The organism is Curtobacterium sp. MCBD17_028 (assembly GCF_003234875.1).
GTDB lineage: Bacteria > Actinomycetota > Actinomycetes > Actinomycetales > Microbacteriaceae > Curtobacterium.
Window position 1 is genome coordinate 1 of the sequence record NZ_QKTQ01000012.1, and the last position, 57,671, is coordinate 57,671.

A 57,671-nucleotide genomic window follows, 5' to 3' on the forward strand; every position below is an offset into this window, starting at 1 on the left:
GTATCGTCCTCCGACCCTGCCGAGCTCCTCCGGTCCTCCGCGAGATCGCACTTGTTGCCGTTCTGGCGCGGTCCAGAGTGGCAACAAGTGCGATCTCGCGGAGGACCGGAGGAGCTCGGCAGGGTCGGAGGACGATACTGCTGACGTGCCCTCGACGGCGAGGGCAACGGCGGAAGGACGACGATGACCGACACCAGCACCGACCTCGAGGACATCAGCCTCGGGGGCCCCGACCGGATCCCCGTTCCCGAGGGCGCTTCGCCCGAGATCGCGGAGGCCGTGCGCGCGCTCTACACCGACGGCACGATCGGCAAGAAGGGCGCCTTCTCCCGCGAGTGGGCGACCGACATGGCCGAGGACGTGTACGTCGCGTTTCACCAGGCCCTCGCGCGGAAGGGCGGCACGATGGGCCGCGGTCCGCGCCGCTACTACGTCGAGATCCACCCCGAGCAGCTCCGCGGCTGGGTCGACATCGTCGACCACCCGTGGGTGCGCGCGCTCAGCGAGGCGGTCCTCGGGCCGGAGTACCAGATCGTCGAGCTCGGCTTCGACATCCCGTTCCCGGGTGCGAAGAACCAGCCGTGGCACCGCGACTTCCGGATGCCCGAGGCGACGCGTGAGGACCGGCGCCTGACGTCCCTCGCCTTCAACCTCACGGCCGTGGACACGGTCGACGAGATGGGCCCGTTCGAGATCGCCCTCGGCACGCAGTGGGACCTCTCGCCCGAGTTCGACCACGAGATGTTCCCGCCGGCGTCCTTCGCGCCGCGCTACGCCGAGCGTGCCGTCCGCAAGTACCCGAACATGGGTGACATCGCGGCCCGGTCCGCGCTCACGATCCACCGGGGCACGCAGAACTTCTCGTCGCAGCCGCGTCCGGTGCTCGTGCTCGGCATCGACGCACCCGGCGCGGGGAACGCCGAGCACCACGACATGGCCGTCACGCATGCGTTCCACGAGTCGCTCCCCCAGCGGGTCCGCGACCACCTCGTCTGCCCGGTGGTCGACGAGCTCACGCCCATCGTGCAGAAGCACGACATCGAGGGCCTCATGATGGGCGGCGCCTGACCCCCAGGCCCACCTCCCCCCCACCGAGATCGCAGAAGATGCCGCTCCCCATGGCTTGGAAGCGGCATCTTCTGCGATCTCGCGGAACCGGGGCGGAGGCCCGGCTGCCGCCCGGCGGGCACCGCGCGTCAGACGCCCGAGACGACCCGCCAGGCGACGAGCCGCTCGTCCGCCGTCGTGACCTCGTGCACCGGCCCCGCGATCGTGAGCGTCGCGCGCGGCGTCGCGGAGCCCGGAAGGTCCTGCGCCACGGCCTGCTTCTCGTTCACGATGACGCCGCCCGTGGTCTCCTCGGTGTCGACGGGGGCCGCCGACGCCGCCGCGTGATCGCCGACCCAGACCTCGACGTCGCCCGGCTCGACGACCCGGACCATGCGGCGGTCACTGAAGGCGAACCGCGTCGTCGGCACGTCGAAGGCGACGCGGACGGACTCCCCCGCCTCGAGGTCGACCCGCGCGTAGCCGAGCAGCTGCACCACCGGACGGGTCACGGAACCCTGGACGTCGTGGCCGTACAGCTGCACCACGTGGCCGCTCGCGGTCGCACCGGTGTTCGTCACGGTCACGGCGGCCGTGAACGTGTCCCCGGCGCCGACGGTCCGGTCGACGACGAGGTCCGAGTACGCGACCGTGGTGTACCCGAGCCCGAACCCGAAGGGCCGGAGCGGCGTCGAGTCCGTCGCGGTGACGTCCGACGGCCCGCCGAGCACCGGGTGCAGGTATGAGTACGGCTGCGCGCCCGCGGACCGGGGCAGCGACACGGGCAGACGCCCGGACGGTGCGACCCGACCGGTGATCACGTCGGCGATCGCGAGCCCGCCGCCCTCACCGGGGAAGAACGCCTGCAGCACCGCGCCCGGCTTCGGGCCCGTGCCGTCGAGCGCCCAGCCGATCGCGTACGGCCGACCGGTGAGCAGGACCACGACGACCGGCGTGCCGGTGGCGAGCACGGCCTCCACGAGCTGCCGCTGCACGCCGGGCAGTTCGAGCGACTCGGAGTCGTTGCCCTCGCCCACGGTGCCCCGGCCGAACAGTCCGGCCTGGTCGCCGACGACGACGACCGCGAGCTCGGCGGCGGCCGCCGCGTCGACGGCCTCCGCGAAGCCAGTCGTGTCGTCGCCCTCGACCGCGCAGCCGACGGCGTGCACGATCTCGGTGGCACCGAGGCCCGCCGCGGCGAACGCGCCGGGCAGTGCCTCGAGCACCGTCGGGATCGTGAACCCGAGTGGCAGGTCGGGGTGACCGGCGAGCACGTGGTTCGCGAACGAGTAGCACCCCTGCAGGGCCTCGGCCCGATCCGCGTTCGGACCGATCACGGCGACCCGGGCGGGTGCCGGACGATCGGCGCCGGAGTCGGCCCCGGACCTCCCGATCGGCAGCACGCCGTCGTTGTGGAGGAGCACGATCGACTCCTCGGCGAGCCGCCGGGCGAGCGCCTGGTGGCGCGGCGAGTCCAGGTCGATCGCCGTCGGCGGCTCGTCCTCGTACGCGTCGTCGTCGAGCAGGCCGAGCGACTCCTTCTGCGCGAGCACGCGGAGCACCGCACGGTCGACGTACGCCTCGTCGAACTCGCCCGAGCGGACGCGGTCGACGAGCGGCTGCAGGTAGGCGTCACCGGTAGGCAGCTCGACGTCGATGCCGGCCTCGAGTGCGAGCGCGGCCGCCTCACCCCGGTCGGCCGCGACGCCGTGCATGACTTCGAGGAACGCGACGGCGAAGTAGTCCGCCACGACGACGCCGTCGAACCCGAGGCGCTCCCGGAGCACCCCGGTCAGGTAGTTGCCGTTCGCGGCCATGGGCACGCCGTCGATCTCGGCGTAGGAGTTCATGACGGATCGGACGCCACCGTCGAGGACCGCCATCTCGAACGGGGGCAGGAACACGTCGGCGACCTCGCGCGGCCCGGCGTGCACGGGGGCGTGGTTCCGCCCGGCGCGCGATGCGGAGTAGCCGAGGAAGTGCTTGAGCGTGGCGTGCACGCCGGCGTCCTGCAGCCCCCGCACGTACGCGGTACCGACGGTCCCGACCAGGTACGGGTCCTCACCGATGCACTCGTCGACGCGGCCCCAGCGGGGGTCACGGACGACGTCGAGCACGGGCGCGAGCCCCTGGTGCACGCCGAGTTCGCGCATGGAGTCCCCGATGGCGCGGCCGACCTGTTCGACGAGCTCCGGGTCGAACGCGGCGCCCCAGGCGAGTGGCGTGGGGAACGTCGCGGCGCGCCATGCAGCGAGCCCGGTCAGGCACTCCTCGTGCACGAGCGCGGGGATCCCGAGCCGGGTCTCGCGCTTGAGGCGGCGCTGCTCGCCCCAGAGCCACGCCGCGCGTTCCTCGGCGTCGACCGGTCGCGTGCCGTAGACACGGGTGAAGTGGCCGATGCCGTCGCGGGTGACCTCCGCCAGCGGAGCCGAGGCGTCCTGCCCCGCGGCCATCTCGCCCTGCATCGGCGCGACGACGCCGTTCTGGTCGAGCCAGTAGCCGACGATCTGCGCCGCCTTCTCCTCGAGGGTCATCCGCGCGTGCAGGGCGCGGACCCGGTCGGACACGGTGGGCATGGCGGGCGGCGTCGCCGCGGCGACGACGACGTGGTCGTCGACGTCGGTGGTGGTGGTGGTGGGGATCGCGGTGGTCACGCGTTCCTCGCTTTCGTCGGAGTGGGGCGACCGGTGGTCGGGATGGTGCGCGACGCACGCCGGGAGGCGCTCATCCCTTCACCGCGCCGGTCAGGCCGCCGACGATGCGGCGCTGGAAGATCGTGAAGAACACGAGCGCCGGGATCATCGACATCGTCGTGAACGCGAGCACCTTCGCGGTGTCCACGGAGTACTGGGACGAGAACGCCTGCACACCGAGCGGCAGCGTGTACTGCCCCTCGTTGTTGAGGATGAACAGCGGCAGGATGTAGCTGTTCCAGCTCGCGATGAACGCGAGGATCCCGGTGGTGACGACACCCGGCAGCGACAACGGCACGATCATCCGGAAGAAGAACCCGAGCCGGCTCGCACCGTCGATCGACGCGGCTTCCTCGAGTTCGTCGGGGATCGCCCGGAGGAACGGCACGAGGATGATCACGGTCGTCGGCAGCGCGAACGCGATCTGCGGCAGGATCACCCCGGCCAGGTTGTTCGTCAGGCCGAGGTCCTTGACGAGCAGGTAGAGCGGTGTGATCGCGACCGTGATCGGGAACATCAGCCCCGCGGCGAAGAGCGCGTACAGCGCCCCGCGTCCGGCGAAGTGGTAGCGCGCGAGCACGAAGCTCACCATGAGTCCGAGGACCACGACGCCGACCGTGGTGGCGATCGCCGTGATCGCGGAGTTGCCGAGTTCCTGCCAGAACACCCCGCTCGAGAGCACGCTCGCGTAGTTCCCGAACTGCAGTGGGTCCGGCAGGCCCGCGGGGCTCGTCGTGATCTGCGCGTTCGTCCGGAAGCCGCCCAGGACGATGTAGAGGACCGGGGCGAGGTTCGCCGCGATGAAGACGATCGCGACGACGTAGGTGATCGGGTTGACGTGGGTGTTCGCCGCGCCCGACCGACGCCGACGGGTGCTGCCGGGGCCGGGGATGCCGGACCGGACGCCGCGGGACCGGCCCGAGCGGGCCTCCCGGCCGTCGATGGTGGTGGTCGCCATCAGCCGTTCCTCTCGGTGAGTGCGCCCGCGGTGTCGCGGCGCAGGACGAAGCGCTGGTAGAGGAGCGCGACGATGAGGGAGATCAGGAAGATCACCACGGCGACGGCGTTCCCGTAGCCGTAGTTGCCGGAGTTGCGGCCGTTCCCGACCATGTACGTCGCCATCGTCGAGGTCCCGGCGGTCGAGGCGATGTACTGACCCCAGATGATGTAGACGAGGTCGAACAGCTGGAGCGACCCGATGATCGACAGGAACGCCCAGATGCGGATGGTCGGTCCGAGCAGCGGCAGGGTGATCCGTCGCTGGATCTGCCAGTAGCCGGCACCGTCGATGGCGGCGGCCTCGAACAGTTCCTCGGGGATGCTCTGCAGCCCGGCGAGGAACAGGATCACGGCGAACCCGATGTACTTCCACGAGATGATGAGGAGCAGGGTCCAGATCGCGATCGACGGGTTCGACAGCCAGTCCGCGCGCAGGCCGCCGAGGCCGATGGCCTGCAGGAGGTCGTTCACCGCCCCGTTCGACTGGAGCATGAGGCTCCAGCCGGTGCCGACGATGACCTCGGAGATCACGTACGGCACGAACACGAGCACGCGGACGAGCGTCCGACCGCGGATCTTCTGGTTGAGGAGCAGCGCCAGGAAGATCGCCAGCGGACCCTGGAGGACCAGGGACAGCACCACGATGAACGCGTTGTGGAGCAGGACGGACTGGAACGCGCTGTCGGTGAAGATGACGACGTAGTTGTGCAGTCCGACGAAGTCGGTCGGGGTGCCGTAGCCCGCCCAGCGGAAGAACCCGTAGTAGGCGGCGAGCACGACCGGGAGGATCACGAACCCGACGAAGACGACGACCGCCGGTCCGGCGAGCACGGCGATCTCGGCGCGCTTGCGCCAGTCGGCCGGGGCCCGGGTACCGCGCCGGCCGGCGGGGCGGGAGGCATGTGGTGCGCCCCGCCCCGCCTCCGGTGCACCCGGGGGGCGCTGCGGGTCGGTGACCCGACCCGCAGCGATGGAGGTGTTCGCGGACACGGGATCAGCCCTTGGCCGCGGCCTGGCTGGTCGTCTTGACGATGTCCGCCGGGCTGCCCTTGCCGGCGAGCAGGTCGACGACGCTCGTGTTCAGCGCGTTGCCGACGTTCTGGCCGTAGAGGGTGTCGAGGTACTGCGAGACGTACGGCGCCTTCTGGTACGCGGCGAGGACGTCCTTGAGGTACGGCTCGGTGACGACGGACTGCGCGTTCTCGTTCACCGGGATGGTGTCGAACGCCTTGTAGTACGCCTCCTGCCTCGACTTCGTCACGATGTAGTTGAGGAACTGGGTGCAGGGCACCTTCGGCGCCTTGGCGGAGCACGAGTAGCCGTCGAGGCCACCCATCATCGCGCCGGCCTTGCCCGAGCCGCCGGAGATCGACGGGAACGGGAAGAACCCGAGGTCGGGCAGCGGCTTGGCGTTCGGGGTGAGCGAGGAGATTACGCCCGGGTCCCAGGAGCCCATGAGCTCCATGGCCGCCTTGTGGTTCGCGACGAGACCGGCGGAGCTGCCGGCGCCCTGCTGCGCCGCCGTGGTGAGGAATCCGTTGTTGAACGGCTTCGTGTCGTTGAACGCCTTGACGTCCTGGCCGGCCTTCGTCCAGCAGCTGCTGTCGAACTTCAGGTTGGACGCGGTCTTGTTCAGCGTGGCCTGGCTGCACTCCCGGAGCGCGAAGTTGTAGTACCAGTGCGCGGCGGGCCAGGCGTCCTTGGCGCCGACGGCGACCGGTGCGACGCCCGACTTCTTGAGCTTGGCGATGTCCGCGTTCAGTTCGGTCATGGTCTTCGGGGTGCTCGTGATCCCGGCGGCCTTGAACAGGTCCTGGCTGTACCAGATGCCCTCGGGCAGGACGTCGATCGGCATGGCGTAGGTCTTGCCGCCCTGCTCGTAGCCGGCGAACGTGCCCTTGTTGATCGCGGCCTTCGAGGCCTTGTCGATCGAGCCGGAGATGTCCATGACCTGGCCTGCGTCGACCATGGCCTTCATCTTGCCGCCGCCCCGCTGCAGGAAGATGTCGGGGGCGTCGCCGGAGTTGAGTGCCGTCTGGAGCTTGCCGTCGAGGTCCTCGTTCTGGATCGCCTGGACCTTGATGGTGACGTTCGGGTGGGCGGCCTCGAAGTCCTTGACGGTGTCCGCCCAGAACGCCTTGCCCGGGCCGGTGGTCGAGTTGTGCCAGAAGGTCATGGTGACCTTGCCGTTCCCCGACGCGTTGTCCGAACCGCCGCTCGAACAGCCCGTGGCGAGCAGTGCGGTGCCCGCGGCCAGCGCGATGGCCGTCGCGAGCTTGATCTTCCTCGTCATTGTGGAAACCCCTCGGTAGTCGTCGTTGACATGCGGCTTCGAGTGCCGCAGACGAGAGCGTGGCAGGCGTGGCTGGCGTTGTCAATCGATATCGATAACGATTTCGCCGGGCGCGGCGACGACTCGTGTCGCACGATCCGGGCGGTACGGTGAGCACGTGGAGACCGTCGCAGAGTCCGCTCCCCCGCCCGGGCGCGCCACCATCAGCGACGTCGCGCGCGCGGCCGGGGTGTCCGTGCCGACGGTCTCGAAGGTCATCAACGGGCGCGACGGGGTGGCACCCGCGACGTCGAAGCGCGTGCTCGAGGTGATCGAGTCCCTCGGCTACGAGAGCTCCCTCGTCGCCCGGAGCCTCCGTCGGAGCCGCACCGACGTGATCGGCATCCTCGTCACCGAGTTCGAGCCGTTCTCCACCGAGCTGCTCAAGGGCATCTCGTCCGCGGCGACCGGCACGGGGTACGAGCTCCTCGCGTACGCCGGACTCGTGTCGGGCGAGACCCGGCCGGGCTGGGAGCGCCGGTCGCTGTCGCGACTCGCCGGGACCCTCATCGACGGCGCGATCGTCGTCACGCCCACGACGCTCATGTCGTCGACGTCGGTGCCGGTCGTGTCGATCGACCCGCACACCGGTCCCGAGGGCCACGCGGCGATCGACTCCGACAACGTCGGCGGTGCGCGGGCAGCGACCGAGCACCTCATCGGCCTCGGACACCGCCGCATCGCGCACATCCGCGGCCGCGAGGACCTGGCGTCCGCCGAGCTCCGCGAGACCGGCTACCGGGAGTCCCTCGCCGCGGCCGGCATCCCGTTCGACCCGGAGCTCGTGCGCGTCGGCGGGTACCAGACCGCGCTCTCCGCCGAGGTCGCCCGTGCGCTCCTCGCCCGTCCGGACCGTCCCACCGCGGTGTTCGCGGCGAACGACATCTCGGCGCTCGGGGTGCTCGAGGTCGCGCACGAGCTCGGTCTCCGCGTGCCCGAGGACCTGTCGGTCGTCGGCTTCGACGACGTCCCCCTCGCCGCGAACGCCACCCCGCCGCTGACGACCGTCGCACAGCCGCTGCACGACCTCGGCGCCGAGGCCGTGCACATGCTCCTCAACCTGCTCCGCGGACAGGACGTCCCGCAGCACGTCCAGCTCCCGGCGACGCTCGTGGTCCGCGCGAGCACCGGGCCGGCCCCCACGCGCTGAGGCGGGCGGGAGGTCAGTCCCGCCCGGCCGCGCAGGTCACCGTGGCGGCGCTCTGCCCCGACACGGACCCGGGTAGTTGCGCTGTCGTGGCCGGCGCGCTCGGGGTGGACGCGCCCGACGAGGGCGCCGTTGCCGGCTTGGACGGGCCTCCCGCAGCGTGCGACGGCGGAGCGGTCGGGGCGGCCGCCTTCGGCGGGTTCGGGTCGACCACGGCCGAGCGACCGAGGCTGCCGGCCGAGAGCGCGATCGGGTCGTCGTGACGGAGCGCGGCGTTCAGGATCCCCGCCGGGTCCGTCGCGACGTCGACCCGGTTCGGGTCCTCGGGGTCGTCGACCACGGGGTACTGCACGAACACCATGTTCGACAGGCCGACCGTCGTGACGGCCAGCGCGAGGCGCGCGAGGGTCCGCGGATCCGTCAGGGTGTCCGAGAGCGTCATGCTGCGGAACGCGGTGTCGGCCAGGCGGAGCACCTTCGCGGGGTTCGTCAGCGTCCCGGCCGAGACGACCTGGCGCGCGAGGGCGGACATGAACGTCTGCTGGTTGCTGATGCGCGCGAGGTCACTGCCGTCGCCGACGCCGTCCCGCGAGCGGAGGAACGCGGCGGCCTGGGCGCCCGACAGCGAGCGGGTACCCGCGGGCAGGTCGATCGCCGGGGAGACGTTGTGGTCGTGGATCGGCGTGGCGAGGCAGACCTGGACCCCGCCGACCGCGTCCGCCATCCGCACGACGCCGTCGAACGTGACCATGCCGGCGTAGGAGATCGGAACGCCGGTCAGCTGGCTGATGGTCCCCGCGACGCAGGCGAGGCCGTGGCGCTCCCCACCGCGCGAGAGCGCCGTGTTGAGCATCGCCCTCGAGGAGGCCGGTGTGACCGAGCCGTCGTCGTTCGTGCACGCCGGGATGGGCACCATGAGGTCGCGGGGGAAGCTGACGACGGCCATGTGCGTGTGGTCCTGCGAGATGTGGACCAGGATCGTCGTGTCGTTGTGCCCGACCCCGGAACTCGCGGCCTGGTTCGCCGCGCCGGTGAACCCCGCGCCCTGCCCGGTCCGGGTGTCGGTGGCGACGAGCAGCATGTTGACCTCACCCGACTGCGCGGAGAGCGTCGGGACGGCCTCGTGCCTCACGCCCGGCAACGCCAGCGTCACCGCGGGCTTGGCGCCCTGCAGGACCTGCCAGGTCGCGATCGCCGCGACGGAACCGGAACTCACGACCGCGACCGCGACGACGGCGGCGAGGATTCGGAGGACGGCGGCGACCCGGCTCGAGCGGCGGAGCCGTCCGTGCCGTGCGATGCCGCCGTTCACCGCCGCACGTTCGCGCGCCATTCGTCCCCCTCGGAGTTCGGTGCCGTCCCAGGATCATCCCGGAAGTGGGTGCGAACCGCGTGCTGGCCGCGCCGCGACCCTGAATCGGCACTCAGGTTCGCCGCGTCCGGCCCCACCGCCGCGCGCGGGATCCGGCGCGGCCGGACGCCGCGGCCCACGGGATCCGGCGCGACCGGACGCCGTCGCACGCCGTCCGTGTTATGTTCTCGCCCACAACAAACCTGACGACGATGTCCGGAAGGCGCCCGACATGCACGAGACCCTCCCCCCGCCCGGCCCGGCCGCACGGCTCGGCGAGGCCGTCCTCGCCGTCGTCGACGCCGCCGGCACCCCGCAGCCCGCCGTCCCGATCACCGTCGAGCAGACCCGCCACGCCTTCGTGTTCGGCAACATCGGCTTCGACTTCATCGGCCTGGCGAACGGTGAGCCCGACGACGTCGGGACCGAGGCGCTGGCGCAGCGGTACGCCGAGGTGTTCAACACGGCGACCCTCCCCTTCTACTGGGGACGGTTCGAACCGGAGCGGGGCGCGCCCGACACCACGCGCCTCCGGGCCGCGGCGCGGTGGTTCCGCGACCGTGGGATCGCGCTCAAGGGCCATCCGCTCGTCTGGCACACGGTGCAGCCGGACTGGCTGCTCGGCCTGCCGCTCGACGAGGTGGAGCGACTGCAGCGTGCGCGCATCCGGCGTGAGGTCGCCGACTTCGCCGGGCTCGTCGACACCTGGGACGCGATCAACGAGGTCGTCATCATGCCCGTGTTCGACAACGGCGACAACGCCATCACACCCCTCGCCCGCGCCCGGGGCCGCGTGCCGATGATCCGGATGGCGTTCGAGGAGGCCCGTGCGACGAACCCGGAGGCACGGCTCCTGCTCAACGACTTCGACCTGTCGAGCGACTACGAACACCTCGTCGAGGAGGTCCTCGATGCGGGGATCACGCTCGACGCCCTCGGTCTGCAGACGCACATGCACCAGGGCTACTGGGGCGAGGACACGATGCTCGCGACGGTCGACCGGTTCGCGCGGTTCGGCCTCCCGATCCACATGACCGAGTCCTCGCTCGTGTCCGGCGAACTCATGCCCGCGGAGATCGAGGACCTCAACGACCACCAGGTGCCGTCATGGCCGTCGACGCCCGAGGGCGAGGCGCGGCAGGCCGACGAGATCGAGCGGCACTACCGGAGCCTCGTGGGGCACGAGGCCGTCGAGGCCATCACGTACTGGGGCATCACCGATGCGGGCGCGTGGCTCGGCGCGCCGATCGGACTCGTCCGGGCGGACGGCTCCCCCAAGCCCTCCTACGACGCGCTGCGCCGCCTCGTCCGCGACGCGTGGTGGCTCGGACCGACCGAACTCGTCACCGACGGGCGCGGCGAGGTCCGTGTGAGCGGCTTCCGCGGCGACTACGCGGCACGGCTCGCCGGCACGACGACGCCCTTCACGCTCGGACCGGACGCGCAGCGGATCGCCCTGACCGTCCCGGCTGCCTGACCGCACCGACCGGCGGCCGGGAGGCACGGCACCGGCCCGTCCTGTCCCTCCCGACCGTCCCCCTGGGTTGCGGAACCACCCGAACGGGCGCGGACAGACGACGAGGGCGCGGTCGCCGGACCGCGCCCTCGTCGTCCGGGCGCGCATCTGCGCGCCCGGCACGCGCGTCAGCCGCGCAGCTCGAGGTACTTCGCGATGAGCGCCTTCGTCGAGGCGTCCTGCGACGCGAGCGCCTCGGTGTCGCCGTCGACCGCGGGAGCGATCTGCAGTGCGAGCTGCTTGCCGAGCTCGACACCCCACTGGTCGAACGAGTCGATGCCCCAGATCGTGCCCTCGGTGAACACGATGTGCTCGTACAGCGCGATGAGCTGGCCGACGACGCTCGGCGTGAGTGCCGGTGCGAGGATCGACGCGGTCGGTCGGTTGCCCGGGAACTCGCGGGCCGGCACGACGGACTCCTTCGTGCCCTCGGCGCGGACCTCGTCCGCGGTCTTGCCGAACGCGAGCGCCTTGGTCTGCGCGAAGAAGTTCGCCATGAACAGCGCGTGGACGTCCTGTCCGGGCTGCACGGCGCCACCGTCACCGGTCTCGTCCTGCAGCGGGTGCGCCGGGTTCGCGACGGCGATGAAGTCCGCCGGGATCAGCCGGGTGCCCTGGTGGATGAGCTGGTAGAAGGCGTGCTGGCCGTTCGTGCCCGGCTCGCCCCAGAAGACCTCGCCGGTGTCGGTCGTGACCGGGGAGCCGTCCCAGCGGACCCGCTTGCCGTTCGACTCCATCGTGAGCTGCTGCAGGTAGGCGGCGAAGCGGTGCAGGTACTGCGTGTACGGCAGGACCGCGTGGCTCTGGGCACCGAGGAAGTTCGAGTACCAGACGTTGAGCAGGCCCATGAGCACGGGGACGTTCTGCTCGAGCGGCGCGGTGCGCATGTGCTCGTCGACCGCGTGGAACCCGGCGAGGAAGTCGCGCCAGTTGTCCGGCCCGATCGCGATGACGACCGACGTGCCGATGGCCGAGTCGACCGAGTAGCGGCCGCCGACCCAGTCCCAGAACCCGAACGCGTTCTCGGGGTCGATGCCGAACGCGGCGACCTTGTCGAGCGCGGTCGAGACGGCGACGAAGTGCTTGGCGACGGCGTCCTTGCGGGACTCGTCGGTGTCCTCGATCGCACCGGCGGCACCGAGCCGCTCCCACAGCCACTGGCGGGCCAGCCGGGCGTTCGTCAAGGTCTCGAGCGTGCCGAAGGTCTTCGACGCGACGATGAACAGCGTCGTCTCCGGGTCGAGGTCCGCGGTCTTCTCGTAGATGTCGGCGGGGTCGATGTTCGAGACGAAGCGGGCCTCGAGCCCCTGCTGCACGTATGGCTTGAGCGCCTCGTAGACCATGACGGGGCCGAGGTCCGACCCGCCGATGCCGATGTTGACGACGGTCTCGATGCGCTTGCCGGTGACGCCCTTCCACGCCCCCGACCGCACCTGCTCGGCGAACCCGTACACCTTGTTGAGCGTGGCCTGCACGTCGGCGTCGACGTCCTGCCCGTCGACCTCGAAGCCCGCCGGCGGGACCAGGTCGGAACCGGCGGCCGGGCGACGCAGCGCGGTGTGGAGCACGGCGCGGTCCTCGGTGACGTTGATGTGCTCGCCGCGGATCATCGCCTGGTAGCGGCCGGGGACGTCGACGTCCTGCGCGAGCTGCAGCAGGTGGCCGAGGATCTCCTCGGTCACGAGGCCCTTCGACAGGTCGACGGTGAGGTCGGCGGCCTGGAAGGTGTACCGGTCGGCCCGGTCCGGGTCGGCGTCGAACCACCCACGCAGGTCCGGCGTGAAACCGTCGGCGATGCCGGCCAGGGCGCGCCAGGCCTCGGTCGAGGTGGGATCGACGGGAGCGGATTCGGTCAAGGGGTCCTCCTGAACAGGGAACGGTGCACGGCTCGCGGATCACGCGGCGCTGCGCGGCGGGCCGGGTCCAAATCTATTCCCCTGCCGCTCCCCCCGGCGGCAGGTGGGGACGACCGGGCGACAGGGGACGCTGGGGAGGGACGGGGCGGTCCGGCACCGTCCCTCCCGTCCGTTGCGGCTCGCCCCGCGGGGCGACGACGCGCTCGGTCAGCGCCTGATCGGGTCAGCGCCCGATCGGGCCAGCGCCCGTCCGGTCAGCGCCTGTCCGGTCAGCGCCGGTCCGGTCAGCGCCCGATGGGGGCCATGTCCGGGTAGCGGTCGCCGGTGGGTGCCGGCAGGGCGGAGAGCCGCGCGACCTGCTCGTCGCTCAGCGTGAGGTCCGCCGCGCCGAGGTTCTCCTCGAGCCGCGAGACACGCTTCGTGCCCGGGATGGGCACGAGGTCCTCGCCCTGCGCCAACAGCCACGCGAGCGCGACCTGCGCGGGTGTGCCGCCGACCTCGTCCGCGACCGTGCGCACCTCGTCGACGATGCGCATGTTCGCCGCGAACGCCTCCTCCTGGAACCGGGGGTTCGCCAGGCGGAAGTCGCTCGAGTCGAGGTCGGACGGCTTCGTGATCGCGCCGGTCAGGAACCCCCGTCCGAGCGGCGAGTACGGCACGAGCCCGATGCCGAGCTCCCGCAGGGTGTCGAGCACCTCGCCCTCGGGGTCTCGCGTCCACAGCGAGTACTCGCTCTGGAGCGCGGTGATCGGGTGGACGGCGTGCGCCCGGCGGATGGTGGCGGCGCTCGCCTCGGACATGCCGATGTGACGGATCTTGCCCTCCTGCACGAAGCCGGCGAGCTGCCCGATGACGTCCTCGATCGGGACCTCCGGGTCGACGCGGTGCTGGTAGTAGAGGTCGACGTGGTCCGTGCCGAGCCGGCGCAGCGACCCTTCGAGTGCGATGCGGACCGACCGGGGGTCCGAGGTGATGTGCCGCTCCGTGCTCGGGGTCGTCTCGCCCTCGACGTGACGGATCAGGCCGAACTTCGTCGCGATGACGACGTCGTCGCGACGGTCGCCGAGCGCGCGGGCGAGGAGTTCCTCGTTCGTGTACGGCCCGTACGCCTCCGCCGTGTCGAAGAACGAGACGCCGAGGTCGATCGCCCGGTGGATCGTGCGGACCGACTCCGCGTCGTCCGTGCCGGCGCCCGTGTAGAAGGCGCTCATGCCCATCGTGCCGAGGCCGATCGCACCGACCTGCAGGTCGCCGAGTGTGCGGGTTTCCATGCTGTCTCCTGTCTGCCCGGCCGAGGACCAGCCGGTGCACGACCTCCATGGTGCTCGCCGCGCCTCGGGGCTGCGTGGACACCGCGGGGCGCGCGTCAGGCGTGCATGCGCGCACCCTTCGTGATCTTGTCCACCGCGTTCCGGGGCCCGCGCACGGCGATGCCGACCAGATCGAGGTCGTCGGCCGCCACGGCGGCGACGGCAGCGCGGTTGGCGGCGTCGTGCCCCGTCGCGAACAGGTCGCGCGTGTACAGGGCGAGCGGGACGCCGCGGGTGAGCGCCCGGGTCCGCGCGGCGGCGAGGACCTCGGGGCCGGCCGACATCACCATCACCGGCTGCCGGAGCATCGGGAGGTACCGGTTGCCGTCCGCGTCCGCGTAGGGCTCCCCGACGAGGTCCGGCTCACTCGTGGCGATGCCGCTCGTCAGGAACGCGGTGACGTTGAGTTCCTGCCAGGGCAGCAGGTCGTCGTGGAGCACCACGACGACCTTCGTGTCGAAGCGGACGGGTTCGGTGGTGGTGTCGTCGAGCGGTGCCATGTCCCCACGATCGCGCCGGGCACACCCGGTCGTCTTGTACGTTCCTTGCATGGTCGAGTCCGTGCGCGCGTGGCGGCCCGCCGTGCCCCTGGTGCGCGAGGTGCTGCACGCGGAGCACCTCGAGCACGCGTACCCGGCGCACACGCACGACAGCTGGACCCTCCTGACGGTCGACGACGGTGCCGTCGTCTACGAACTCGACGGCCGACGGCACCACGTGATGCCCGGGACGCTCACGGTCCTGCCGCCGGGCGTCCCGCACACCGGGCGCACCGCCACCGGCGGCGAGCGCTACCGCAAGCGGGTGCTGTACCTCGAACCGGAGTGGCTGCCGGCGGGGACGATCGGCGGCGCGGTCCACCACCCGGCGTTCACGGACGGGACGCTCGCGGCGGGCGTGGCCAGCATCCACGCCGCGCTCGCGCAGGCCGCGCCGACGACGGCCGCCCTGGCCGTCGAGTTCGGCGTCCTGCGCCTCGGCGCCCGGCTCCGCGACGCGTTCGGCGCGGACGCCACGGACCGCGACGACCCGGTCCTCGCCCGACGCTTCCGCGCGATGCTCGACGAGCACCTGACCGAGCAGCTCACCATCGCCGACGCGGCCGCCGCGCTGCACGTCCACCCGGCACACCTCGCCCGCGTGTTCTCGGCGGCGTTCCGGATCGCACCGCACCAGTACGTGTCGGCGCGGCGGGTCGACCTGGCGCGCCGACTCCTGCTCGCGGGACGCCGCCCGGTCGACGCCGCCGCCGAGGCCGGGTTCGCGGACCAACCCCACATGACCCGGCAGTTCCGTCGCGTGCTCGGGACGACGCCGGGGACGTTCGCCGCGGCGTAGAGCGCTCCGGGACGCCGCGTGCTACGAGGACCGCCCGGCGAACGCCGTCACACCATGGACCGTGGGCACGAGCAGGAGGCCGTCCACCGACGTCGGCGTCGCGAACGTCGGCAACGCCGTCCCCGTGTGGAGGGTCTGCAGTCGGCGCCCGGACCGCGGGTCCCACTCCGAGACGTTCCCCGTCGGGTACTCGACGGCCCAGAGGTCCCTGCCGATCAGCGTCGGCCCGCTGTTCGCACCCGCCAGTCGGGGTCCGAGCGTCCGTGTCGCGAGGTCGACCCGCTGGATCCCGCCGCCGCGGCAGGGGACGAAGACGCGGTCCGTGCGGCGGTCGAACGCGGGTGCGCCGTCCGGGTCGCTGCCGCACACGTGGCGGATCGCGGTCACCTGCGACAGGTCTCCCTGCCGCAGCACGAACGCGGTGTCCGTCTTCCCGACGGCGAACACGAGCCCGCCCGGGAGCAGCACGGGGTTGCTCGTCGACAGGTCCTCGTCGCCGCCCGCGACGCGGTCCTTGAACGCGGCGAGCGGCCGGAGGTCCGGGGACAGCTCCACGACGCTCTCGGTGTACCGCTCGGGATCGGGGCCGCCCTGCGGCGGATCGGGGTTCGCGTTGCCCGTCGTGACGAACAGGTGCCCGTCGGCACCGACCGCGATGCCGCCGCCCGACTCCCAGACCGCTCCGCCCTCGCCGTCCGGGGCGACCTCGAACGACACCGGGTCCGGCGCGCCGCTCTCGCGCACCCCGACGACCCAGCCGTGGTAGTGCCCACAGTCCCCCGCGTTGCCGCCGTAGCCGACGTAGACGCGGCCGTTCGCCACGGCCAGGGACACCCGCTGGAGCAGGTGCACCGGCGATTCGCCGGCCGGGAGGGGCGGGTCGACGTCCTCGGTCCGCACCGTCCGCCCCGTGGCCAGGTCGAGCCCCGAGAGCACGTGATGCACGACGCCCCGGCCGGCGTCCACCTCGGCGACCACGTACACGATGCGCGTCGCCGGGTCGATCGCGGGCGTGCTCGTGATGCCGAGTGGGTCGATGTCGCCACATCCCGCCACGGCGGCGACGTGCGTGAGCGGTGTGCCGAGCGTCCGAGACCACAGGACGTGCCCGGTCGTCGGGTCGAGGGCGACGACTCGGTTCCGCTCGGTGGCGGCGACGATGCGTCCGTCCGCAGCGACGGGCTGCCCCTGCACGGTGCCGCCGAGGTCGACCGACCACCTCCGCGTCGCGTGGTCGAGAGGCGCCCCGGCGGGGACCGCACCCGTCAGCGTCGCGGTGCCGTGGTAGCTCGGCCACGCGTCGGACGCGGCGGCTCGGGACGGTCCCGTCCCCGTCGACGGTCCGGACGGGGCGGACGGTCCGTCCGATCTCGTCGGCGCGGTACCAGCAGGCGCTCCGGCGGACGGAGGCGGTGTCGTCGGCGCGACGGAGGGCCTCCCGGCCGTGCACCCGGCGAGCAGCAGCACGGCGACGGGCACGACCAGCGTGCGCAGGCGCACCCCGCGCCGTCGGTCTCGATCGTGATGGGTCGTCATCGAGCCCTCCTCGGCGCCGAGGGTAGCCCGACCGGTCCCCGTCGGTACGCCCGCTGGTCAGACTTCCGTGACCCGGCCCTCCTCGACGTGCCAACGGCGGTCGAGTCGCACGGTCTCGAGCATGCGGCGGTCGTGCGTCACCAGGAGCAGCGTGCCGTCGTAGGCGTCGAGTGCCTGCTCGAGCTGCTCGATCGCGGGGAGGTCCAGGTGGTTCGTCGGCTCGTCGAGCACGAGCACGTTCACCCCGCGGGCCTGGAGGAGCGCCAGACCGGCGCGCGTCCGCTCACCCGGCGACAACTCCCCCGCGGCGCGACCGACGTGGTCGGCCTTCAACCCGAACTTGGCCAGGAGGGTCCGCACCTCGGCGGTGGACATCTCGGGCACGAGCCCCTCGAACACCTCGGCGAGCGCCGTGGCGCCCGTGAACCGCCTGCGCGCCTGGTCGATCTCACCGACGGCCACGTTCGACCCGGTCGACGCCGTGCCGGAGGTCGGCTCCTGCCCGCCGAGGAGTGCCCGCAACAGCGTGGACTTGCCTGCGCCGTTCGGACCCGTGATCCCGATGCGGTCGCGCGCGGCCACCTGGAGCGAGACCGGACCGAGCGTGAAGTCGCCCTGCACGTACGTCGCCTCGGACAGCGTCGCGACCACCGACGACGACCGCGGCGCGGTGCCGATGGTGAACTCGAGCTGCCACTCCTTGCGGGGCTCCTCGACCTCGTCGAGCCGGGCGATCCGTGACTCCATCTGGCGGACCTTCTGCCCCTGCTTCTCGCTCGACTCCGCCGACGCCTTCCGGCGGAGCTTGTCGTTGTCGGGGCTCTTCCGCATGGCGTTCCGCACGCCCTGGCTCGTCCACTCGCGCTGCGTGCGCGCGCGGGCCACGAGGTCCGCCTTCGTCGCCGCGTACTCCTCGTAGGCGTCCCGCTTGTGCTGCCGGGCGAGCGCGCGCTCCTCGAGGTACGCGTCGTACCCGCCCCCGAACAGCCGATGCGACGACTGGGCCAGGTCGAGCTCGAGCACGGCCGTGACCGAGCGCGCCAGGAACTCCCGGTCGTGGCTCACCAGGACCACACCGCCGCGCAGGCCCCGGACGAACTCCTCGAGCCGGGCCAGGCCGTCGAGGTCGAGGTCGTTCGTCGGCTCGTCGAGCAGCACCACGTCGAACCGCGACAGCAGGAGTGCCGCGAGGCCCACCCGTGCCGCCTGGCCTCCGGACAGCGACGTCATCGCCGAGTCGACCGTGAGCGAGCCGTGGCCCGTGTCGACGTCGAGTCCGAGATCCGCGAGGACGACCGGGATGCGCTCGTCGAGGTCCGCCGCACCGGAGGCGAGCCACCGTTCGAGCGCGACCGCGTAGTCGTCACCAGCAGCGTCACCGGCGGCGGGCTCGGCGAGCGCCGCGGCTGCGTCGTCCATCGCCGCGGTCGCCGCCGCACATCCGGTGCGTCGCGCGAGGTACCCGCCGATCGTCTCGCCCTCGACGCGCTCGTGCTCCTGCGGCAGCCAGCCGACGAACGCGTCCTTCGGCGACAGCGCGACCGACCCCGCCAGGGGTTCGTCGACCCCGGCGAGCAGGCGGAGCAGCGTCGACTTGCCGGCCCCGTTCACGCCGACGACGCCGATGACGTCACCGGGCGCGACGGTCAGGTCGAGCGAGTCGAAGAGGGTGCGAGCGGCGTGCCCACCGGCGAGGTCCTTGGCGACGAGCGTGGCGGTCATCTGCTCATGCTCCCACCCGGGGGAACGCGATCGTGGCGCTCCCCCGGGTGTGGTGCAGTGCGGTGCGGGCCCGGTGCCGCAGCGGTGGTGCCGCTACTTCGCGGTGGCCGCGGCGAAGGTCGCGTAGGACGCCTTCTTCTGGTGCGACGACGTGTACAGCCCGAAGTCGCCGTCCACCCCACCGTCCTGCCAGTCGTAGAGGAAGACCGGGCCGACCTGCGGGTACTTCGCGGCGACCTGGAACAGTCCCGTGATCGTCTGCTGCTGCTGCGCGACCGTGTACGTCGGGTACCCGCCGTCCGGGCCGGTGGGCATCCCGCTCTCGGTCCACCAGATCCGCATGCTGGCGTCCTGTTGCTGCTTCATGAGCGCCAGCAGGTCCGGCAGGACGGACAGCATGTTGTAGCCGCCGTCCGCGGCCGTCGGCATCGCCGGGTACGTGTACGGGTGCAGGTTCACGGCGTCGAAGGACCCGTGTCCGCCCTGCTTGTACAGCTGCCGGATGAAGTCGATGGGGTTGTAGTTGTTCCCCTGGGCGACGCTCCCGGGTGCCTGCTTGCCGTAGGGCGCCATGCCCGCCATGAGCACCACGGCGCTCGGATCGGCCGCGTGGATGATCGGGTGGACGGTCTTGAGGAGCCCCACGTACGCGGTCGGGTTCGCCTTCCCACCCCACTGGGCGCCGAGGTTGACCTCGTTGCCGACCTCGAAGTGGTGCACGCCCATCGACGCCAGACGCTTGACCGACGACGTCAGCCAGCCGTTCTTCGCCGTGAACCCGGCCGACTCGGGCATGGTCGTCGTGCCGTCCCCGAGGACCACGGTGACGTCGAGTCCGGCCTTGCGAGCCTGCTGGATGGTCTGGTCGCTGGCGCCACCGTGGGCGCTGACCGACCCGGCGTAGTTGTAGTCGAGCCGCACCCACTGCACGCCCACGGACCGCATGTCGGTGAACACCGACAGCGCTCCGCTCGCGGACATGCGGTTGATGGTGTTCTCGTACACGCCGCCGGGCGAGACGCCCTTGCCGTGCTCGGCAGTCGACACTGCGGCCGTCGTGACCACGTTCGGCGAGGGCGTGCCCGCCGTCGTGGAACGCGCGACGTCGATGGCCGCCCGGACGGTGCCCGTGGAGGCCGTTCCGGTCCGGATCGCGCCGGGTGCGGTGTGGGATGTCACCGATCGGCCGGCGCCACTGGCCGGCGTCGGCGCACTGGTGTTCGTCGCGCATCCGGTCAGCGCGATCGATGCGATGACGGCCGTGGTGAGGGCCGACACGATCCCGCGCGTCCGGACGCGACTCCCGGGTTCCGCGGCGCGCCCTGATGCGCGCCGCTGGAAGCCGTGGCTGGTGTCCTGCTTCGAGTTCCTGATCTCCATGGGCTCGTCCCCTCCCTGAAAGGTCGTGAGCGGAGGGAACGCTAACGGTTTTTCGTCCCCCCGATGCACGGCGTTTCCTCAGGTTCAGAAGCCCGGAGTGACGGGACCTGGGGAGCCTACCGCGCCGTTTCGGGGTACGTAACGCGTTCGGGGGGCACCTGGACCTGAGTGAACTCGCAGATGCGTTCAGGTTCGGACGCGCCGTCAAGACGGTCGCAGGCGGATCCTGACCAGCTCGTACACGAGCAGGAACGTCGTGAGCACCGGACGTTCCCCCCAGACGAAGTCACGAGCCGGGCGCAGACGACCGGCGAGCTCGGGCGCCTGCCGGGTCAGGTAGCGGCGCGCTCGCCGCGCGTGGAACGTGTTCGAGGCGAACCGGATCGTGTCCGCGGTCCGCAGCAGGTCCACCGTGTTCCGGACGTTCTCCCACGTCGTCCGCGACTCCTCCTCGAGCACCACCCGATCGGCGGGGAAGCCCCGGCGCACGGCCTCCTCCGCCATCACGGAGGCCTCCGACCGCACGCCCCGCGTCGGGCCGCCCGTGAACACGAGGCGTCCGTGGTCGGAGACACTGCGGAGCGCGATCCCGGTCCGCCAGCGCTGCATCGCGTTCGTCCGTCCGCGGGGACTCGACCGGTACCCGAGCACCACCACGAGTTCGGCGCCGTCGTCCGGACCGTCCGCGGTCAGGTCGCGCGATGCGAACCAGGTGAGGGCCTCCGCGACGGCGAGCCCGCCCGTGACGATCGCGGCGAGGCCGACGACGAACCCGAGGGGAGCGCGCGCTGTCACGGCATCCATGGTCGCATCGGCCACGGCCGCCACCGCCACCGCGTCCGGCGCATCCGTCGCGTCCAGCGCATCCGTCGTGTCCAGGCGCGGAGCAGCGCGCGACGCGGTTGGATGATCGGAGCGGCGACACCGCGTCGCGCAGGTGAGGGGCAGGAGCGCGGCATGCAGGACGACGAGCAGCGTGTGTTCCGACCGGAACCGGCCGCGGTGGCACCGCAGCGCCGGACCGCCGACGGTCTCGCGTTCCCCGCGATCGGGCTCGGCAGCCTGGAGGCCCGGGGCAGCGACGGCGTCGCAGCCGTCACCTCCGCACTCGGGCTGGGTTACCGCCTGCTCGACACTGCGTTCATCTACGACAACGAGGGCACGGTCGGGCGCGCGCTCCGCACCGCTCCGGTGCCCCGCGATGACGTCGTCTTCTCGACGAAGCTGCCCGGGCGTGCCCACAGCGCCGACCTCGCGCTGCAGTACGTCGAGGAGAGCCTGTTCCGCAGTGGCCTCGACCACCTCGACCTCGTGCTCATCCACTGGCCGAACCCGCGGGTCGGGCTCTACACGGAAGCCTGGCGCGCCCTCGTCGAGGCGCGGGAGCGCGGGCTCACCCGGATGATCGGCGTGTCCAACTTCCTGCCGGACCACCTCGACCGTCTGATCGACGAGACGGGGGTGGCGCCGGCCGTCAACCAGATCGAGGTGCATCCGTACTTCCCGCAGCTCGACCTGCAGGCCGAGAACGCCCGACGTGGGATCCTCACCGAGGGTTGGTCTCCGCTCGGCCGCGGTACCGACCTGCTCGAGCACCCGGTGGTACGGCGCATCGCCGAGGCGCACGCGGTCTCTCCCGCGCAGATCGTCCTCGCCTGGTCGGTCACGCTCGGCGTGATCCCGCTCCCCCGGGCGGCCGACCCGTCATGGCAGGCGGAGAACCTCGACGTCTTCGCGATCCAGCTGAGCGAGGACGAGGTCGCTGCGCTGTCCGGGCTCGCACGCCCCGACGGCCGGGTCAGCGGGCAGGACCCCCGGACGCACGAGGAGTTCTGAGGGGCTTCGAGTTCCCGGGCATGCCGGCAGTCGTTCGGACGGCCCTGTCGGCGTCGCCGATCGCGCTCACCCGACTGTCCCGGTCCCAGAGGAACCGGGGCGGGTGCCGCGAGCGCTGGCGGATCGCGGCGGGTTCTTGCGCACGTGCGCGCGCACCTTCCCCAACACGGCACCGAGCGCCTGGGAGGTGAGGCCACTGCGGCTGGAGACCACGCCGTCTGCCAGATCCCTCATGCGAACGCTGCCCGATGATCGGTCGCCCAGCGTCGCCAGCAGTTGGAACTGGACGGAGCTGAGCTTCCCGGCGTCGCGCAGCTGCTGCTCGACGGAGTGTCGCAGCAGGCTGCTCACCTCGATCAGCGCGAAGTACGCGTCGAGGTGCGCCGGATCGATGCGAGGGGGCGCGTTCTCCATGCCGTGATCCTCCTTGCTTCAGGTTCGAAGCAGTGGTACGGTTCTGGCATTGCTTCGAATCCGAAGCACACGATCCGCAAAGCAACGATTCGCAAAGCACAGGAGCGCGCTCATGGCACTCGAGTTGGATCCCGAAGTCGCAATCGCAATGGCTCCGATGGGGCAAGCGATGGCGTCGATGACCCTGCCCGCCGTCGGAGACGTCGAGGGACGGCGGATGATGTGGGAACCGATCCTGGCAGCCGCCAGCGACGCGGTCCCGGCCTCGCCCGACGTCACCGTGACCGAACGGACGATCCCGACGGCGGACGGCGCGACCATCACCGCGCGCTGGTACGTGAAGGAGGGTGCCGAGCCCGGTCCCGCCGCGATCTTCTTCCACGGTGGGGGCTACATCTTCGGGCACATCGAGCAGTTCGACGGCCCCGTCGCCCGGTACGCGTCGCTCAGCGGGGTGTCGATGCTGTCCGTCGAGTACCGACGCGCCCCCGAGCACCCCTACCCGACCCCCCTGGAGGACGGCTACGCAGCGCTCACCTGGTTGCACACCCACGCGGACGAGCTCGGCGTGGACGTCGACCGGATCGGCGTCATGGGTGACAGCGCCGGCGGTGGATTGGCGGCTGCGGTGTCGATCCTCAGCCGCGACCGGCGCGGGCCGGCCATCGCACAGCAGATCCTGCTGATGCCGATGCTCGACGACCGGACGACCACCCCGGATCCGCACATCGAACCGTTCCTGATCTGGTCGTACGACGACAGCCGCACCGCCTGGCCCGCGCTGCTCGGTGACCGTGCCGGCGGCCCGGATGTCCCGGCGACCGCTGCTCCCGCACGTCTCGACGACCATGCAGGGCTGCCGCCCGCCTACATCGAAGTCGGTCAACTCGACGTCTTCCGCGACGAGGACACCGCCTACGCGACCGCCCTGAGCCGCGCCGGTGTTCCGGTGGAGCTGCACCTGCGCCCCGGCGTTCCGCACGAATTCGACTCGATCGCGCCCGATGCCGACGTGTCCCGCCGTGCGCTCGCCGACCGGATCCGCGTCCTCTCCTCTCTCTGACCCCCCGACGGCGGTCCCCGCTGTCCCGGAACAACCAACGCATCCGGCGTTGACCGACGACGCCATCTCTGATCGGAGCATCATGACCAGTTCTCGAACCCCCTTCGCCGTCATCGGCGCGACAGGCAACCAGGGATCAGCAGCGGTGGACGAGCTGCTCGCCGCCGGAGCCCCGGTGCGCGCCCTCGTCCGCCATCCGGACGCCGATGCCGCCTCCGCCCTCCGAGACCGCGGTGTCGAGGTCGTCGCCGCGGACCAGGAGGACCGCGATGCGCTCGAGCGCGCCCTCGCCGGCACGGCAGGACTCTTCTTCTTCACCACCTTCGAAGGCCCCGACGGCACCGAAGGGGAGGCCCGTCGTGGGATCACGGTCGCCGACGCCGCCGCCCGTGCCGGCGTCCCACGGGTCGTGTACTCGTCGGTCGGTGGCGCCGAGCGCACGACCGGCGTCCCCCACTTCGAGAGCAAGCGTCGCGTCGAGGAGCGCCTGGAACAGCTGGACGTGCCGGCGACCTTCGTACGACCGGCCTTCTTCATGGAGAACCTGCTCCAACAGCTGCCGACGAGCGACGCCGACGACTTCGTGCTGCGGTTCCCGATGCCGGCCGACCTGCCGATGCAGATGATCGCCGTCCGTGACGTCGGCCGCACGGCGGCGCGATTGCTGCTCGACCCGGACCTGCTGGCCGGCTCGGCGATCGAGATCGCCGGCGACGAACTCACGATGGACCAGGTCGCCGCCACCATCGGCGAGGTCTACGGCATCGAAGCGCGGTTCGAGGCGCTCCCGGTGGAGGTCCTCGCCTCCGACGCGGACATGCACGCCATGTTCAGTTGGTTCGCGACCTCGCCGTCATACCTGGCCGATCGACCCGGGACGCGGAAGATCGTCCCCGAAGCTGCCGACCTGCGAGGCTGGCTCGAGACGCAGCGCCGTCGCCCACAGGACCCGGCAGCGGCGTGACCGATTCGGCTCCCGCTGTGTCCGCGAGGCGCAGCGGGAGCCGGGCGGCCCCGCGGCGGACCCGAGTCCTCCATGTCGTCGACGGCGACCAGAGCCGCTCCTGGCCAGGGCCACATGCGCACCCGCCTAGGCTCGAGGGATGTCCGCCTACCCACGCACTCTCAGTCCCACTTCTCACGAGCACCTCGGATCCCACGTCGTGCCGAGCGTGGAGGTGGCGTTCCCGAGGTGGACTGGTGCCCCCATCGCCGACGCGTACGGGAGGAAGCCGGTCGTGAGCCGGCGGATCGAGCCGATGTTCGTGGAACTCGCGGTCGCCTCCATGGCGACCGCGTACGGGTGGGACGCCCGGTGGCTCGACGAGCTCCGGCACGACAGCCACGATGACCGTCCCCAGATGATGTCGTGCTGGGACCCGAGGCTGGGCCGGCACGACCAGATCCAGGACCCCGTCTCCCATGCACCGTCCAGGGCAGCGCTCGAACGCATCGCCGAGCAGCGGGGCAGCTGGGCCGGCGCCTGGTCGGTCGCTGCGGGCCATGAGGGCGACGTCGTGTTCTACCAGACGGTTCGTGGACGCACAGCACCGACAGCGAGTCAGATCGCCTGGCTCGATGCGGCCGTGGCAGCAGGAATGTCCCCTGACCAGTTCGTCGTCGCTCGCTGGCGCCTCCACTGACACTCGGCTCGGCCGACCTGCTTCCGCCACAGCGGAGCCGGCGCCTGGTCCACCGCCGCGGCGGGCGCCTCCCGGTCGGATCGTGCGGGGGCCGGACTCGCATCCCGGAAGGCCGACTCGCATGTCGGTCGCGTATCGTCACGACCAAGCGCGACTGCGTGAACTCTGCTGCACCGGTTGAAGGACCGATCCTGACGGAAGGCTGGTCCTTTGACGACCACCGATCCGATCGTCGCGGGATACACCCGCACCCGCCCCAGCTCCGGCGGCCGTTCCGGCACGTCGACGTACTCCGCGCTCCTCGCGCAGGTGAAGGACCACCACCTGCTCCGACGCCGAACCGGCTTCTACTGGTCGCTGTTCGGCAGCTTGGCCGGCACGCTCACCCTTGCATGGGTCGCGTTCGCGTTCCTCGGTGACTCCTGGTTCCAGCTCATCGTCGCCGCCGCACTCGGCGTGATCTTCACGCAGTTCGCGTTCCTGTCCCACGAGGCCGCGCACCGCCAGATCTTCACCTCACAACGGTGGAACGACCGCGCCGGCCGCTACATCGGCACCTTCCTGGTGGGGCTGAGCTACTCCTGGTGGATGAACAAGCACACCCGGCACCACGGGAACCCGAACACGGTCGGCAAGGACCCGGACATCGCGCCGGACACCATCCGATTCCTCCCGGAGGACGCCGCCGCGGTGCGGGGGCCCCTGCGGTGGCTGATGCGCGTGCAGGGCTACGCGTTCTTCCCGCTGCTCGCCTTCGAGGGCATCAACCTCCACTGGCTCGCGGTGCGCTCGGTCGCCACCGGCAAGGACACCAAAGCGGACGTGCGGCACCGTTGGCTCGAGGCGGGACTCCTCGCGGTCCGGTTCGGTCTCTACCTCACGGCCGTCTTCTGGTTCCTGCCCTTCGGCATGGCGTGCGCGTTCCTCGGCGTCCAGCTCGCCGTCTTCGGGATCATGATGGGCGCCTCGTTCGCGCCCAACCACAAGGGGATGCCCACCATCGCCCACGACGCGAAGGTCGACTTCTTCTCGCGACAGGTGCGGACCTCCCGGAACATCCGCGGCGGCTGGTGGGTGTCGTTCCTCATGGGCGGCCTCAACTACCAGGTCGAGCACCACCTGTTCCCGAGCATGCCGCGGCCGGCGCTCAAGCAGGCCCGTCTGCTCGTCCGCGACCACTGCGACACACTCGACGTGCCCTACACCGAGACAACGCTCCTCCGCAGCTACGGCATCGTCGTCCGCTACCTCAACCGCGTCGGTCTCTCCGCTCGCGACCCGTTCGCATGCCCCATGGTCGCGGAACTCCGCATCCATTGACCACACCAGCCTCGGCCGGCCCATCCGCGTGATCCCGGTCGAGGTCCCTCCGGACCACTTGCATCCCGTGCCCGGCTCGACCATCCGAGATCAGGCCGGCACGACATGTCCACAGGCACCGTGAAATGGTTCGACAACACCAAGGGCTACGGCTTCATCACCCCCGACGACGGCACCGATGACGTCTTCGCCCACTTCTCCAGCATCGTCCCGGCCGGCGGAGAACGCGTCCTGAACGACCACCAGCGCGTGCAGTACGACCTCGGTCCAGGGAAGAAGGGACACAACAAAGGGCCCCAGGCCGAGAACATCCGCCCGCTCCGTTGACGCCCAGCGCCGCACGCGCATGACGAGCGCTGCGGACGCCGGACGAAGCGCAGGGACGGGATACGTCATCACCCTCGGCCATGGCCCCCGATCTGGGTTCCCTGCGAGGCCTCTCAGGCTCGGTTCGGCTCGTTATCGTGAGGGGTGGGCCGGCAACACCACCGGCCCGGATCACCGCATTTCGATCAGGAGAGATGACGATGACGTCGCTCGCAGCACTTCGACCGACGACCGCGAAGGTCGTCACGGAATCAGCGACGGGACTGGACCCCGATCGCGTCCTCGTGTTCGGGGACGCGCTGTTCCCGCCCGGCGCCGCCCTCGACCAGGGCGCGCGCATCACGGCGGATGCGCTCGCCGCGATGACCGGCCGCGGGGCTGACGTCACGGCCGTGTCGTGGTCGGCCTGGTCCGGTGAGCCGCTCGCTGCTGCAGCGACCACGCTGCGGTGCGTCAACTACGACGTCGTCGTCGTCACCCTCACGGACAGCGTGATCCACGGACGGACCTCCGCCGGGGCCGTGGCTGCGGCCGCGGCAGATCTCCTGGAGCAGGTGGACCGGTTCCGGCAGCGACTGCTGCCGACGACCGAGGTGATCGTGGTGCTCGCCCACCGCGAGGACCAGTCGGACCTCGCCGCAGCCCTGCAGACGGGACGGGACGAGGTCGTCATCCTGGCCGTGGACAGCACGACGATGAACGGGTTGCCCCGGGTGCTCGAGGTGTCCAGGGCGCTCCTCGCCCATCAGCGCGCCACTGCGCGGAGCCCGCAGTGGCACCGCGACGCGCCTCAGCCGTGCCAGGAACGGTACGAGGCGGTGGACCAGCTCGGCATCCTCGACACGGCTCGGGAGGCCCGGTTCGACCGCATCGTCGACAGCATGGCGCGGGTCTTCCGCACCGAGGGTGCGGCGATCACCTTCATCCCGGAGAACCGGCAGTGGACCAAGGCCGGCCGGTGGTTCCCGGTCGGCAGCAGTTCACTGCAGAACTCGTTCTGCAGGACGACGGTGCTCGGCTCCGGCCCGCTCGTCGTCGGGGACGCCTGGCAGGCGAAGCGGCCACTGCCGCGGAACGCCGTGCGGTTCTACGCCGGGTACCCGCTCGAGACGCTCGACGGCACGCGTGTGGGTGCCGTGTGCGTGTTCGACCCGAAGCCGCGGGACGAGGCCTCCGTCGAACTCGATCTGCTCCGTGACTACGCGGTCCGCGTGCGGCGCGAGCTCTACCGACGGTGACGCGCTACTGCTCCCGGCCCGCGTGCGCGTGGCCGCTGGCATGGCCCTCCGGGCGATGCCAGCGCTGACCGACCCACGGGAGGCCTCTCGCCGAGAACGGCAGGCTCCCCCTGCCGCGGGTGAGCCGCAGCACGTCGTGGCGCGGGCGGCGGCCGAGTGCTGCTGCTCGGCAGCCGGCGTCCGGATGATCCCGCTGGGGAGGCCCTTCCTCCCGGCACGAGATCGCGAGCCGACGCGCAGAGGTGCCTACCGACAGCCGTGGCGGCTCTCACGACTGGAACTCGGCGTAGTCGTCGGGGTAGACGTCTCCCTCCGGCAGGGTCGTCGCCTTGGCCGGGTGGACGAGGGCTTCGATCTTTTCCCGCAGATAGGTGTCCGCGTCCGCGTTGTCGGGCTCGGGCACTGTGGTGGTCGAGGTCTCGGCCATGAGCGGTGCGCCTTCGCCGAGGAGGAACGTCGCTTCGACGTCGTCGCCATCGGAGCTCATCGCCTTGACGGTGACGGCGTCCGCGGTGCCGTCGGTGCCGAGGGCACTGGCGTACTCGAGGAGCAGATCTGCCGTGGTGTCGCCCAACAGGAGCGACTTGTCCGAGTACGTCACGTGCTTCATGAGTCGACCGTACGCGCCGGAGCATCTGCACTCGCACGCCGCTGCACGGCTCCTGGTGCACACCGATCCGTGCGCTCCGACAGGTCGAGCTGTCGCGGCCTCCATCGGGTTGCCCCGGGTGGCCACGTTTCCGGGTCCGAGCAGACCAGCGACACCCCGGACACCGTCGCCTTCTCGGTGCTCCTCGAGAGCGGTGACGTCGCCCCAGCGGAGATCCTCCTCGGCCGAGCAAGCCAGGTCATGAACGTGCCAGAGCCCCGCGAACACGAAGGCATCGTCGACGAAGACCTCGTCAGGAGCCTCGAGCAGAAGACAAGCGCCCTCGGTCGTTCTCGGCCCGAGACGGAGAGCGGGGACGGCGTGCAGCAGGGCCATCCCGACGACTCCTGCAACGTCGCGGACACGAGAACGTCATGGCCGCCGGGGCCCGGCCTCGGATATCGCGAGTAGGATAGCCCCAGGGCGCTTCGCAGGTTGCGGGCGGCCGCATCTTGTTCGCCAATGGGCGGCCCTGATGTCCAAATTGGATGAGGGCGCATCATGGGTAGCTTGACGTACGACCACTCGCTCAACGTCGAGTTCGACGACCGGCTCCTCGGGCATCTGCAGATCGTGATCGGCCTGAAGCTGCGCCGGAACGAAGCGTTCTACTTCTCTTGGAAAGACGACCGACGGGTCGGCGACGGCCGAACCACCATCTGGATCCATCCGACGATCCCGCTGGTGTTCAAGTTCTACGGCAGCCGGATGCCCGCTCTCAACCGGGAGTGGATAGCCGCCCTGGAGCTCTCCTCGAACACAGCGCAAGGGCTTCAGGTCCTCGAGGAACCGCGCTCTCCGGCGACCGGGAACGGCGACAACTGACCATGAAGCGGATCAACATCACCTACGGCGGTATCGACTACAGCGTGACTGACGCGGACCTCGACGAGGTCAAGGCGACGCTGCTCGCTGCGGTCCGGGCGGAAGCCCCGACATGGATGCGCGTGAACCACGGCGAAGGCTCGTACCGGCAGACCGAACTTCTGATCGAGCCCGGTGTCAGCATCGCCATCACCGGTATCGACGCGGACTGACGCGCTCCCGGCCCCGTCTCAGCACGAGCCTCACTGCCCACCACCGAACGGCCTGGTCGTCACTCCAGGGTGCCGGTGGTGTCGAACGTGAGCCCGAGCGCCGTTGCAAGCTCCCGGCCGAACACTTCCGCTTCTGCGGGCGTGTCAACACGGAGCAGCGGTGTCCTGCCGACCGACAAGAGCCATTGCGCTCCGGTGGACCGGGCAGTGACCGCGTTCCGCCTCACCATGGCCACGCCGTCCCCTCCTTGTCGAGCAGACCGCACCTGTCGGCTCCTGGCACCCACGAGCCACCCAGCCTCTCTGCAAGCGCCGAGGAGAGCAGCCGCGGGCTGACACGGTAGGTGTGCAGGCGAACCGATCGCTGCGGGAGATGCCGTTCCCGAGTCAGTGTTCGAAGATGGAAGTGGGCGGCACGATCGACTCGATACAAGGTCAGCTCCTACGGATTCGTGAGACACAGCGAGCCAAGGTCACGAGTGCTCGGAGCGGCTGACGGGGACTGAGCCAGCACTTGAAGCGTAAGGATGGCCCCGTCCCGAACAGGAGGGTTTACGAAACGCTCATCATGAGGTATGCGTCTGCACCGCGCCGTGCGCCGTCGCCTGCAGCGAACGTTCCATCGGTCGAGATCGGATGGGCAGACCGACCGCTGGTCCTGCTTCGGGGCCGAGCAGTGTCACTCACCCATCGAGAGCGGCCGAGTCCTCCTCCTCGACGAAGTTGAATCGCTCTGCCGTCTCCGGCTCGCTGAGGCCCAGCGGCCGGACCGGGGGGCGTGCCCGTGGCACCAAGTATCGTGAACTCCGATGAACCTCGAGAAGGCACGGCGCCTCGTCGCGGACCTGGCGCGTGTGAACGAGCGCTATCTCCGCGACGGGCGTTACCGCAACGACATCCGTGAACGACTGGGGCGCACCGGGTCCGGGTCCGGCGTCGGGGTGGTTTGGCGTGAGCGCGACCGCGTGCCGGAGCGCGCGCGTCCGTTCGAGGGGCTCGTCGAGACGAGTCTCGCACTCGCCGGGATCCAGACCGCCACCCGGGAGGGACAGGTCGTACTCGTCGTTGACGAGGTCCGCGAGGGCGCCGCCTTCGCTGGCGTGCAGACCGCGCTCTCGGTGGCGATCGAACTCGGTGAGCGCCTCGCGCGCACGGTCCGGGTCGTCATGGTCCGCTCCACAACGCCGGGCAACAGCGGCGCAGCAGCGGAAGCCCTCATCGCAGAGCGTTTCCCCACGACCCGGGACACGGCAGGCGGCCCGAGCGTCCGTGTGGTGCCGCGGGAGGACATCCTCGCTCAGGTCTTCGGTGACGAGGACGTCTGGATCGCGACGCACTGGAAGACCGCACACGCGCTCGACGTCGCGGTGAGGAGCGGCGTGGTGGACCGCGACCGGGTCGTGTACGTGGTACAGGACTACGAGCCGGGCTTCAGTCCGTGGTCCACCGATTACGCCGTAGCTGCGTCCACCTACCGCGCTGGTTTCCGAATGCTCGTGAACTCGGCCCCGCTGCAGCGGTATCTGCACGACGTCGAGGGGATCGTCGTACCCGACGATGCGACCTTCGCCCCGCACCTCGACATGGAGAAGCTGCAACGAGTTGCGGAGGCGCGTCGCTCCCCTGCGGAGGACGGCGGGGTCGTGCGGGTTCTCTTCTACGGCCGACCGAGCAAGCACCGGAACCTCTTCCGGCTGGGCGTCGCCGCGCTCCGGGTCGCCGTGCAGGAACTCGCGGTCGACGACCTGCGGGTCGAGTTCCACTCTGCGGGTGAGATGCATGCGGACGTGGAGCTGGGATCAGCCGGCCGCATCGCGCACAGGCTGATCGCCCACGGCACCATGCCCTGGGACCAGTACTTCCACTTCATCGCTTCCACGAACGTGGTCCTGGCTTTGCAGCACAGTCCCCATCCGAGCCACCCTCCGTTCGACGGTGCATTGTCGGGTGCCCGCGTGGTGACGAACGAGTTCCACGGCACCCGTGGAGGCCTGCATCCGAATATCGAGGCGGTGGCCACCGACGCGGGGTCGCTCGGACACGCACTTGCGGGCGCGGTCCGTCGCGCGGCAGCGGACGGACCGACTTCGTTCACACCTCTGGCGGACGGGGTCCTCGGGGGGGCCCTGAAGGACGCGGTCGCCAGGCTCGCGGTGGACCTGTCCGCCGTGCCGCCGAGGGGGGCCGACTGAACGGGAGGCCCGTCACACCGCTCGCGAGCCGGGACGGCAACTCGGTTGAACTCGACCACGGCCTCGAGGACCAGGCCGTCAGCGTCGCCCCGGACCGGTTGCGGGCGACCACCGGAACCGCTCCGACGCGCGACAGATGGACCGTCCGCTCCTCAACGATCAGTCGGGCGAGCCGAAGTCGGCCCGCGGGTGTGAACGGGGATCAGCGTTGGTCACGAAGACCTCCGGTGCGACGGGTTGGTGCGGCACGCCACATGGTCCCGGAGGTCTTCTCCTATGTCACCCCGGCCACAACGTGCCGGGAACCCACACCTAGACCTCGACCACCACTCGCTCTGTTGCCCGCAGGCCCAGCCGGAGCGCGGCGATCTCGTCGATCGCTGCTGCGAGCGCCTCCCGCTCCTCGCCGGTCATGGTGTCCTCGAGCATGGCGATGCTGACTGCGACGATCGCGTCATTCGGACCGGCAGCGCCGAGGTCGCCATCGAGCACACGAACGTTGACCGCGCCCGGCTGGAAGTTCGGATGCTTGTCGGTAGCGAAGTGGAACACGACGTCGTCGAGGTGTCGGGTGCGGCGATAGCGCTGTCGCGGTCCGTCGACGACGACCCGCCACCCGCGGTTCCGAAGAAACTCGGCGAGCGTGCTGGCGCGAAGGGCGTGGGGCTCGGACACCGAACCAGCGCGGTCGACGTACGGCAATCGGATGGCGGCGCGCGGCGAGTCGTCAACTTCTCGAACAACGATCGGGTCCTGGCCCCACGCCGACGCGTCGTGGCCCCGTTTGGAGTCTCGGGGTACGAATCCCGCCACGTGGAGACCGAGCTCCTGATACCGCCAGCCGTCATTCGCTACCTCCCGGTCGCGCCAGCGATCGAGGAAGCGTTGGCGGTTGTAGGTGGTGTGGGCACCTCGACCCGACGACGCGCCTTCGAAGTGCGTCACCGCAGATTCGGGCGCAACTCGGAAGTGCCCACCACGGAGTTCCGTGAGTCGGAAGCACAAGTCCACGTCCTCCATTCCATTGACGAACAGCTCGTCGAACCCGGAGATCGCCGCGAACTCTGCCGCACGAACCGCCAGGCAGGCGGCGGTGAGGGCCTGAAATCGGTCGAACGCAGCCGCGGGGAGCGAGGCGATCTCCCCCACACCGTGCGCACTGAGGAAGTGCCAGGGCAAGACGCCGCGAGGACCGAAGACGGTGCCAGCAGTTTGTATCAAACCGTCCGGATAGGTCAGCAACGGTTGCGCGCCGCGAACGGCGTCGTCCTCGAGTGCTGCGAGCAGAGGATCGAGCCATCCGCTTCCAACCGTCGTGTCGTTGTTCAGGAACACGACACGCGCGCCGTTGCTCGCTGCGAAGCCGACGTTGTTCCCACCGGAGAAGTTCACGTTGTGCGGTAGCGCGACGATCTTCACTCGCGAGTCCGAGGAGAACGCCCCCCTCAGGATCCTCCGGACCGGTGCGCTCGATCCGTTGTCGACGACCACCACCTCGACGGGCGTGCTGCCGCTGTTGTCGAGCACGGAACGTACCGCTGGCAGGGTCAACCGCCAGTCTCGGTACGTGACGATCACGACACTGACCAGATCCTCCTGCCGGGGTTTTGCGCGGGCGACATCCCAGTCCACACCGGACAGGACCGAACTCACCTCTGGGCGCGTGGCGAACGACACTGTCGAGAGCTCGCCCACGCGCTCCGCGAGCGTGCCCGTTCGCTGCTCGAGGTCGTCGTACCCGGCGGCGAGGACTGCCGGATCCGCATCAGGAGACGGAGAGAGCCGTGTGGCACCGATGCCAGCACCGGCAGGAAGACCCCCCGGAGCGAATGCACGCTCACCGTGGACGCCGAGCGACACCAGTACACGCCGTAGCGTGAGGCCAGTGGCGTGGGCCGCCCATTCTGGCTCCAACCGCGGTGAGGGCGCGTACCCCTGCATCGCTCCCTGGGAGACGAAGTGCAGCGCGGCTGCAGCGTCAGTCGTGAATCGCCGGCCCGTCAGCCGCCCGTAATAGTTCCTGTCAACGAAGCCTCGTTGTGCGAGCCCCATCGCCGCAGCGGACAGGACCAATCGCTCCCGGAGGGACTGGGTGGGCGTCCCGCTCGTGGTCCTGCGACGAGGAGCTGGCGTGGTCGAAGTCGCGGTCGCGGTGGGCCGCGGCGGCTGCTGCCCTCCGGCCGCGTTCCGGAGCGCGGCAGCGACGGACGAGGCCTGTGCCATCTGCTGCGTGATGAATCGCGGAGTCCTTCGGTGGGGTGCAGCACCGGAGACGGCGATGATCTCACGCACGACCTCTGACGTGGTCGCTGACCGGGACATGATCCTCGGAACACTCCCGACAGCAGCAGCGCTCGCTTCTTCGAGCAGCGTCCGATCCTCGGCGAGGGCACCGAGCGCGATAGCCAGATCAGCCGCAGAGCCGGGCTCGACGAGGAATCCCGTCACTCCGTGCTCGACGAGCTCGACCGTCCCTCCCGACCGGGCCCCGACGACCGGCAGGCCGTGCTGCAGGTACTCCAGCGTCACTCGCCCGAAGGCTTCCATGCGCGAGGTCGTGACGCCGACGTCGTAGTTCTCGAACAGATTCGACACGTCGTCCACCTGGGGGCGGATGTCGACCGCTCCGTCAACGCCGAGCTCGGTAGCCAGGTTGCGGAGTTCTCCCGCGTAACCAGCGGGGTTATCGGGGCCAACGATCGTCGCCGTTACCGGGACTCCGCTGTTGCGAAGCAGCGCGACCGCTTCGACGAGCGTTCGCTGGCCTTTGGACTCACTGACCTTCCCGAGTGCGAGGACTTGGAGGGTGTCGGTTCTCGCCGGATGCGCGGGGGCGACCTCATCGACCGGCAGAACAGGCGGGTAGAGAATTCTCGTGGTTGCTGTCGGGGCAAGTCCACGAACGAAACTGTCGATGGCTTTCGAGTTCGTCACGACGAGGTCGGACATCGAGGAGATGTCCTGGAAGGTCGTCTCGGCTCCGTACTGGAACTGGAGACCGTGATCCAGCTCTCCGTATTCCCGCACGAACCAGACATGAGGCGTACCGGCGATCGCAGCGGCCACCGCTGCCCAAGGATTGACGATCGTGTTGGTGAGGACGATGTCGATCGATCGCTCCTCGATGAGGGCCAAGAGGCGTTCGAGCGCTGCAGCGTTGCCCTGTTGGTACCGGAGAATCCGCTCGGCATCGGTGGCGCGTTGCCGGAGGACCCACGGATACGAGTGGATCACGACGACCTCGTGGCCGCGGCGCTCCAACTCGGGCGCTAGGTGGCCACCTGCGACCGGCAGCACGAACACGAATTCGTCCTCCGGGCGGTCCGAGCGCCACTGGTCCGTCAAGGCGAGCAATGATCGTTCTCCACCGCCCAACGTCTCCAGGGCAGCGCTGTGGCAGGCGATCAGGGCACGCATAGAGCGACAGTACACTGAGCGAACATCAGACACTGACACTCGGAAGGACCGATTTGGCCCAGCTCGATGCAGCCGCGCTTCCCCGGATCACGATCGTGGTACCGGTGTACGGCGATCTGCCTTCGTTGCTCATCTGCATCAAGGCACTCCGCTCCGTCACCGATCCACAGCGACACGACGTGCTCCTCGTGAACGACTGCGGCCCCGACGCAGACGAGATCGAAACCGCCGTCCTCGCTGCGGTCGACGGGGCTATCGGATTCCGGTACGAACGCAATGACCGCAACCTCGGTTTCGTTGGCACATGCAACCGTGCCGTTCAGGAGCTCGACACGAGCGACAACGACGTCCTATTGCTCAATTCGGACACGGAGCCGCGCGCGGGATTCGTCGAAGAGATGCAGGCGGTGCTCTACGCCCACCAGAAGCACGGGGTCGTTTGTGCCCGAAGCAACAACGCGACGATCGCATCCCTCCCGTACCGACTGGTGGGCAGGAGTTCAGTTCCCTCCGTTCAGCGCACGGAAGCGGTCTTCGCGGCCCTGGAAGGCACCTTGCCGCGGTGGACGGTCTCGCCAGTGGCCATGGGTTTCTGTTTTCTGACGAAACGAGAGTTGATCCGGCGTTTCGGTCTCTTCGACTCGGTCTTCGCGCCGGGATACGGCGAGGAGAACGACTACTGTTTACGCATCGACAAAGCTGGCTTCCGCTCGGTCATCGCGAATCGTGCCCTCGTCATCCACGAAGGCTCGAAGAGCTTCGTGGGGGAACGCCGGGACGCCCTTCGGGACGCTCACCAGCGACTTCTCGAGGAGCGGTACCCCTTCTACGGCCGGGCGACGCGCGCCTTCATGCGCTTCGGGATCGGTGCTGCCGAGCGTTTTGCGGATGCCCTGACGCCGGGGAGCGCGGTCACGACCATGGGCATCGACATTCGCGGCTTGGTCCGCGTCGCGCCCGACGACGAACGCCGCGGGGCAGTGCTGACCGACATCCGTGCCGCAGTCCGGACGCTGCTCCGAGCAGGCGTCGAAGTGGAGGTGCTGGCCGATCCGGCAGATCTCGTCGGTCTTCGACTGAACCCAGCGCAGGTCACCCTGGCGACCGAGGTGACCACCGATGCAATCCTGCATGTCGGCGTGCTGCTGGCCGGCGGCCCTGACACCGGGATGCTCGCAACGGCGAACCGTCGGTACGCGTACTGGGCGGCACTCAGCGTGGCGGACCTGGACGAGGCCGACTGGGCGACGCGTACGAGCGCCCTCGGCACGCGGCTCGCCGGAGAGGACCTCGCTCGACACTCCGTTTGGCGCCTGAAGCCCGAGGTCGAACATGGGGTACGTGATGCGATCGAGTCGGTGCCGTCCCAACTGGAGTCTTTACTGCAGTCCCCGTTAGCCGACCGGCTGGCTCAGCTGGAGGATCGTTGGAGAACGTACCGAACAGTCGACTCAGCGCCTGGCTCCGGCGCCACGACTGACGCGCAGCTTCGGCGGCTGCGTGCCGAGATCACCTCCTTGCAGGACAGCCTCAGCTACCGCGTCGGGAGCCTGGCAGTCAAGAGCGCGAAGCGCCTGGCGAGGCGCCGATGAGCGCAGCACGCCGGGCGGTGTACACCGCGCTGCTCGGTGGTTACGAGGCGCTACGGGAGCAACCCACCGCCTTGCGTTCAGGTATCCCGTACATCTGTTTCACCGATGATCCGGAGTTGACGAGTTCGACATGGCACGTCGAGCAGGTGACTCCGCTCTTTCCCCACGACCCCACCCGAAGTTCTCGAGAGCTGAAGACAGGCGGGCACCCCCTCCTCGCGGACTTCGATGAAACGCTGTGGATCGACAACCGGGTCGAACTCACCGTCGATGCCAGCGACGTCCTGGACGTCTGGCTCAAGGACTCCGACTTGACGATGATGGAGCACTCCTTCCGTGAGCGGCTCATCGACGAATTCACAGCGGTCGCTGACGCCGGCATCGACGCAACCGATCGAGTGTGGGAGCAACTGCTGCACTACGCGGAGCAACGACCTGACCTCATGGACGGCAAGCCGCTCTGGACGGGGATGATCGCACGACGCAACACCTCCACGACTGGTCGCTTCGGTCGGGTCTGGCAGCACCACATCGATCGGTACTCCCGCCGAGATCAACTCTCGGTGCAGATGGCAGCCGCAGACGCTGACTCACCGATACGCGTGATCCGGCGCGACAACCGAGAGTCGGAGTGGCACCGTTGGCCGCCGGTGGACGAACAGCTGCGGCGACGGCCCGCCTACCATTCCCGATGGGAGGACGCGCTCCGCGCACCACTCCTCACCGCCGCGAAGCTCCGGGAGCGCAATCGACGACTGGAGCAGCGTGTGTTCGAGCTCGAAGACGCCGCTTCCGCTCACGAGTCCCGAGCCGTCGAGGCTGCCGAGAAGCTGGAGCATGCGAAGCAAGCCATCAGAACCGCGGAAGATCGAGCGCAGGCCCTGCATGAAGATCTCGCCCGCACCGCAGACCAACTCCGTCAGGAACAGCAACGGAACGCGGACCTCAACCACGACGTGGAGGACCAGCGGCAAACGGCTTCCGCGCTCCGCGACCAACTCGCGGCTGCACGGAACGAACTCAACGCCCTCCGATCGAGCCGCAGTTTCGTTCTGGCGCGTCGTCTGGTGCACATCCTCCGACGCTGAGCGATAGCCGAACGGTCGGCCCGTCACACCGTTTCGTTGTATGCCGCGAGCACCGACTTCGGCTCGCCGATCTGCTGCAACTCACCTGCATCCAGCCACGCGACCTGGTCGCACATGTCCTGAACGGTGCCCTGGGAATGTGAGACCAGGATGATCGTCTGCCCTGCCTCCTTCATCTCCTTGAATTTCCTTCGGCAGCGGTTCTGGAACGTCGCGTCACCGACCGAGAGCACCTCGTCAACGACGAGGATGTCCGGCGTCACGGAGATGGCAACGGAGAATCCGAGCCGCACGTACATACCGGAGGAGTAGTTCTTGACCGGCTGGTCAATGAAGTGACCGACGCCGGAGAAAGCGACGATCTCGTCGAACTTCCGCACGATCTCCTTCCGGGACATGCCGAGGATGGACCCGTTCAGGAACACGTTCTCGCGACCCGAGAGCTCGGGGTGGAAGCCGGAGCCGACCTCGAGCAAGGACGCCTGCTTACCGTTGGCGGTGATGGATCCGTGCTCCGGGTAGAGGATCTTCGCGAGGCACTTCAAGAGGGTGGACTTGCCGGATCCGTTCTTGCCGATCAAACCGAACGTCGTGCCGTGCGGCACTTCGAACGACACGTTACGGAGAGCCCAGAAGTCCTCATGCACCGAGCGGCGCCCGCGCATCACTGCGCTCTTGATCGAGTCATTTCGCTCGTGGTACATCCGGAAGCGCTTGGACACCTCGTCGACGCGCACGGCAACATCACTCACAGCAGTTCCGCCAGCTTCTTCTCATTCCGGGAGAACACGACGTAACCGATCAGGAATGACAAACAGCCCGCTGCGAGGACGCCCACCCAGTCTGTCCAGTTCGGGAGTCGATTGTCGTACATCAGGTCTCGGAACACGGTGGAGAACCGTTCGATCGGGTTGAGTTTGTAGAGGTGGACGATCCAGGGCTTGCCCGCACCGTCGGCTGAGTCCTGGACGAGTGACAGCGGGTAGACGATCGGCGAGAGGTACATCCACATCTGCAAAGCGATGCCGACGAGGTGCTGCATGTCCCGGAAATGTACGTTGACTATCGAGAGCATGAGACCGAGGCCGCATGCGAACATGGCCAGGAGCACCATGTTCAAGGCGATCAGCGGCAAGAATGCGTACCACCTCGATCCGAAGAGCGCAAGCACCACGAGTATCACGGCCATCTCGACCAACCAGGTGAACCCGAACGAACCGACAGCGCTGAGGGGCAGCGTCATGCGCGGGAAGTAAACCTTCTTGATGAGCGATCCGTTGCTGACGATCGAGGTCATCCCACTGTTGATCACGTTCCGCGTGAAGATCCACGGCAGAAGCCCACACATGAGCCAGAGCGGGTAGACGTCGAGACCACTGGGATCCCCGACCTCCACCCGCGCCTTGAAGATGAACGAGTACACGATCGTGTAGATCAGCATGGTCGCGAGCGGATTGATCAGCGACCACAGCTGTCCGAACACGGTGCGCCGGTACTTACCCTTGACTTCGCGCGCCGTCAGATTCGCGAGGAGCTCCCGCGACGACAGGAGATCACTGAGATAGGTCATTCGACTCTTCACGTCGTGCGGCGGGTCGAAGCCGCCGCCTGGTTGGGGGGACGTGGCATTCTTTCATGTGTCGAGGGCTGCGTCAGGACGGCGAGACGATCTGTGCGAGCGGCGGGAGCGGGGACGTGCCTGAAAAGTGTAAACTCCTCAGGTGCGTGTCTGTTTCGCCAATCACTCAACTGCGCCGAAGAGTCTCGGCGGAGCTGAACGTTCCCTCATCAGACTTGTGGAGGACTGGCAGGGAATCGATCCCGACTTCGAACCGACCTTCGTCACGAAAGCGCCGCGAGGGACGTTCATCGACGCACTGGAGCAGCGGGGGTGGCAATACCAGGCATACCGCTTCCGGGGATGGGCCTTGCCGAGTCCGCAGCCAGCACCGGCTGCGGAGCGGGCAACGTTCGCGACGGCCGACTACGCCGCAGTGTCGGCGATCATCCGGCAATTCGAGCAGCAGCGCCCAGATCTCGTCGTCACCAACACCCTGGTCGCTCCGTGGGCGGCCTTCGCCGCCGCAGCGCTCGGCATTCCACAGGCGTGGTTCATCCGGGAGTACGGCGATCTGGACCACGGCCTCCAATTTCAGATCGGCCGGGATGCAACGCTGCGGGACATCGGTCTCATGGCCCTCGAAGTCGTCACGAACTCGCAATCGCTCCGAGCCCACCTTGCACCGTTCATCGATCCGGAGCGGATCAGCGTCGCGTATCCCGCAGTCGAGGTTGAGCAGCTTCTCGCCGGTCGCGCCGCGGTACCGGTGCAGGTTCCCTTCCCGCAGGAAGATCCCGGGCTCCGCATCACGATGGTCGGTCGCGTCGAAGAGAGCAAGGGACAGTTCCGTGTCATCGATGCTCTGGGCGAGCTCGCTCGCCGCGGGGTGACCGCAAGCGTCTGCTTCGTCGGCGCCTGGACCCATCCCGGCTACGACTTGCTCCTGCGCGAGCGCGCGAGATCGCTCGGGATCGCGGGGCGCGTCACCTTCGCCGGCGAGCAGCGGAACCCTGCTCCTTACATCCACGCAGCGGACGTCTGCGTAACCGCGTCGACGCTCGAGGCGTTCGGCAGGAGTACCGCGGAGTACATGGCCCTCGGTCGGGCTGTCGTTGCCGCGGACAACGGCGGAAGCGCTGAACTGGTCGTGCCCGGTCGGACTGGACGACTGTTCCCGGTCGACGACACAGCTGCGTTCGCCGACGCTTTGGAGCATTACGCAATGCACCCGGAAGACGTCCTCAGACATGGAAGCAGAGGACAGGAGGAGCTGTCGCGCACGCTCAGCACCGGTCACGATAACGCGAGTGCAATAGCACGCCTCAGCGCGCTCGTTGGAACAGAGGGTTACCGCCTGCCCGAGATTGCCCGGTACTGGTTTGATCTGCCCGCGACCTACGCCTCTCTCGGTGCCACGAGCGCGAAAGCTGCGATCGGACTCCTCGTGTCCCGGGTAGGGACCCGCTCGGGCCTGGTGGGCCGCGCCCTCGCAGCCCCAGGCGTAGCGGCGAGACGGCTGGTCCGACGGTGACCGCCGAGGTGCCCTCCCGCCGGCCGGTGACGATCGTGGTCCCGGTGTACGACGATCTGGCCGGACTCCTCCGCTGCGTCGAGGCGCTGATGGAGACCGTCGACGTGAACGTCGACCGGGTACTACTCTGCAATGACGTTGGGCCGCACGCCGACGAGATCGAAGGTCGCCTGCTGAACTTGATCCGGGACCGGCCCGGATTCGAGTATGTGCGCAACGAGCGCAACCTCGGCTTTGTCGGCAACTGCAACCGTGCCGCATTGGAACTGGACCGCAGCGGAAACGACGTCCTGTTGTTGAACAGCGACACCATTCCACTGCCGGGATTCCTCGATGAGATGGCCACCGTGCTCGCCTCGGACGATTCGTTCGGCGTCGTCTGCGCTCGCAGCGACAACGCGACGATCGCGACGATGCCGTACGCGCGACGGAATCCCCGCTCCCGAGCGACGCCCGAGCGGACGACAGAGCTGCACGGGGTCCTCCGCGAGCTCCTCCCGCGGTTCACCGTCGCGCCCGTCGCGATGGGGTTCTGCTTCCTCATCCGGCGCGAGGTCATCGACCGCTTCGGCTTGTTCGACCACGTGTTCTCCCCCGGCTACGGCGAGGAGAACGACTTCTGCCTCCGCATCAACAGAGCCGGATACCAGGCCGTTTTCGCGAACCACGCGCTCGTTCTGCACACCGGTTCGACGAGCTTCAGTGGCGACCGCGGGCCGGCGCTCCGCTTGGAGCACGAGCGCATCCTCCTCCGCCGGTACCCGTTCTACGCGAGCGCGGTCGCACTCTTCCTCGGCCGCGTCCGGGACGCCGTCGACGTCTTCGCCGACACTTTCCTTCCGGACGACGGTGTGCTGCGTGTCGCCTTGCAGTTGCCCGCCGTCATCGACGAGGCCGCCGTCGCGCGCGCGACGGCGGTCCTGGAAGCCGCCCCCGATGACATCGTGATCACTCTGATCACGGGGCGGGAGCAAGCCCGGGTGGCTCGTCGGTCGTTCCCAACCGCCGATCTGCTCGTCGTCGGACGTCCGCGTCAGGTCTTCGACGTCACGGTCGCATTCGGCGCTGTCACGTCATTCGGCGGTCTCTCGAGCCTGAACGCGAACGCCCCCCGATGGCTTCTCGTCGACGCGATTCCGCATCACCGGCAGTGGGCAGAAGCGGTGCGCCACCACCGCGACGCGGCAATCGACCCCATTCTCCGCCGCTTCGACGACAGCAGTGTCGACTGGTCCAGTCCCGAAGACCTCATCGCGGCGATCCGCCATGTCGGATCCAAGCCGATCGATGCGGAACGGCTGCGCCTTCGGTGGAACGCCGTCGCGGACATGGCAGAGGCGACCGGTCTCCTGAAGCACCCGGACCGGGTGTCGGTTCGTCGACTCGTTGCCCTCGCGCTCGGCGCTCGGAGTCCTTGGCTCGTCACGCGGCTGCGCGCGATCCGGGCTGCCCGCGCCTGACCGGGAGTGGCGGTTCTGCGGGACGCTCATCGCGCCAACTCCGGTGTCGGGCAACCCGGGACAGGTCAGAGGAGAACCGGGCCTGGAAGTGCGCCGCGAACGCGGAAAGCGCAGACCAGAGGCCGAGCGGACGGCAGCAACACCAGCCAAGCGGACAGGCTGCGCACGCAGCGCTTCAACTGGCGCCAACGCCGAGCCCACACGCGCCCGTCGGCTCAGTACAAAGGGGTGAGTTCTTGAAACGTCCCCTCGGTCGGGCTGACAGGATTTGAACCTGCGACCCCTTGACCCCCAGTCAAGTGCGCTACCAAGCTGCGCCACAGCCCGAGAGCCCGACGAGCGGACTCTGGTGCCGCTCCGACCAGAGCGACCCGACAAGCATAGCGGACCCGCGCCTCCCGGCCGCGCACGGCAGCCAGCGGGCGCTCGGCGGGCCGGACCGTCGGGAGGATCGTCGTCAGCCGTGGAGGAACGCCGCAGCTCTCACACCCCACCCCCGGATCGTGTCCGGCGTCTCAGCGACCTCGAGCGTGGCGGACGGCAGCAGCTCGGCGAGCCGTTCGGCCGTGCTCACCGGATGCCCCGAGTCCGTCGCCCACGGCAGCAGCAGCGTCTCGTGCCCGATCGTGGCGACGACATCGGCATCGGGGAAGTCCGACCCGGCGGCGCCGCGGAACACCGACGGCAGCAAGTCCGCACGCACATCGGGGTCGCGATCGAACGCCCACCCGCCCTGCTCCAGGATCGGCACCGACGGAGCTGCCGCCATGGCACGGCGCCACCCGTCCATCCCCTCGCGTTCGACGAGGTCGGCACCCGCCCGGTACAGGTTCCCCTGGTTGGCCCGTGTCTCCCACGCCGTCGGCGGGATGCTGAGCACGAGGCGACGGAACCGTTCTGGGCGTCGCGTGGCTGCCCAGATGATCGTCGCTGTGCCCATCGACGCACCGATGGCATCAACTGGTGCATCCGGCGACACGGCGTCCGCGAGCGCCAGCAGGTCGTCGGCGAGCGCCGCCCATCGGTAGTCGGACGGCTGCGCACGACCGGTGGAGACCCCGTGGCCGCGAGCGTCGTACCGGACGAGGCGGGCGTCCGCGGCGACCGCGGACCAGTCGAACACGCCCTCGGCGTCCTCCGCCGCCCGGCTGGCGCCGAGGCCGTGCGCGACGATGACGACGCGGCCACCGGCACCCGAGACGTCGTACGCGAGCCGGGAGCCGGGGATGTCGAGGTGTCGATCGCTCATGCCACCACGGTAGGACGAGTCCGCGACGAGCGCCGTGCCTCCCGACGGATCCTGTGGACTCCGGTGGAGACTGGAGCGCATGTGGACGGGGACCTTGGAGTTCGACCTGCTGCTCGGTGATGTGCATTCCCTCAAGGAGAAGCGTGCGGTCGTCCGTCCCATCGTCGCGGAGCTCCGCCGTCGGTTCACCGTGAGCGCTGCGGAGACCGACCATCTCGACCTGCACCGCCGCGCGGGCGTCGGGCTGGCGGCCGTGGCTGCCTCCGCCGGGCACGTCGTCGAGGTACTCGACGCGGCCGAGCAGTGGATGGCCGAGCGGCCGGAGGTCGACCTGCTGTCGGCACGACGCCGCCTGATCAGCTCCGAGGACTGATCCCACAGAGCGCCTACCCGCCTCGTTGTCCACAGGACGGCCGGGAGGCCCAGGTGTTGTCGGCCCCGCCTGTCACCATGGAGTGGTGACCAGCGATCCCGCCACCGTCGTGGCCCCGTCCGAAGCCCTCCGCGCCGAGGCGCTCGAGGCGCTGCACGCCCTGACCGGGCGGCAGGACGCCGTGTTCCACGACGGCCAGCTCGAGGCGATCAGTGCGCTCGTCGAACACCGGCAGCGTGCGCTCGTGGTGCAGCGAACCGGGTGGGGAAAATCGGCGGTCTACTTCCTCGCCACGTTGTTGCTGCGGCGCCGCGGCGCCGGTCCGACCGTCCTCGTCTCGCCACTGCTGGCGCTCATGCGGGATCAGGTGGCGGCCGCGGCACGGGCCGGCGTTCGAGCGATGGCGATCAACTCGGCGAACGCGCACGAGTGGGGCGACATCACCGCCGCGCTCCGCGCCGACGAGGTCGACGTGCTCCTCGTCTCCCCCGAACGCCTCAACAACCCGCGCTTCCGAGACGAACAGCTCCCGACCCTGGTCGAACGGCTCGGCCTGCTCGTCGTCGACGAGGCCCACTGCATCTCCGACTGGGGTCACGACTTCCGCCCCGACTACCGGCGTCTCGCCGACCTGATCCGAGCCCTGCCGGACGGGGTTCCCGTCCTCGCGACGACCGCGACCGCGAATGCCCGGGTGGTGGCCGACGTCGAGGAACAGCTCACGGTCACACCGGACGCACCGGTGTTCACGATCCGGGGTTCGCTCGCGCGAGCGTCGCTGCGTCTCGGTGTGCTGGACCTCCCGGACGCGCGTGCTCGCCTCGGTTGGCTCATCGCGCACCTGCAGGACCTGCCGGGCAGCGGGATCATCTACACGCTGACGGTGTCGGCGGCCGAGGACATCGCTCGCCTCCTCCGCGAGGCCGGCCATGCCGTCAGGGCCTACACCGGTCGCACCGACGCCGAGGAACGCGCGCAGCTCGAGCAGCAGCTGAAGGACAACGAACTCCGCGCCCTCGTCGCCACGAGCGCCCTCGGGATGGGGTTCGACAAGCCGGACCTGGGGTTCGTCGTCCACGTCGGGGCGCCGTCCTCGCCGGTCGCGTACTACCAGCAGATCGGGCGTGCAGGTCGGGCCACCCCGAACGCCGACGTCCTGCTGCTCCCCGGTCGCGAGGACCGCGAGATCTGGCAGTACTTCGCGAACGCCTCGATGCCGTCCGAGGACCGTGCGAACGCCGTGCTCCGGCAACTCGAGCGTGATCGGGCGTTCTCGACGGTGGCGCTCGAAGGCCTCGTCGACATCAAGCGATCGACGCTCGAGCTGTTGCTCAAGGTCTTGGATGTTGACGGCGCGGTCCGCCGCGTGTCCGGCGGCTGGGTCGCCACGGGTGAACCCTGGCAGTACGACACCGAGCGGTACGCACGAGTCGCGCAGGCGCGCATCGCCGAGCAGGAGTCGATGATCCGGTACGAGCACGCGACGACGTGCCGGATGCAGATGCTGCAGCAGGACCTCGACGACCCGACCGCGGAACCCTGCGGCCGCTGCGACATCTGCGCAGGCGCGTGGTACCCGGCCGATGTGGCTGCAGCCGCCTCGTCCGAGGCGGCTCGCACGCTCGACCAGGTCGGCGTCGAGATCCCGCCGCGACTCCAGTGGCCGTCCGGGATGGACCGGCTCCACGTCTCCGTCAAGGGCAAGATCACTCCAGCCGAACAGGTCGCGACGGGCCGGGCCGTCGCGCGCCTCACCGACCTCGGCTGGGGCGGCCCGCTCCGCGCGCTGTTCGCGCCAGACAGCGCCGACGCCCCGATCAGCGCGGAGCTCATGCAGGGCTGCGTCCGCGCGCTGCGCGACTGGCCCTGGGAGGCCCGACCCACCGGTGTCGTCGCGCTTCCGTCACGGACGCGACCGCTCCTGGTCGCTTCGCTCGCGGGGGAGCTCGCGCGGATCGGCAAGCTGCGGTTCCTCGGGACTCTCGAGCGAACGGGCGGCACCATGCGCGCGGACGGCGCGACGAACAGTGCGTATCGACTCGCCGGCATCTGGGACAGCGTGCGCGTCGGACCCGACCTCGGAGCCGCGCTCGAGGAACACCACGGGCCGGTGTTGCTCGTCGACGACCTCGTGGACAGCCGGTGGACCATGACCGTCGCCGGACGAGTGCTGCGGCAGGCCGGAGTCGAGCAGGTCCTGCCATTCGCACTCGCTGTGGTGGCCTGACCGAGCACCCGGAACGCCAGCGCGACGGATCAGCGCGAGCCGCATCAGCTCCGGCTGCCTCAGCTCCGTTCCCGCCGGCTCCTGATCCGCGGCGCGGGCTTCGGGAACGCGGCGCGCATGTGGTCCGACGTCAAGAAGTCACCGATCCCGATCATGAGCAGCGAGAACAGGATCTGCTCGACGACCATCCAGAACGGGTACAGGCCGGGGATCGCGGCGATGACGAGCGTGACGACGGGGAAGATCCTGCTGAACAGCCGCAGCCGTGAGTACGCCCAGTAGTACCCGAGCTGCGCCCGCCACGCGAACACGGAGAGGGTCAGGGTGATCAGGAGCACAACGGTCGCCCGGAACCACACTGCCCATGGAACGGCGACGCCGGCCCGTGTGAGCACGACCGCGATGACGATGGCGGTGAGCCCCACGAGCGTCTCGGCCACGAGGAGCCAACGGATCCATCGGAACGCGCGCACCGTCCGCGGATCCCGCCGCATGTCCTCACGGATCACGTACCCGGCCTGACGCCCACCGGCGAGGCGGTCGAGGCGCAACCGGCACCACGCCCGATCCGCGAGCGCTGCGAGTCCGTGCAGACCGTTGCGCTGGCCGTGGCCGAGTGCACCGCCGTGCGACGCCTGCGTCATCCTCGTTCTGCCCTCCGGGTCGATCCCGAGCATCAATGGTGCCGCATCGGTCGCTGAGAGAACGGTTCACACGGGTGGTCGAGCGACCGGCGACGCGAGCCAAGTGTCCGCACGACCCCCAGCACGATGACCGGCCGCACGGCACGGCACGGCACGGCACGGCAGCGATGCATCAGTAGGAGTCGCCGGGCAGCACACCCCCCGGCAGCACGACGCACCGCGAGAACGAGTCGATCCAGATCGCCGTCGGGTCCGAATCCGGCCCGGGTCCGATCAGGTACTGCTCGTCGTGGGGCAGGGTCAAGGTGACCCCGCGATCATCGGCAGCGTCCGTTCGTATCGACACGACGCCGTCTCCGGCCTCGACGAGCGCCCGCCGGATCATCTCGACCGCAGGCCGAACCTGATCGGCGTCATGCAGGTACACCCACGTCCGGCCCGTCCAGGATTGTCGACCGTCGGCGCAGCTCAGGAACGAGCCCTCGTCCAGCGACCGCGTGCGGTCGACGAGTTCGGCGGGGACGAGATCGGCGATCTGGTGCTCCCGGCGCTGCACGCCGGCCTTGACCTCAGCGATGGTCGGTTCGCCCGGGGTCCGGGTCGGCGTGGGTGGCGAGGGTGGTTGGATCACGGCGCAGCCTCCGAGTGCGGTCAGTACGGCGATCGCGCAGACGGTACCGGCGAACGAGTTCGTCAGCGGACCGGTCAACGCAGCACCTGCCGGTCGAGGTCCTGGAGGAGCGGGCGGTTGGCCGGCGCGTTCGACGCAACCAGCGAATGGTTGCTCGTGAGGGCACCGAGCTCTGCTTCGACCCTCGCCGCGAGCCCGGGTGTGCGATCCGCGGCGTCGTCAGCGGGGCTGCGGTAGTACGGACCGTGCTCGAACGCCGGCTCGTGTCGCGGGTTGACACCCTGCCAGACGGCATCGAGCACGGGCGCCTGGAGCACCTGCAGGACGTCGTTGTACGAGTAGTCGAAGTACTCGGTGGCCGGATCCGCGCGCCAGTCCAGCGGCATCCCCGCACCGGAGAGCGAGACGACGGCGTCGTACCGGCTTCCGGCGACCTCGGACGCGGCGACGTTCGCCAGGCCCCAGCTGTGTCCGATCGCCGTCGACCGGGCAGCGGCGAGAACTGGATCGGACTCAACGCCGCGGGTGAACGACGCCAACTGTCGGCCACTGCGGAGCGCGAAGGCCGTGTCGTTGGCCTCGATCACGAAGCCCTTCGCGGTCGTTGTCCCGTCCGGCTCCACGACTCCGGGGAATCGGCCGTCCTTGTACACGAACACGACCGCGTCCTCCTGGTGTCGCCTCGACAGGTACGCGGGCACCTGCCGCACTCCCCCGCCGTACATGGCGTCGAGGTTGGTGAAGGTCCCGGGCACGTAGGTGATCACGTGCCTCGTCGCCGGGCTCGGCGTCCCGAGGACCTCGATGATTCGGCTGTGGTCGATGTCCAGCAGGTACGTCCGTCGGCGTCCGGCCACGACGAGTGCCAGGTACGCGCGTTCCGCGTCGAGCTGGGCGATGCGCTGTCGGAGGTCCCCCTCGCCGCGGCGGCCACGCGCGACGAGGGCGGCACGCTCATGGTCCAACCGACGGATGCGGCGCACCGCCACGTGCCGGTTCGCGGCGACGCGCGCCTCCACCGGGACCCCGTCGAGCGACCCGAAGAACGACGGCAGTGCTGCGAGCAGCGTCGACTGGACGGCCGTGGTGCCATCACTGACGCCCATGCTGTCCCAGCGGCGCCTGACCGCGTCGGCGCCGCCGGAGAAGGCAGCCCGCACGAGCGCACGGTGCGCGTCTGCGTAGGACCTCACCTGCTCAGGCGTCATCGCGGCGAGCAAGGCGACGAGGTCCGTGGCCGATGCCGCCACGCCTGCGCGCCGGACCACGGCGTTCGCATCGTCGGCGTCGTGCAGCGCCTCGACGAAGGCGCCGTCGAGGCGACGCCTCCGGACGCGGAGGTCCTCAAGCGCCGATTCCACGTCTGCGCGCTCCCGTTCGGCGAGCGCCGCCGTGTCCTCGGCACGAGCGCGCTGCTGACGGAGGCCCGCGAGGTCCCCGGGTTCACCCGCACCGAGTGCCGTGACGCGGTGGAACTGGTCGTCGAGGTCCAGGAGCCATGTCCGCTCGGACCCGATGGTCGCCTCGGCCTCGGCGAGCTGACGGAGGGCTTCGCGCTGTTCCTCCTGGATCTCAGCGACGCCGTCCGCGTACCGGGCGAGCGCCGTTTCGTGGAACTGGAGACCGGCCTCCAGGACGAGTGCCGAGGCCAGGACGGACGGCACGGTCGCGGCGAAGGCGTCCGCGGCCGACCCCGCCCATGCGGTGTGGTCGAACTCGGTTGCCGAGCGGACGGCGCGGACCGCAGCCGAGGTGGCACGCAGGACCGCATCACGGTTGCGCGCCAACGATCGGAGCTGACCTGGGTCTCCCGCGCCCGGGTCGTCGTCGGTCATCGCGCCGCGACGGCCAACAGCCCGTCGCATTCCGCCATCCGGTCAGCGGTGGTCCGCGCAAAGGCACCGAGGTGGTGGAGGTCGTCGGCACACGCGCGGGATCGCGCCACCTGTCGAGCGACCACGTCGTCGAGTTCCGCGACCACGTCGGCTCGCCCGACCGCGTCGTCGTGCGGCCCGAGCATGCGCGGGTCGATCAGCACGCGGTCCGCGGCATCGTCCAGCGTGCGTGCGAGTGCCTCCAGTTCCGCGCGGCTGATGCGGAGTTCGTCCGTCGTCGATCCCGCCATGGTTCCCCCTCGTCCCGTCGCCCACGTCTGCTGTGCTGCCGGGCCGGTGACAGACCCGGCAGCACCCGCGGGGCCCCCGTCCCGCTCCCTCAGGCTAGCCGACCGATCGACTGATATTTGACCAACGGCTGCGAGGAGATCGAGCAGGCGGGACAGCCGAGGACGCCCGCGGGCATCGAGGAGGGGGTGCCGTCGTGACGACGGCACCCCCTCCTCGATGTTCCGGACCTACGGCCGCTTCCGCCGCTCGCGCACGCGCATGTTGACGGTGATCGGGGTCCCCTCGAAGCCCCAGACCTCACGGAGGCGTCGGGTGATGAAGCGCCGGTACTGCGGGTCCAGGAACCCGGTGGTGAACAGGACGAATGTCGGGGGTCGCGAGGACGCTTGCGTCCCGAACAGGATCCGCGGCTGCTTGCCGCCGCGGACGGGGTGGGGGTGTTCTTGGACGAGTTCCGCGATGAAGGCGTTGACCTTCCCGGTGGGGATGCGCGTGTCCCACGAGTCGAGCGCGACCGTCAGCGCGGGCACCAGCTTCTCGAGGTGCCGACCGGTCCGAGCCGAGATGTTGACACGCGGCGCCCAGGCCACGTGTGCCAGGTCCTGCTCGATCTCACGCTCCAGGTACCGCCGGCGGTCGTCATCGAGCAGGTCCCACTTGTTGAACGCGAGCACGAGCGCGCGGCCGGACTCGAGGACGAGGTCGATGATCCGCAGGTCCTGCACCGAGATCGGCTCGGTCACGTCGAGGATGACGACCGCGACCTCGGCCTTCTCGAGCGCCGCCGTGGTGCGGAGCGACGCGTAGAAGTCGGCGCCCTGCTGCATGTGCACCCGCTTGCGGATGCCCGCCGTGTCGACGAAGCGCCAGACCCGGCCGCCCAGCTCGATCTGCTCGTCGACGGGATCGCGCGTCGTCCCGGCGAGGTCGTTGACCACCACCCGTTCCTCGCCCGCCGCCTTGTTGAGCAGCGAGCTCTTGCCGACGTTCGGTCGGCCGAGGATCGCGACGCGACGGGGGCCGCCCACCTCTTGCTTGGCGACCGCGGAGGTGTCGGGCAGCGTCGTCACGACGAGGTCCAGCAGGTCGGCGACGCCGCGACCGTGCAGGGCCGACACCGGGTGCGGCTCGCCGAGGCCCAGGTTCCACAACTCGTGGACGTCGAGCTCGCGGCGCTCGTCGTCGACCTTGTTCGCGGCGACGATGACCGGCTTGTCGGTTCCCCGGAGCATCCGCACGACGTGCTCGTCCGTCGCGGTCGCGCCGACGGTGGCGTCCACGACGAACAGGACGGCGTCCGCCAGGTCCACGGCGACCTCTGCCTGCGCCGCCACGGACGCGTTGATGCCCGTGGCGTCGGGCTCCCACCCGCCGGTGTCGACGAGCGTGAAGCGCTTGCCGTTCCATTCCGCCTTGTAGGAAACCCGGTCGCGCGTCACACCCGGGACGTCCTGGACGACTGCTTCGCGGCGGCCGAGGATCCGGTTGACCAGCGCCGACTTGCCGACGTTCGGACGTCCCACGATCGCGAGCACCGGCAGGGCCGGCAGATAGGTCTGGCCGTCCTCACCGAGTTCGGCCCCGTCGAGGAGCTCGATGTCCTCCTCGTCGAGGTCGTAGTCCTCGAGTCCAGCCCGGAGCGCGTTCGCCCGCTGTTCCGCGTCGGCGTCGTCGAGCTGGTCGAGCCGCTCGCCGAGCGCGCGGTCGTACTCGGGGAACGAGTCCCCGCCGGAGGAGTCGGCGACGTCGTCGCTCAGGTCGTCGGGATGCGCCATGTGTCAGTCCTGTGGGGTGGTGGCCGTTCGGGCCAGATCGACCACCGCCTGCACGGTCTGGTCGAAGTCGAGATCGGTGGAGTCGACGGTGGTGACACCGTCCGCGGCGTTCATGAAGTCGACGACCCGAGCATCGGCCTGGTCACGTCGCGCCAGGGCACGGGCCGTCTCCTCGGGTGTCTGCGTCGTCACCTCAGCAGAACGTCGGGCCATTCTAACCGACTCGTCCGCCGTGAGCAGGATCCGCACCTCGGCGTCCGGCGCGACGACCGTCGTGATGTCGCGCCCCTCGGTGATGATCCCCGGCGCGTCCGCACGGCGCATCACGTCGCGGAACAACTGCACGAGCTTGGCCCGGACGGCCGGGAGCTTGGCGATGTGCGCAACCGCAGCGGTCACCTCGGGTGTCCGGATCGCCTCGGTGACGTCCGTGTCGCCCACGCGGACGAAGTAGTCGTCGGGGTCGGTGCCGATCTGGTAGCGGAACGTGTCCCAGGACGCCACGACGGCTGCCGGGTCGTCCAGGTCGACGCCGGACCGGAGCGCGTGCCACGCGAGCGCACGGTAGGCGGCTCCCGTGTCCTGGTAGTCGAAGCCCAGCACCCGCGCCGCCGCCCGCGACACGCTCGACTTGCCGCTCCCCGCCGGACCGTCCACGGCGACCACGAACTTCGCGACGTACGCGCCCTGCGGCAGACCCGCGGGCAGGGGGTCCCGCATCGAGCCCGGCTCGCCGGCCGGACCGTCCGGAGCGCCGCCGAGCACGTCACTGATCCCGCCACCGGGAGCACCGCCGCCCGGTGTCGCCGGACCGGGCGCACCACCCGGAGTCGGGAGGCCGGCGTCGGGGCCGTCCGGACCACCGGTCACGCCGCTGTCGCCGAGCGCCGTGTCGCCCATCGCCGCGGTGCCCGTCTCGTCGGTGCCCATCTCGTCGGTGCCCATTTCGCCGGTGCCGTTCATGCCCATGCCGCTGCGATCCTCCATCCACGGCGCTCGAGCTCGTCGAGCAGCCGCTGTTCTTCCTCCGGTACCACCGAGACCTCGACGATGCCGATGGGCGCTCCCGGAGAGTGCTCGAGGCGCAGGTCCTCGAGGTTGACGCCGATCTGCCCGATCTCGGTCAGCAGGCGGGCCAGTTGGCCGGGCTGGTCATCGATGAGCACGACGACCTGGCTGTACCGCCGGGTCGTGCCGTGTTTGCCGGGCAGCCGGGCCACGCCGAGGTTGCCGGCGGCCATCGCGCCCGCGATCGTCCTGGGGGCTCCCGGGGCGGTGGGCTCGGCGAGCGCGGCGATGACGGCGTCGAGTTCAGCGCGGAACGCCTCGAGCACCGGCCGGATCCGCGGCGCGTTCGCACCGAGGATCTGGACCCAGAGGCCGGGATCGCTTGCGGCCACCCGGGTGACGTCGCGAACGCCGCCACCCGCGAGACCGAGCGACGTGTCAGGAGCGTTGCGCAGCTGCGAGGCCATCAGCGTCGACACGAGTTGGGGCGCGTGGGACACCAGGGCGACGGCCTCGTCGTGGGTGTCGACGTCCATCTCGACGACGGTCGCGCCGAGGTCCAGCGCGAGGTCCTCGACGGCCACGGCACGCTGATGCGTGATGCCGTCGTGGCCCGCGATGACCCAGGGCCGTCCGATGAACAGGTCCGCGCGCGCGGCGATGGCGCCGCTGCGCTCGCGACCCGCCATCGGGTGCGATCCCACGTATCGGCTGACGTCCGCTCCGCGCTGTCGGAGCGCTGCCAGCGGACCAGCCTTGACGCTCGAGACATCGGTGACGACCGCGTCCGGGTGTGCGTCCAACTCGCGTGCGACGACCGACGCGGTCACGTCCGGTGGCACCGCGACGACGACGAGGCCGGGGCGGTCACCGTCGGACGCGAGTCGACCGGCCCCGTAGTCCGCGGCGAGCGCGAGCGCTGCAGGCGAGGCGTCGTCGAGGACGACGTCCACGCCCTGTTGCCGGAGCGCGAGTCCGATCGATGCGCCGAGGAGCCCGGTCCCGACGATCCGGACCTGTCCGCTGACCCGACGCTGGCCGGTGGACTCGGGCGCGGCGGTCGGGGCGGTGCGGGAGGGCCCGGACGAGGCCGACGGATCCGTTCGGGTCACGGTCGTGTCCTCTCCATCACACGCAGGGGCCCGAGGACGACGGCGCTCGGGGCGCCCCGGTACCGCGGGCACCACCCGAGCCTACCGATGCCCGACGCGACGGCTCGTCGTGGCCGCAGCGCGTCAGTCCTCCGGGTCCCGCTCCACACGGTCCGATCCACGGTTCCGATGCCGTCGCGCGATGGTGAGCAACGCTCCGAGCTCCTGCGTCGTCAACGCACGCTGCCGGCCCACGCCGAGCGTGCCGAGGTGGAGCGGCCCGAACGACCGACGCACGAGCTCCTCGACCGGGTGACCGACCGCGTCGAGCATGCGACGCACGATCCGGTTCCGTCCGGAGTGCAACGTGATCTCGACCAGGGAGGACCCGCGCGCGTTCTCGAGCAACCGCGTCTTGTCCGCCTCGATCGGACCGTCCTCGAGTTCGACACCGTCGATGAGGCGCTGGATCGTCGCGGGCGTGACGCCGCCCTCGACCTTCGCGATGTAGGTCTTGGTCACGCCGAACGACGGGTGGGCGAGGACGTGCGCGAGCGCGCCGTCGTTCGTGAGGACCAGGAGGCCCGAGGTCTCGGCATCGAGCCGCCCGACGTTGAACAGTCGCTCGTCGTACCGGTCGGCGTACTGCGACAGGTCGGGCCGTCCGTGCTCGTCGTGCATGCTCGAGACGACGCCCGTCGGTTTGTTGAGCATCACGTATCGACGCGAGGTGTCCACCTGCACCGCGAGACCGTCGACGGCGATCTCGTCGTGCTCGGGGTCCACGCGTCGGCCGAGAGCATCGACGACCTCGCCGTTGACCGTGACGCGTCCCTCGGCGATGAGGTTCTCGGCCACCCGCCGACTCGCGATCCCCGCTGCCGCGATCACCTTCTGCAGGCGCTCTCCCTGGGGCAGATCGCCGGCCGGGAGGCCCGCCCCATCCGGACCTCCACGCCCGGTTCCCGAGCCGGTCGCGTCGTCCCACTCGGGGATGATGGGGCGCTCCGGCGTCCCCTCGAGCGGGAGCCCTCGTTCATCCACGGCACCGGGCCGGAGCGGGGTGGTGTCCGGCCGGGCGGCGGGAGTGCGGCGCCCCGGTCGTCCGTCGTCGTCACGGCGCTGGTTCCGCGGGTTCGCGGTGCCGCCGACGTACCGACGACCGTTGTGCCACACCCGCGAGTCCGCGGGGTCGGACCGCTGCGCGTCGCGTCGAGGGTCTTGCCCACGGCCGCCCCGGGGGTCCCGCTCGCGGCCACCCCTGGAGTCCCGCTCGCGGCCACCCCGGTCGTCCTGTCGGCGATCGTCACGCCCGGCTCGCGGCCGAGAGTCGTCCCCGCCGTGTCGCCCGCCACGGAACCGCTCGTCCCGCGGAACACCCGGACGATCGCTCTGGTCGTCCCGACGTCGCTCGGGGCCGCCCCCACGGCGACCCTCGCCGCGCGAACCGAAGCCTCCCGTCGGACGGTCGCGGGACGGATGTTGGCCGTACGGCCGCTCGCCACGGGCGCCGTCATCGCGCCCACGGTCGCCGTACGGCCGACCGTCGTTCGGCCGCTCGCCACGGGCGCTGTCGCCGCGACCACGGTCGCCGTACGGCCGACCGTCGATCGGCCGGTCACCACGGGCGCCGTCACCGCGCCCACGGTCGCTGTACGGCCGGCCGCGATCGGGACGGCCGCGATCCGGACCGTCTCGATCCGGACGACCACGATCAGCGCCTCCGGCACCGGGACGAGCGCGGCCGTGCCCGTTCCGGTCCGGCCTCGATCGGTCGGACCGATCCCGCCCCCTCGGGTCCCGGTCGTCGTCATGCGCGGCCATCGGCGAATCCTTCCGTGCCGTCCTCGAGGAGCGGCGAGATGAGCGGCAGCTCCTCGAGCGTGTTGATCCCGAGCTGGGTGAGCAGCAGGTCCGTGGTCACGTAGTTGATCGCGCCGGTCTCGCTGTCGGTGAAGGACTCCGCGATGAGTCCGCGAGCCACGAGGGTCCGAACGACACCGTCCACGTTCACGGCGCGGATCGACGCGATCTGAGCACGTGTGATCGGTTGCTTGTAGGCGACGACCGCCAGGGTCTCCAGCGCTGCTTGCGAGAGACGGGCGGGACGTTCGGCGCGCACGAACTGCTCCACCACCGGGTCGAGTTCGGACCGGACGTAGAAGCGCCAACCGCCGCCGACCTCACGGAGTTCGAACCCTCGGCGGACCCCGCCGTCCGCCCCGTCGAAGTCATGGACGAGGCGGTCGATGGCCTGCCGGACCGCGGGCACGGGCGCGCCGACCGCGGTCGCGAGCGCGATCGGGGTCTGGGGTTCGTCCGCGATCATCAGGATCGCCTCGATCTGACGGTCGATCGGCACGCCGAGGCCTGCCGCGCCACTAGGAGCATCGTCGGCGCCGTTCGCGGCGTCCACTGCCTCGCCGTCACGGAGCTCCTGCTCGGCGAAGCGGGCCTCGGCGATCTCGTCGGCGCCGCCGGGCTCGTCGGAGCCGCCGGCACGACCGCCGCTGCTGTCATCCGTCATAGTCGGCTCCCAAGTTGGCGAGACTCTCGTCGGACCAGTGGTCCGCGGTCCAGCGGATGGTGAGCTCCCCGAGGGGCTCGAGCTGTTCGAACGCGATGGAGGCGTTCCGGTACAACTCGAGGATCGCCAGGAAGCGAGCCACCACGATACCCGTCTCGGTCACGCCGGCGATCAGTTGCCGGAACGTCACCTCGCCGCCGTTGCGGAGCATCGACACGACGATCGCGGCCTGCTCGCGGATGCTGACGAGCGGCGCGTGGAGGTGGTCGAGCCCCACCGTCGGGATCTCGCGCGGGGCGAGTGCGACGGCCGCGAGCGCCGCGAAGTCCTGCACGGACAGTGTCCAGACGAGCTCCGGGGTCCGAGCCCGGAACCGCTCCTCCAGCCGCACGGACCGGACGTGCCGGCGCACCTCGGTGTCCCACTGCGCTCCGAACCAGTGCGCGGCCTGCTTGAACGCCCGGTACTGCAGCAGCCGCGCGAACAGCAGGTCGCGTGCTTCGAGCAGGGCGACGTCCTCGGCGTCGACGAGTTCGCCCTGTGGCAGCAGCCCCGCGATCTTCAGGTCGAGCAGGGTGGCGGCGACGACCAGGAACTCGCTCGCCTCGTCGAGCTCCTCAGCGCTCTCGGCCGCCCGCACGTATGCGATGAACTCGGTGGTCACGGCGCTGAGCGCGACCTCGGTGATGTCGAGTTCACGCTTGGTGATGAGCGACAGGAGCAGGTCGAACGGCCCGTCGAAGTTCGCCAGCGTCACCCGGAACCCCGGGCGCCCGTCGGTCTCGGTGGCCGACGCGGTCAGGGCCTCCGGTGCCGTCCGCGTCGGGTCAGGCGACGGCGCCACGGAAGACGAGTTCCCGCGCGAGCGCCCGGTACGCAGCCGCTGCGGGGTGGTCGGGCGCGGTCTGGGTGATCGGTCGCGCGGAGACCGTGGCGTCGGGGAACTTCACGGTGCGCCCGATGACGGTCTCGAACACCTTGTCGCCGAACGCGTCGACGACCCGCTCCATGACCTCGCGCGAGTGCAGCGTCCGGGAGTCGTACATGGTGGCGAGGATGCCGTCGAGCATGAGCGCCGGGTTGAGCCGGTCGCGCACCTTGTCGATGGTCTCGATGAGCAGCGCCACCCCGCGCAGCGCGAAGAACTCGCACTCGAGTGGGATGAGCACGCCGTGCGCGGCCGTGAGGGCGTTGACGGTGAGCAGTCCGAGCGAGGGCTGGCAGTCGACGAGGATGACGTCGTAGTCGCGCGAGACCTTCCGCAGGACCCCGGCGAGGATCTGCTCGCGAGCGACTTCGCTGACCAGGTGGACCTCGGCTGCGGACAGGTCGATGTTCGCGGGGATGACGTCGAGCCCGGGCGTCCCCGTGCCCTGGATGATCGTGTTGGGGTCCTTCACCGTGCCGATGAGCAGGTCGTAGACG

52 protein-coding genes and 1 tRNA gene (1 of these 53 running past the window's edge) are annotated in these 57,671 nt (G+C 70.0%); 22 read left to right on the top strand and 31 right to left on the bottom strand.

The window, feature by feature from the left end:
- The first annotated feature begins 183 nt into the window (after positions 1-183).
- Positions 184-1,068, top strand: a complete 885-nt coding sequence (locus DEI86_RS12520) for a phytanoyl-CoA dioxygenase family protein (protein WP_111012785.1) — start codon at positions 184-186, stop codon at positions 1,066-1,068.
- Between the two features lie 128 nt (positions 1,069-1,196).
- Here DEI86_RS12520 and DEI86_RS12525 read toward each other — a convergent pair whose 3' ends face one another.
- The 4 genes from DEI86_RS12525 to DEI86_RS12540 all read right to left on the bottom strand — a co-directional run bounded on the left by DEI86_RS12525 (position 1,197) and on the right by DEI86_RS12540 (position 7,032).
- A complete protein-coding gene (locus tag DEI86_RS12525; RefSeq protein ID WP_111049772.1) occupies positions 1,197-3,623 on the bottom strand; it encodes a beta-glucosidase in 2,427 nt (808 codons plus the stop codon).
- A 148-nt stretch (positions 3,624-3,771) separates the two neighbouring features.
- On the bottom strand, positions 3,772-4,698 hold the full coding sequence (locus tag DEI86_RS12530; RefSeq protein ID WP_258368746.1) for a carbohydrate ABC transporter permease: 927 nt from the start codon (positions 4,696-4,698) through the stop codon (positions 3,772-3,774).
- A complete protein-coding gene (locus DEI86_RS12535) occupies positions 4,698-5,711 on the bottom strand; it encodes a carbohydrate ABC transporter permease (protein ID WP_111049774.1) in 1,014 nt (337 codons plus the stop codon). The genes DEI86_RS12530 and DEI86_RS12535 overlap by 1 nt, the downstream gene beginning before the upstream one ends.
- Positions 5,712-5,733: 22 nt before the next feature.
- On the bottom strand, positions 5,734-7,032 hold the full coding sequence (locus DEI86_RS12540) for an ABC transporter substrate-binding protein (protein WP_111011332.1): 1,299 nt from the start codon (positions 7,030-7,032) through the stop codon (positions 5,734-5,736).
- A 157-nt stretch (positions 7,033-7,189) separates the two neighbouring features.
- Between DEI86_RS12540 and DEI86_RS12545 the strand changes: the two genes are divergently transcribed.
- A complete protein-coding gene (locus DEI86_RS12545) occupies positions 7,190-8,221 on the top strand; it encodes a LacI family DNA-binding transcriptional regulator (protein WP_258370096.1) in 1,032 nt (343 codons plus the stop codon).
- A 13-nt stretch (positions 8,222-8,234) separates the two neighbouring features.
- Here DEI86_RS12545 and DEI86_RS12550 read toward each other — a convergent pair whose 3' ends face one another.
- Positions 8,235-9,551 carry an LCP family protein gene (locus tag DEI86_RS12550; protein WP_111049723.1) on the bottom strand — a complete coding sequence of 439 codons (1,317 nt, stop codon included), beginning with the start codon at positions 9,549-9,551 and terminating at the stop codon, positions 8,235-8,237.
- 250 nt (positions 9,552-9,801) lie between these two features.
- Between DEI86_RS12550 and DEI86_RS12555 the strand changes: the two genes are divergently transcribed.
- Positions 9,802-11,046, top strand: coding sequence for an endo-1,4-beta-xylanase (locus DEI86_RS12555; protein ID WP_111049724.1), 1,245 nt, complete (start codon positions 9,802-9,804; stop codon positions 11,044-11,046).
- 167 nt (positions 11,047-11,213) lie between these two features.
- Here DEI86_RS12555 and pgi read toward each other — a convergent pair whose 3' ends face one another.
- From pgi to DEI86_RS12570, 3 genes are all read right to left on the bottom strand, one after another.
- On the bottom strand, positions 11,214-12,941 hold the full coding sequence (gene pgi / locus DEI86_RS12560; protein WP_111049725.1) for a glucose-6-phosphate isomerase: 1,728 nt from the start codon (positions 12,939-12,941) through the stop codon (positions 11,214-11,216).
- Between the two features lie 284 nt (positions 12,942-13,225).
- Entirely contained in the window at positions 13,226-14,212 is a 987-nt protein-coding gene (locus DEI86_RS12565; RefSeq protein ID WP_111012789.1) for an aldo/keto reductase, read from the bottom strand.
- Positions 14,213-14,307: 95 nt separating this feature from the next.
- The gene (locus DEI86_RS12570; protein ID WP_220035694.1) at positions 14,308-14,751 is read right to left on the bottom strand and encodes a DUF2000 family protein; all 444 of its coding nucleotides are present in this window, start codon (positions 14,749-14,751) and stop codon (positions 14,308-14,310) included.
- Positions 14,752-14,800: 49 nt separating this feature from the next.
- Between DEI86_RS12570 and DEI86_RS12575 the strand changes: the two genes are divergently transcribed.
- On the top strand, positions 14,801-15,589 hold the full coding sequence (locus DEI86_RS12575; RefSeq protein ID WP_111011338.1) for an AraC family transcriptional regulator: 789 nt from the start codon (positions 14,801-14,803) through the stop codon (positions 15,587-15,589).
- Between the two features lie 21 nt (positions 15,590-15,610).
- Here DEI86_RS12575 and DEI86_RS12580 read toward each other — a convergent pair whose 3' ends face one another.
- The 3 genes from DEI86_RS12580 to DEI86_RS12590 all read right to left on the bottom strand — a co-directional run bounded on the left by DEI86_RS12580 (position 15,611) and on the right by DEI86_RS12590 (position 19,894).
- Positions 15,611-17,125 (bottom strand): PQQ-binding-like beta-propeller repeat protein, encoded by a 1,515-nt coding sequence (locus DEI86_RS12580; protein WP_111049726.1) that lies wholly within the window; start codon positions 17,123-17,125, stop codon positions 15,611-15,613.
- A gap of 57 nt (positions 17,126-17,182) precedes the next feature.
- Positions 17,183-18,847: an ABC-F family ATP-binding cassette domain-containing protein gene (locus tag DEI86_RS12585; protein ID WP_111049727.1), complete on the bottom strand. Its 1,665-nt coding sequence runs from the start codon at positions 18,845-18,847 to the stop codon at positions 17,183-17,185.
- Positions 18,848-18,940: 93 nt separating this feature from the next.
- Positions 18,941-19,894 carry a hypothetical protein gene (locus DEI86_RS12590; protein ID WP_146244926.1) on the bottom strand — a complete coding sequence of 318 codons (954 nt, stop codon included), beginning with the start codon at positions 19,892-19,894 and terminating at the stop codon, positions 18,941-18,943.
- Between the two features lie 10 nt (positions 19,895-19,904).
- On the opposite strand from DEI86_RS12590, the gene DEI86_RS16325 reads away from it, so the two are divergent.
- Positions 19,905-20,246 (top strand): hypothetical protein, encoded by a 342-nt coding sequence (locus DEI86_RS16325; protein WP_111011342.1) that lies wholly within the window; start codon positions 19,905-19,907, stop codon positions 20,244-20,246.
- A gap of 185 nt (positions 20,247-20,431) precedes the next feature.
- Here DEI86_RS16325 and DEI86_RS12595 read toward each other — a convergent pair whose 3' ends face one another.
- Positions 20,432-21,022, bottom strand: a complete 591-nt coding sequence (locus DEI86_RS12595) for a YdcF family protein (RefSeq protein WP_181435228.1) — start codon at positions 21,020-21,022, stop codon at positions 20,432-20,434.
- A 162-nt stretch (positions 21,023-21,184) separates the two neighbouring features.
- Between DEI86_RS12595 and DEI86_RS12600 the strand changes: the two genes are divergently transcribed.
- Positions 21,185-22,063, top strand: coding sequence for an aldo/keto reductase (locus tag DEI86_RS12600; RefSeq protein WP_111049730.1), 879 nt, complete (start codon positions 21,185-21,187; stop codon positions 22,061-22,063).
- 66 nt (positions 22,064-22,129) lie between these two features.
- Here the strand turns inward: DEI86_RS12600 and DEI86_RS12605 are convergent, their stop codons facing one another.
- Complete coding sequence (locus tag DEI86_RS12605; protein WP_111049731.1) at positions 22,130-22,477, bottom strand: hypothetical protein; 348 nt, start codon at positions 22,475-22,477, stop codon at positions 22,130-22,132.
- 169 nt (positions 22,478-22,646) lie between these two features.
- Between DEI86_RS12605 and DEI86_RS12610 the strand changes: the two genes are divergently transcribed.
- From DEI86_RS12610 to DEI86_RS12635, 6 genes are all read left to right on the top strand, one after another.
- Positions 22,647-23,540 carry an alpha/beta hydrolase gene (locus DEI86_RS12610; protein ID WP_220038521.1) on the top strand — a complete coding sequence of 298 codons (894 nt, stop codon included), beginning with the start codon at positions 22,647-22,649 and terminating at the stop codon, positions 23,538-23,540.
- Between the two features lie 82 nt (positions 23,541-23,622).
- The gene (locus DEI86_RS12615; RefSeq protein WP_181439772.1) at positions 23,623-24,504 is read left to right on the top strand and encodes an NmrA/HSCARG family protein; all 882 of its coding nucleotides are present in this window, start codon (positions 23,623-23,625) and stop codon (positions 24,502-24,504) included.
- A 274-nt stretch (positions 24,505-24,778) separates the two neighbouring features.
- On the top strand, positions 24,779-25,183 hold the full coding sequence (locus DEI86_RS12620) for a hypothetical protein (protein WP_146244928.1): 405 nt from the start codon (positions 24,779-24,781) through the stop codon (positions 25,181-25,183).
- Positions 25,184-25,393: 210 nt separating this feature from the next.
- Positions 25,394-26,503 carry an acyl-CoA desaturase gene (locus tag DEI86_RS12625; protein WP_181434687.1) on the top strand — a complete coding sequence of 370 codons (1,110 nt, stop codon included), beginning with the start codon at positions 25,394-25,396 and terminating at the stop codon, positions 26,501-26,503.
- 105 nt (positions 26,504-26,608) lie between these two features.
- Positions 26,609-26,830 (top strand): cold-shock protein, encoded by a 222-nt coding sequence (locus DEI86_RS12630; RefSeq protein ID WP_111027414.1) that lies wholly within the window; start codon positions 26,609-26,611, stop codon positions 26,828-26,830.
- Between the two features lie 200 nt (positions 26,831-27,030).
- A complete protein-coding gene (locus DEI86_RS12635; protein WP_146244929.1) occupies positions 27,031-28,068 on the top strand; it encodes a hypothetical protein in 1,038 nt (345 codons plus the stop codon).
- Between the two features lie 268 nt (positions 28,069-28,336).
- On the opposite strand, the gene DEI86_RS12640 is transcribed toward DEI86_RS12635, so the two are convergent.
- Positions 28,337-28,678, bottom strand: a complete 342-nt coding sequence (locus DEI86_RS12640; protein WP_111011350.1) for a hypothetical protein — start codon at positions 28,676-28,678, stop codon at positions 28,337-28,339.
- Positions 28,679-28,855: 177 nt separating this feature from the next.
- On the opposite strand from DEI86_RS12640, the gene DEI86_RS12645 reads away from it, so the two are divergent.
- The 3 genes from DEI86_RS12645 to DEI86_RS12655 all read left to right on the top strand — a co-directional run bounded on the left by DEI86_RS12645 (position 28,856) and on the right by DEI86_RS12655 (position 29,754).
- Positions 28,856-29,128: a hypothetical protein gene (locus tag DEI86_RS12645; protein WP_146244930.1), complete on the top strand. Its 273-nt coding sequence runs from the start codon at positions 28,856-28,858 to the stop codon at positions 29,126-29,128.
- Between the two features lie 90 nt (positions 29,129-29,218).
- A complete protein-coding gene (locus DEI86_RS12650; RefSeq protein ID WP_111012803.1) occupies positions 29,219-29,542 on the top strand; it encodes an ATP-dependent DNA ligase in 324 nt (107 codons plus the stop codon).
- Positions 29,543-29,544: 2 nt separating this feature from the next.
- The gene (locus DEI86_RS12655; RefSeq protein WP_111027418.1) at positions 29,545-29,754 is read left to right on the top strand and encodes a hypothetical protein; all 210 of its coding nucleotides are present in this window, start codon (positions 29,545-29,547) and stop codon (positions 29,752-29,754) included.
- A 59-nt stretch (positions 29,755-29,813) separates the two neighbouring features.
- Here the strand turns inward: DEI86_RS12655 and DEI86_RS16585 are convergent, their stop codons facing one another.
- The gene (locus DEI86_RS16585) at positions 29,814-29,990 is read right to left on the bottom strand and encodes a hypothetical protein (RefSeq protein ID WP_181439773.1); all 177 of its coding nucleotides are present in this window, start codon (positions 29,988-29,990) and stop codon (positions 29,814-29,816) included.
- 573 nt (positions 29,991-30,563) lie between these two features.
- Between DEI86_RS16585 and DEI86_RS12660 the strand changes: the two genes are divergently transcribed.
- Positions 30,564-31,946: a hypothetical protein gene (locus DEI86_RS12660; RefSeq protein WP_111049742.1), complete on the top strand. Its 1,383-nt coding sequence runs from the start codon at positions 30,564-30,566 to the stop codon at positions 31,944-31,946.
- Positions 31,947-32,258: 312 nt separating this feature from the next.
- On the opposite strand, the gene DEI86_RS12665 is transcribed toward DEI86_RS12660, so the two are convergent.
- Positions 32,259-35,363, bottom strand: a complete 3,105-nt coding sequence (locus DEI86_RS12665) for a glycosyltransferase (RefSeq protein WP_111049743.1) — start codon at positions 35,361-35,363, stop codon at positions 32,259-32,261.
- A 53-nt stretch (positions 35,364-35,416) separates the two neighbouring features.
- Here DEI86_RS12665 and DEI86_RS12670 point away from each other — a divergent pair, with 53 nt between their 5' ends.
- Together DEI86_RS12670 and DEI86_RS12675 are read left to right on the top strand one after the other, a co-directional pair.
- A complete protein-coding gene (locus DEI86_RS12670; protein WP_181439774.1) occupies positions 35,417-36,955 on the top strand; it encodes a glycosyltransferase family 2 protein in 1,539 nt (512 codons plus the stop codon).
- Positions 36,952-38,043, top strand: a complete 1,092-nt coding sequence (locus DEI86_RS12675) for a glycosyltransferase domain-containing protein (RefSeq protein WP_111049747.1) — start codon at positions 36,952-36,954, stop codon at positions 38,041-38,043. The genes DEI86_RS12670 and DEI86_RS12675 overlap by 4 nt, the downstream gene beginning before the upstream one ends.
- A 23-nt stretch (positions 38,044-38,066) precedes the next feature.
- Here the strand turns inward: DEI86_RS12675 and DEI86_RS12680 are convergent, their stop codons facing one another.
- Both DEI86_RS12680 and DEI86_RS12685 read right to left on the bottom strand, forming a co-directional pair.
- Positions 38,067-38,795 (bottom strand): ABC transporter ATP-binding protein, encoded by a 729-nt coding sequence (locus DEI86_RS12680; RefSeq protein WP_220037286.1) that lies wholly within the window; start codon positions 38,793-38,795, stop codon positions 38,067-38,069.
- Complete coding sequence (locus tag DEI86_RS12685; RefSeq protein WP_111049748.1) at positions 38,792-39,613, bottom strand: ABC transporter permease; 822 nt, start codon at positions 39,611-39,613, stop codon at positions 38,792-38,794. Before DEI86_RS12685 ends, DEI86_RS12680 begins: the two co-directional genes overlap by 4 nt.
- Positions 39,614-39,764: 151 nt before the next feature.
- Here DEI86_RS12685 and DEI86_RS12690 point away from each other — a divergent pair, with 151 nt between their 5' ends.
- Both DEI86_RS12690 and DEI86_RS12695 read left to right on the top strand, forming a co-directional pair.
- The gene (locus tag DEI86_RS12690; RefSeq protein ID WP_111049750.1) at positions 39,765-41,135 is read left to right on the top strand and encodes a glycosyltransferase family 4 protein; all 1,371 of its coding nucleotides are present in this window, start codon (positions 39,765-39,767) and stop codon (positions 41,133-41,135) included.
- Positions 41,132-42,595 carry a glycosyltransferase family 2 protein gene (locus DEI86_RS12695; protein WP_111049752.1) on the top strand — a complete coding sequence of 488 codons (1,464 nt, stop codon included), beginning with the start codon at positions 41,132-41,134 and terminating at the stop codon, positions 42,593-42,595. The genes DEI86_RS12690 and DEI86_RS12695 overlap by 4 nt, the downstream gene beginning before the upstream one ends.
- 253 nt (positions 42,596-42,848) lie before the next feature.
- Here DEI86_RS12695 and DEI86_RS12700 read toward each other — a convergent pair.
- Positions 42,849-42,922: transfer RNA gene (locus DEI86_RS12700), tRNA-Pro, on the bottom strand.
- A gap of 130 nt (positions 42,923-43,052) precedes the next feature.
- Entirely contained in the window at positions 43,053-43,844 is a 792-nt protein-coding gene (locus DEI86_RS12705) for an alpha/beta fold hydrolase (protein WP_111049776.1), read from the bottom strand.
- A gap of 79 nt (positions 43,845-43,923) precedes the next feature.
- Between DEI86_RS12705 and DEI86_RS12710 the strand changes: the two genes are divergently transcribed.
- Both DEI86_RS12710 and DEI86_RS12715 read left to right on the top strand, forming a co-directional pair.
- Positions 43,924-44,217 (top strand): DUF503 domain-containing protein, encoded by a 294-nt coding sequence (locus tag DEI86_RS12710; RefSeq protein ID WP_111049754.1) that lies wholly within the window; start codon positions 43,924-43,926, stop codon positions 44,215-44,217.
- Between the two features lie 82 nt (positions 44,218-44,299).
- Complete coding sequence (locus DEI86_RS12715; RefSeq protein ID WP_111049756.1) at positions 44,300-46,444, top strand: ATP-dependent DNA helicase RecQ; 2,145 nt, start codon at positions 44,300-44,302, stop codon at positions 46,442-46,444.
- 59 nt (positions 46,445-46,503) lie between these two features.
- Here the strand turns inward: DEI86_RS12715 and DEI86_RS12720 are convergent, their stop codons facing one another.
- From DEI86_RS12720 to DEI86_RS12770, 11 genes are all read right to left on the bottom strand, one after another.
- On the bottom strand, positions 46,504-47,088 hold the full coding sequence (locus DEI86_RS12720; protein WP_111049757.1) for a hypothetical protein: 585 nt from the start codon (positions 47,086-47,088) through the stop codon (positions 46,504-46,506).
- A gap of 172 nt (positions 47,089-47,260) precedes the next feature.
- Positions 47,261-47,797 carry a hypothetical protein gene (locus tag DEI86_RS12725; protein ID WP_111049759.1) on the bottom strand — a complete coding sequence of 179 codons (537 nt, stop codon included), beginning with the start codon at positions 47,795-47,797 and terminating at the stop codon, positions 47,261-47,263.
- Positions 47,794-49,506, bottom strand: coding sequence for a hypothetical protein (locus DEI86_RS12730; RefSeq protein ID WP_146244932.1), 1,713 nt, complete (start codon positions 49,504-49,506; stop codon positions 47,794-47,796). The genes DEI86_RS12725 and DEI86_RS12730 overlap by 4 nt, the downstream gene beginning before the upstream one ends.
- A gap of 44 nt (positions 49,507-49,550) precedes the next feature.
- Positions 49,551-49,844 (bottom strand): hypothetical protein, encoded by a 294-nt coding sequence (locus DEI86_RS12735; protein ID WP_111049761.1) that lies wholly within the window; start codon positions 49,842-49,844, stop codon positions 49,551-49,553.
- 228 nt (positions 49,845-50,072) lie between these two features.
- Positions 50,073-51,620 (bottom strand): ribosome biogenesis GTPase Der, encoded by a 1,548-nt coding sequence (gene der / locus DEI86_RS12740; protein WP_111012817.1) that lies wholly within the window; start codon positions 51,618-51,620, stop codon positions 50,073-50,075.
- A 3-nt stretch (positions 51,621-51,623) separates the two neighbouring features.
- Complete coding sequence (cmk, locus tag DEI86_RS12745; RefSeq protein ID WP_111012895.1) at positions 51,624-52,340, bottom strand: (d)CMP kinase; 717 nt, start codon at positions 52,338-52,340, stop codon at positions 51,624-51,626.
- Positions 52,341-52,579: 239 nt separating this feature from the next.
- Positions 52,580-53,740, bottom strand: coding sequence for a prephenate dehydrogenase (locus DEI86_RS12750; protein ID WP_111049763.1), 1,161 nt, complete (start codon positions 53,738-53,740; stop codon positions 52,580-52,582).
- A 123-nt stretch (positions 53,741-53,863) separates the two neighbouring features.
- A complete protein-coding gene (locus DEI86_RS16920; protein ID WP_258376549.1) occupies positions 53,864-54,637 on the bottom strand; it encodes a pseudouridine synthase in 774 nt (257 codons plus the stop codon).
- Positions 54,638-55,529: 892 nt separating this feature from the next.
- Positions 55,530-56,246 (bottom strand): SMC-Scp complex subunit ScpB, encoded by a 717-nt coding sequence (gene scpB, locus DEI86_RS12760; protein ID WP_111049765.1) that lies wholly within the window; start codon positions 56,244-56,246, stop codon positions 55,530-55,532.
- Positions 56,236-57,090: a ScpA family protein gene (locus DEI86_RS12765; RefSeq protein ID WP_111012821.1), complete on the bottom strand. Its 855-nt coding sequence runs from the start codon at positions 57,088-57,090 to the stop codon at positions 56,236-56,238. The genes scpB and DEI86_RS12765 overlap by 11 nt, the downstream gene beginning before the upstream one ends.
- Positions 57,074-57,671: the 3' portion of a ParA family protein gene (locus DEI86_RS12770; RefSeq protein ID WP_111011364.1), read on the bottom strand. It continues 266 nt past the right edge of the window; only the last 598 of its 864 coding nucleotides appear in the window; the start codon falls outside the window, past its right edge; its stop codon occupies positions 57,074-57,076. Before DEI86_RS12770 ends, DEI86_RS12765 begins: the two co-directional genes overlap by 17 nt.

Bases quoted from the DNA above. Each gene is read 5' to 3' on its own strand.
- DEI86_RS12660 (WP_111049742.1), top strand. From the start codon at position 30,564: ATGAACCTCGAGAAGGCACGGCGCCTCGTCGCGGACCTGGCGCGTGTG.
- DEI86_RS12570 (WP_220035694.1), bottom strand. From the start codon at position 14,751: ATGGCACCGCTCGACGACACCACCACCGAACCCGTCCGCTTCGACACG.
- DEI86_RS12635 (WP_146244929.1), top strand. From the start codon at position 27,031: ATGACGTCGCTCGCAGCACTTCGACCGACGACCGCGAAGGTCGTCACG.
- DEI86_RS12525 (WP_111049772.1), bottom strand. From the start codon at position 3,623: ATGCCCACCGTGTCCGACCGGGTCCGCGCCCTGCACGCGCGGATGACC.
- DEI86_RS12580 (WP_111049726.1), bottom strand. From the start codon at position 17,125: ATGACGACCCATCACGATCGAGACCGACGGCGCGGGGTGCGCCTGCGC.
- DEI86_RS12555 (WP_111049724.1), top strand. From the start codon at position 9,802: ATGCACGAGACCCTCCCCCCGCCCGGCCCGGCCGCACGGCTCGGCGAG.
- DEI86_RS12710 (WP_111049754.1), top strand. From the start codon at position 43,924: ATGTGGACGGGGACCTTGGAGTTCGACCTGCTGCTCGGTGATGTGCAT.
- DEI86_RS12735 (WP_111049761.1), bottom strand. From the start codon at position 49,844: ATGGCGGGATCGACGACGGACGAACTCCGCATCAGCCGCGCGGAACTG.
- DEI86_RS12600 (WP_111049730.1), top strand. From the start codon at position 21,185: ATGCAGGACGACGAGCAGCGTGTGTTCCGACCGGAACCGGCCGCGGTG.
- DEI86_RS12720 (WP_111049757.1), bottom strand. From the start codon at position 47,088: ATGACGCAGGCGTCGCACGGCGGTGCACTCGGCCACGGCCAGCGCAAC.
- DEI86_RS12665 (WP_111049743.1), bottom strand. From the start codon at position 35,363: ATGCGTGCCCTGATCGCCTGCCACAGCGCTGCCCTGGAGACGTTGGGC.
- DEI86_RS12640 (WP_111011350.1), bottom strand. From the start codon at position 28,678: ATGAAGCACGTGACGTACTCGGACAAGTCGCTCCTGTTGGGCGACACC.
- der (WP_111012817.1), bottom strand. From the start codon at position 51,620: ATGGCGCATCCCGACGACCTGAGCGACGACGTCGCCGACTCCTCCGGC.
- DEI86_RS12610 (WP_220038521.1), top strand. From the start codon at position 22,647: ATGGCGTCGATGACCCTGCCCGCCGTCGGAGACGTCGAGGGACGGCGG.
- DEI86_RS12685 (WP_111049748.1), bottom strand. From the start codon at position 39,613: ATGACCTATCTCAGTGATCTCCTGTCGTCGCGGGAGCTCCTCGCGAAT.
- DEI86_RS12630 (WP_111027414.1), top strand. From the start codon at position 26,609: ATGTCCACAGGCACCGTGAAATGGTTCGACAACACCAAGGGCTACGGC.
- DEI86_RS12550 (WP_111049723.1), bottom strand. From the start codon at position 9,551: ATGGCGCGCGAACGTGCGGCGGTGAACGGCGGCATCGCACGGCACGGA.
- DEI86_RS12655 (WP_111027418.1), top strand. From the start codon at position 29,545: ATGAAGCGGATCAACATCACCTACGGCGGTATCGACTACAGCGTGACT.
- cmk (WP_111012895.1), bottom strand. From the start codon at position 52,340: ATGCGGGACCCCCTGCCCGCGGGTCTGCCGCAGGGCGCGTACGTCGCG.
- DEI86_RS12675 (WP_111049747.1), top strand. From the start codon at position 36,952: ATGAGCGCAGCACGCCGGGCGGTGTACACCGCGCTGCTCGGTGGTTAC.
- DEI86_RS12565 (WP_111012789.1), bottom strand. From the start codon at position 14,212: ATGGAAACCCGCACACTCGGCGACCTGCAGGTCGGTGCGATCGGCCTC.
- scpB (WP_111049765.1), bottom strand. From the start codon at position 56,246: ATGACGGATGACAGCAGCGGCGGTCGTGCCGGCGGCTCCGACGAGCCC.
- DEI86_RS12540 (WP_111011332.1), bottom strand. From the start codon at position 7,032: ATGACGAGGAAGATCAAGCTCGCGACGGCCATCGCGCTGGCCGCGGGC.
- DEI86_RS12705 (WP_111049776.1), bottom strand. From the start codon at position 43,844: ATGAGCGATCGACACCTCGACATCCCCGGCTCCCGGCTCGCGTACGAC.
- DEI86_RS12650 (WP_111012803.1), top strand. From the start codon at position 29,219: ATGGGTAGCTTGACGTACGACCACTCGCTCAACGTCGAGTTCGACGAC.
- DEI86_RS12615 (WP_181439772.1), top strand. From the start codon at position 23,623: ATGACCAGTTCTCGAACCCCCTTCGCCGTCATCGGCGCGACAGGCAAC.
- DEI86_RS12585 (WP_111049727.1), bottom strand. From the start codon at position 18,847: ATGACCGCCACGCTCGTCGCCAAGGACCTCGCCGGTGGGCACGCCGCT.
- DEI86_RS12530 (WP_258368746.1), bottom strand. From the start codon at position 4,698: ATGGCGACCACCACCATCGACGGCCGGGAGGCCCGCTCGGGCCGGTCC.
- DEI86_RS12520 (WP_111012785.1), top strand. From the start codon at position 184: ATGACCGACACCAGCACCGACCTCGAGGACATCAGCCTCGGGGGCCCC.
- DEI86_RS12575 (WP_111011338.1), top strand. From the start codon at position 14,801: ATGGTCGAGTCCGTGCGCGCGTGGCGGCCCGCCGTGCCCCTGGTGCGC.
- DEI86_RS12605 (WP_111049731.1), bottom strand. From the start codon at position 22,477: ATGGAGAACGCGCCCCCTCGCATCGATCCGGCGCACCTCGACGCGTAC.